35 protein-coding genes are annotated in these 53,082 nt (G+C 69.0%); 14 read left to right on the top strand and 21 right to left on the bottom strand.

Going from position 1 to position 53,082, the window contains the following annotated elements; genetic code table 11:
* Window positions 1–95: 95 nt before the first annotated feature.
* The 9 genes from QMK61_RS13590 to QMK61_RS13550 all read right to left on the bottom strand — a co-directional run bounded on the left by QMK61_RS13590 (window position 96) and on the right by QMK61_RS13550 (window position 18,557).
* On the bottom strand, window positions 96–3,131 hold the full coding sequence (locus QMK61_RS13590) for a TonB-dependent receptor (RefSeq protein WP_302072762.1): 3,036 nt from the start codon (window positions 3,129–3,131) through the stop codon (window positions 96–98).
* Window positions 3,132–3,482: 351 nt separating this feature from the next.
* Window positions 3,483–4,454, bottom strand: a complete 972-nt coding sequence (locus QMK61_RS13585; RefSeq protein WP_302072761.1) for a FecR domain-containing protein — start codon at window positions 4,452–4,454, stop codon at window positions 3,483–3,485.
* A gap of 77 nt (window positions 4,455–4,531) precedes the next feature.
* Window positions 4,532–5,104: an RNA polymerase sigma factor gene (locus QMK61_RS13580; RefSeq protein WP_302072760.1), complete on the bottom strand. Its 573-nt coding sequence runs from the start codon at window positions 5,102–5,104 to the stop codon at window positions 4,532–4,534.
* A 133-nt stretch (window positions 5,105–5,237) separates the two neighbouring features.
* On the bottom strand, window positions 5,238–7,409 hold the full coding sequence (locus tag QMK61_RS13575; RefSeq protein ID WP_302072759.1) for a Six-hairpin glycosidase-like protein: 2,172 nt from the start codon (window positions 7,407–7,409) through the stop codon (window positions 5,238–5,240).
* 282 nt (window positions 7,410–7,691) lie between these two features.
* Window positions 7,692–9,644 (bottom strand): glycoside hydrolase family 13 protein, encoded by a 1,953-nt coding sequence (locus QMK61_RS13570; protein WP_302072758.1) that lies wholly within the window; start codon window positions 9,642–9,644, stop codon window positions 7,692–7,694.
* Window positions 9,645–9,807: 163 nt separating this feature from the next.
* The gene (locus tag QMK61_RS13565) at window positions 9,808–12,192 is read right to left on the bottom strand and encodes a TIM-barrel domain-containing protein (RefSeq protein ID WP_302072757.1); all 2,385 of its coding nucleotides are present in this window, start codon (window positions 12,190–12,192) and stop codon (window positions 9,808–9,810) included.
* A 214-nt stretch (window positions 12,193–12,406) separates the two neighbouring features.
* Window positions 12,407–13,981: an alpha-amylase family glycosyl hydrolase gene (locus QMK61_RS13560; RefSeq protein ID WP_302072756.1), complete on the bottom strand. Its 1,575-nt coding sequence runs from the start codon at window positions 13,979–13,981 to the stop codon at window positions 12,407–12,409.
* Window positions 13,982–14,024: 43 nt separating this feature from the next.
* Complete coding sequence (locus QMK61_RS13555) at window positions 14,025–15,548, bottom strand: tryptophan halogenase family protein (RefSeq protein ID WP_302072755.1); 1,524 nt, start codon at window positions 15,546–15,548, stop codon at window positions 14,025–14,027.
* Window positions 15,549–15,662: 114 nt separating this feature from the next.
* On the bottom strand, window positions 15,663–18,557 hold the full coding sequence (locus QMK61_RS13550; RefSeq protein WP_302072754.1) for a TonB-dependent receptor: 2,895 nt from the start codon (window positions 18,555–18,557) through the stop codon (window positions 15,663–15,665).
* A gap of 439 nt (window positions 18,558–18,996) precedes the next feature.
* Between QMK61_RS13550 and QMK61_RS13545 the strand changes: the two genes are divergently transcribed.
* The 3 genes from QMK61_RS13545 (at window position 18,997) to QMK61_RS13535 (ending at window position 23,694) form a co-directional block, all read left to right on the top strand.
* Complete coding sequence (locus QMK61_RS13545) at window positions 18,997–20,655, top strand: alpha-glucosidase (RefSeq protein WP_302072753.1); 1,659 nt, start codon at window positions 18,997–18,999, stop codon at window positions 20,653–20,655.
* Between the two features lie 409 nt (window positions 20,656–21,064).
* Window positions 21,065–22,513: a sugar porter family MFS transporter gene (locus tag QMK61_RS13540; protein ID WP_302072752.1), complete on the top strand. Its 1,449-nt coding sequence runs from the start codon at window positions 21,065–21,067 to the stop codon at window positions 22,511–22,513.
* A 110-nt stretch (window positions 22,514–22,623) separates the two neighbouring features.
* Window positions 22,624–23,694 carry a LacI family DNA-binding transcriptional regulator gene (locus QMK61_RS13535; RefSeq protein ID WP_302072751.1) on the top strand — a complete coding sequence of 357 codons (1,071 nt, stop codon included), beginning with the start codon at window positions 22,624–22,626 and terminating at the stop codon, window positions 23,692–23,694.
* On the opposite strand, the gene QMK61_RS13530 is transcribed toward QMK61_RS13535, so the two are convergent.
* Together QMK61_RS13530 and QMK61_RS13525 are read right to left on the bottom strand one after the other, a co-directional pair.
* Window positions 23,691–24,365 carry a PQQ-binding-like beta-propeller repeat protein gene (locus tag QMK61_RS13530; RefSeq protein WP_302072750.1) on the bottom strand — a complete coding sequence of 225 codons (675 nt, stop codon included), beginning with the start codon at window positions 24,363–24,365 and terminating at the stop codon, window positions 23,691–23,693. The genes QMK61_RS13535 and QMK61_RS13530 overlap by 4 nt on opposite strands.
* Before the next feature lie 36 nt (window positions 24,366–24,401).
* Window positions 24,402–25,622 (bottom strand): helix-turn-helix domain-containing protein, encoded by a 1,221-nt coding sequence (locus QMK61_RS13525; RefSeq protein WP_302072749.1) that lies wholly within the window; start codon window positions 25,620–25,622, stop codon window positions 24,402–24,404.
* Between the two features lie 160 nt (window positions 25,623–25,782).
* Here QMK61_RS13525 and QMK61_RS13520 point away from each other — a divergent pair, with 160 nt between their 5' ends.
* The 8 genes from QMK61_RS13520 to QMK61_RS13485 all read left to right on the top strand — a co-directional run bounded on the left by QMK61_RS13520 (window position 25,783) and on the right by QMK61_RS13485 (window position 37,535).
* On the top strand, window positions 25,783–26,436 hold the full coding sequence (locus QMK61_RS13520; protein ID WP_302072748.1) for a glutathione S-transferase family protein: 654 nt from the start codon (window positions 25,783–25,785) through the stop codon (window positions 26,434–26,436).
* Window positions 26,437–26,457: 21 nt separating this feature from the next.
* Entirely contained in the window at window positions 26,458–27,213 is a 756-nt protein-coding gene (locus QMK61_RS13515; protein ID WP_302072747.1) for a DUF899 domain-containing protein, read from the top strand.
* Window positions 27,210–28,016: a DUF2182 domain-containing protein gene (locus tag QMK61_RS13510; protein WP_302072746.1), complete on the top strand. Its 807-nt coding sequence runs from the start codon at window positions 27,210–27,212 to the stop codon at window positions 28,014–28,016. Before QMK61_RS13515 ends, QMK61_RS13510 begins: the two co-directional genes overlap by 4 nt.
* Window positions 28,017–28,084: 68 nt before the next feature.
* The gene (locus QMK61_RS13505; protein ID WP_302072745.1) at window positions 28,085–28,456 is read left to right on the top strand and encodes a response regulator; all 372 of its coding nucleotides are present in this window, start codon (window positions 28,085–28,087) and stop codon (window positions 28,454–28,456) included.
* 61 nt (window positions 28,457–28,517) lie between these two features.
* A complete protein-coding gene (locus tag QMK61_RS13500; protein WP_302072744.1) occupies window positions 28,518–31,451 on the top strand; it encodes an ATP-binding protein in 2,934 nt (977 codons plus the stop codon).
* 137 nt (window positions 31,452–31,588) lie between these two features.
* The gene (locus QMK61_RS13495) at window positions 31,589–33,853 is read left to right on the top strand and encodes a GH92 family glycosyl hydrolase (protein ID WP_302072743.1); all 2,265 of its coding nucleotides are present in this window, start codon (window positions 31,589–31,591) and stop codon (window positions 33,851–33,853) included.
* A 263-nt stretch (window positions 33,854–34,116) separates the two neighbouring features.
* A complete protein-coding gene (locus QMK61_RS13490) occupies window positions 34,117–36,081 on the top strand; it encodes an N-6 DNA methylase (RefSeq protein ID WP_302072742.1) in 1,965 nt (654 codons plus the stop codon).
* A 170-nt stretch (window positions 36,082–36,251) separates the two neighbouring features.
* Window positions 36,252–37,535 carry a hypothetical protein gene (locus QMK61_RS13485; protein ID WP_302072741.1) on the top strand — a complete coding sequence of 428 codons (1,284 nt, stop codon included), beginning with the start codon at window positions 36,252–36,254 and terminating at the stop codon, window positions 37,533–37,535.
* 353 nt (window positions 37,536–37,888) lie between these two features.
* Here the strand turns inward: QMK61_RS13485 and QMK61_RS13480 are convergent, their stop codons facing one another.
* The 5 genes from QMK61_RS13480 to QMK61_RS13460 all read right to left on the bottom strand — a co-directional run bounded on the left by QMK61_RS13480 (window position 37,889) and on the right by QMK61_RS13460 (window position 43,140).
* Window positions 37,889–38,272: a hypothetical protein gene (locus tag QMK61_RS13480; RefSeq protein ID WP_302072740.1), complete on the bottom strand. Its 384-nt coding sequence runs from the start codon at window positions 38,270–38,272 to the stop codon at window positions 37,889–37,891.
* Between the two features lie 585 nt (window positions 38,273–38,857).
* On the bottom strand, window positions 38,858–39,157 hold the full coding sequence (locus QMK61_RS13475; protein ID WP_302072739.1) for a HigA family addiction module antitoxin: 300 nt from the start codon (window positions 39,155–39,157) through the stop codon (window positions 38,858–38,860).
* 14 nt (window positions 39,158–39,171) lie between these two features.
* Window positions 39,172–39,450, bottom strand: a complete 279-nt coding sequence (locus QMK61_RS13470; protein WP_302072738.1) for a type II toxin-antitoxin system RelE/ParE family toxin — start codon at window positions 39,448–39,450, stop codon at window positions 39,172–39,174.
* A 286-nt stretch (window positions 39,451–39,736) separates the two neighbouring features.
* Window positions 39,737–42,190 carry a glycoside hydrolase family 9 protein gene (locus QMK61_RS13465; RefSeq protein ID WP_302072737.1) on the bottom strand — a complete coding sequence of 818 codons (2,454 nt, stop codon included), beginning with the start codon at window positions 42,188–42,190 and terminating at the stop codon, window positions 39,737–39,739.
* A 323-nt stretch (window positions 42,191–42,513) separates the two neighbouring features.
* Window positions 42,514–43,140, bottom strand: coding sequence for a TetR family transcriptional regulator (locus tag QMK61_RS13460; RefSeq protein WP_302072736.1), 627 nt, complete (start codon window positions 43,138–43,140; stop codon window positions 42,514–42,516).
* A gap of 88 nt (window positions 43,141–43,228) precedes the next feature.
* Here QMK61_RS13460 and QMK61_RS13455 point away from each other — a divergent pair, with 88 nt between their 5' ends.
* Window positions 43,229–44,746, top strand: a complete 1,518-nt coding sequence (locus QMK61_RS13455; protein ID WP_302072735.1) for an FAD-dependent monooxygenase — start codon at window positions 43,229–43,231, stop codon at window positions 44,744–44,746.
* Between the two features lie 111 nt (window positions 44,747–44,857).
* Here QMK61_RS13455 and QMK61_RS13450 read toward each other — a convergent pair whose 3' ends face one another.
* Window positions 44,858–45,316, bottom strand: a complete 459-nt coding sequence (locus QMK61_RS13450; protein WP_302072734.1) for a GFA family protein — start codon at window positions 45,314–45,316, stop codon at window positions 44,858–44,860.
* 143 nt (window positions 45,317–45,459) lie between these two features.
* On the opposite strand from QMK61_RS13450, the gene QMK61_RS13445 reads away from it, so the two are divergent.
* On the top strand, window positions 45,460–46,902 hold the full coding sequence (locus QMK61_RS13445; RefSeq protein WP_302072733.1) for an MFS transporter: 1,443 nt from the start codon (window positions 45,460–45,462) through the stop codon (window positions 46,900–46,902).
* On the top strand, window positions 46,899–47,339 hold the full coding sequence (locus QMK61_RS13440; RefSeq protein WP_302072732.1) for a MarR family transcriptional regulator: 441 nt from the start codon (window positions 46,899–46,901) through the stop codon (window positions 47,337–47,339). The genes QMK61_RS13445 and QMK61_RS13440 overlap by 4 nt, the downstream gene beginning before the upstream one ends.
* Window positions 47,340–47,648: 309 nt before the next feature.
* Here QMK61_RS13440 and iolG read toward each other — a convergent pair whose 3' ends face one another.
* From iolG to QMK61_RS13420, 4 genes are read right to left on the bottom strand one after another with little or no spacing between them, the layout of a single operon-like run.
* On the bottom strand, window positions 47,649–48,650 hold the full coding sequence (iolG, locus tag QMK61_RS13435; protein WP_302072731.1) for an inositol 2-dehydrogenase: 1,002 nt from the start codon (window positions 48,648–48,650) through the stop codon (window positions 47,649–47,651).
* Window positions 48,643–49,506: a MurR/RpiR family transcriptional regulator gene (locus tag QMK61_RS13430; protein ID WP_302072730.1), complete on the bottom strand. Its 864-nt coding sequence runs from the start codon at window positions 49,504–49,506 to the stop codon at window positions 48,643–48,645. The genes iolG and QMK61_RS13430 overlap by 8 nt, the downstream gene beginning before the upstream one ends.
* A 40-nt stretch (window positions 49,507–49,546) precedes the next feature.
* Window positions 49,547–51,802 (bottom strand): GH92 family glycosyl hydrolase, encoded by a 2,256-nt coding sequence (locus tag QMK61_RS13425; RefSeq protein ID WP_302072729.1) that lies wholly within the window; start codon window positions 51,800–51,802, stop codon window positions 49,547–49,549.
* Window positions 51,799–52,776: a carbohydrate kinase gene (locus QMK61_RS13420; RefSeq protein WP_302072728.1), complete on the bottom strand. Its 978-nt coding sequence runs from the start codon at window positions 52,774–52,776 to the stop codon at window positions 51,799–51,801. The genes QMK61_RS13425 and QMK61_RS13420 overlap by 4 nt, the downstream gene beginning before the upstream one ends.
* Window positions 52,777–53,082: the final 306 nt, after the last annotated feature.

The raw sequence follows: 53,082 nt of genomic DNA, 5'->3' as shown, positions 1-53,082 counted from the left end.
GCCTGCATCACAGGCCGGATATAAGACTGCTGCTCGCTGGCTTCCATCTCATCCAAGCGGCTCTTGCCAGGCCGGGAGGCGTCCATATAAGGCTCTCAGCGCGCGTCGAAGGCCAGCCGCGCCCGCAGCAGGATCTGGCGGCCGTAGATGTCGTAGTTCTCGTCGTTGAAGTAGGGATAGGCGCCGTAGGTGCGGTCGCGCGGCGGCATCGTGTTGGCGAGGTTGTCCACCGTCAGCGCGAAGGCGAGCCGGCGGGTGGGCGTGTAGCCCAGCGTCCAGTTGAAGGTGATCCAGGGGTGCAGCCGCGCCGCGCCGGCGTAGCCGGCGCCGTAGAGCGTGGCCGCGTAGTTGGGCGTGGCGCCGTAGCGGCGCCCGTACAGCGTGCTGGTCCAGGCGCCGCCCGGGCTGGTCCAGTCCAGCGCGCCGGTGAACATGCTCTTGAACTCGGTGCTGGACCGGGGATCGGCGAGCTGGCGTACTTTCGGCATGCCGGCCGCGAAGCGGAAGTCGTGGCTGAGCAGGTCGTTCCAGTCCAGCTCCAGGCGCAGGCTGCCCAGGCGGGTGGGGGCGAAGCGGTAGCGCAGCGAGGCGAACAGCGAATGCACCGTCTCGCTGGACAGGTTGACGTAGGTGGTGACCACGCTGTCGATCGGCCCGCCGGCCATCGGGCGGCGGACCTGGCCGTCGACCGGGTCGGTCAGCGCGCGGCACCGGGCGGAGGCGGGATCGAGCTGGCCCAGCCGGCAGCGCGCCTCGTCGTAGGCGAGCAGGTTCACATCCTGTTCCACCTCCTCGTTGCGGATGGCGATGTCCAGGTAGTCGAGGCTGAGGTCCAGCCGCCCGGTGGGCGACCAGGCGGCGCCCAGCGTCCAGCTGCGGGCATCGGTGGGCTTGAGCGCGGGGTTGGCCAGGGTGGTGCCGCGCACCTGGTAGGTGTAGTCGGCGCACTGCGTTTCGCCGGCCAGCGCGCACCGGTAGTAATCGGTGACCGGGATGTAGTAGCCCGAGGGGCTGAGGAACAGCGCGGACAGGTCCGGCGCCTTGAACGCGGTGGTGTAGTTGGCGCGCAGCAGCAGCTCGTCGAGCGGGCGGTACTCCACCCCGAGGCGGTAGGTGAAGCGGCGGTTGGTGTGGCCGGCGCCGGCGTAGCGGTCGTAGCGGCCGGACAGGTCCAGGGTCAGCGGCTTGAGCAGCGGCAGGTTCAGTTCGAACGCCGTGGCCGCGTGCGTGCGGTGGCCGCCGCCGCCCGAGGCGGCGTGCCCGAACGCCAGCTGGTCGGTGAACAGCGGGTCGATCGGCTCGTGCCATGACTCGCCGCCCGCCTCGGCCAGCGCGGCGAAGCTGGCGCCGCCGCCGGGCAGGTTGAACCAGGCGGTGTTGCCCATGGTGAGGCGGGTGGTGTCGATGCGCGTGTCGCTGGCCTCGTCCGCGTCCTGGGCGAAACCGGCGTACTGGGCAGGCGACAGGCCCTGGAAGAAAGCGTTGTAGTCGGGACGGTACAGCTGCAGGCCGGTGGCCGGGTCGGTGGCGCCGGTGGCGTCCAGCAGGGTGTCGAAGAAGGCGTCCACGCGCGGGGTGACCAGCAGCGGTTCCTCGACGTGTGTGCGGTCGCCGCTGCGCAGGTGGTAGAGGTCCCAGGTCCAGCCCGAGTCGCCGAAGCGGCCGTTGGCGCCCAGGTCCGCCTGGTAGAGCAGGTCGCGCTGGCGGGTCATCTGGCCCGGCGCGCCGTCCGGCACCTCTTCCGGCGCGAAGGTGCGCACCGGGTACAGGATCCGGCGGCTGGCGGCGTCCTCGATGGCGCCGCCGGGCAGGTTGTCGGAACTCCAGGCGGTCGGGCCGGTGTACCAGCGTTGTTCCTGCCAGTTTCCCATCACGTCCGCGTACAGCCGCAGGTGGTCGCTGGCGAGGTAGCGCAGCTTCACCAGGCCGTCGTAGCTGCGTTGCTGGTTGCCGTAGGTACGGTAGGCGTTGCTGCGCAGCGAGCCGCAGTAATGCCCCACGCGGCTGTTGCCGGCGAGTACGGTGCTGCCGTCGTAGAGGCTGCTGTCGCAGCCGGCGGGCGGGTCGAGGAAACGTTGCGGCTGCTGGTCGAAGCTGGCCGGCGTGCCGTAGTCGAGGATCACCGCCTGGGGCGGCGGCTGGCCGCCCTGCGGACCCGCGCCGGTGGTGAACGGGCGCTGGTAGCCCCAGATCGGCGCGACGTTGGCGAACTCCAGCGCGGCGGTCGCCTGCCAGCGGCCCTGCTCGCGGCCCCAGGTGAAGGTCATGCGCTGGCTGGCGCCGCCGCCTTCCGGGTAGCGGCCCACGCGCAGGTCCACCGTGCTGCCGTGCAGGGACGAGCGGGTGACGATGTTGACCACTCCGCCGATCGCCTGCGAACCGTAGATCGCCGAGCCGCCGCCGGCCATCACGTCGATGTGGTCGACCAGCGACAGCGGCAGGTTGGCCACGCTGGCGGCGATGGTGGTGCCGTTGTACGGGCGGCCGAAGCGCGCCAGCGGCTTGCCGTCCACCAGGACCAGGGTGAACTGCGGGCCCAGGCCGAACAGGCTGATCGGTTGCGCGCCCTGGGTGAACGAGCCCGACACCTGCGGTCCCTGCACCGAGCCGGTGGCGAACACGGTGTTGCGCAGCGCGTCGGCCACGCTGTCGAAGCCGCGCGCCTGGATCTGCGCCGCGGTGAGGGTGAAGATGGGGGTGGCGGTCTGCACGCGGGCGTCGCCGATCAGCGCGCCGCTGACGGCCACCGTGGCCAGCGTGGGCGCGCTTGCCGCCGATGCGCGCAGCGGTATCGCGCGCACCGTCACCGGCCGCACCGGGGGACCGGGCAGCAGCACGAAGCCGCTCGCGCCCAGGGCGCGCCAGGCCAGCCCGGTGCCGGCCAGCAGGCGCCCGAGCGCCTCGCTCGGGGTGTAGCGGCCGCTCAGGCCGCGGGTCTGCTTCCCGGCCACCAGCGCGGGCGCGTAGGCCACCTGCACGCTGCCCTGCGCGGCCAGCGTCTCCAGCGCGCGGTCCAGCGTGCCGGGCGGGATCGCGTAGACATGATGCGTCGCCGGCCCGGCGGTGGCCGTCACGGCCCGCGGCCCGGCCGCCGCCGGCGACGCGGCGGCGAGCAGGCATGCCGCAAGCATGGCCGACGGCCATGGCTTTCTGGTTCTCGCGCGCTTCGGCGGCATGCGGCTCCTGTGTCTCCCCCGGTGCACCGCAGCGGGAGCGATGCCCTGCATGCGTGCCGGGCAGGCCCGGCTTCGTGTCCCGTCGGGACATCATAAGGCTGAACCGCCAGTTCATTGCCGGCTTGCGTGGCATTTCCGCCATGGCGCCTGCCCGGCGGGACGGACGGTGAACTGGCGGCCGGTGGGCCGGGCGCTGCGCTGGTCGCATCCGGCCGGGGCGGGATGCCCGTGCTGGAACGACGGCGGGGGCGAACGCCGCGTGGCGCTCCCGGCACATGCTTCGGGAGGCGCCGGGATTGCAGGCTCTTACCGGGCCCGCGCGGGGGCCTGCCCCTGCGCGAGCGGCAGCAGCAGCACGCGGTCGTCGCCCTCGTGGCGCGCACGCACGGGCCAGCCGCGCTGCAGCAGCTGCAGCATGGTCTGCGGATCGTGCGCATCGAACACGCCGCTGATGCGCATGTCGGCCAGCGACGGATCACCGATGGCCACCTGCAGGTGGTTGTAGCGGTTCATTTCGTCCAGCAGCTCGGACAGGCGCCAATCGTGCACGAACAGCTTGCCCTGCATCCAGCCTTCCGCGGCCTGCAGGTCGGCCGGCTGCGGCGGCGAGATGCGGCCGTCGCGACCGAACCAGATTTCCCGCCCGCCGTGGCTCAGCGACGCGTGCCGGGTGGCGTGGTCGGGGGCGGCGGTGGTGATGTCGACCGCGCCCTCGAGCAGGGTCACGCCGGTGCAGTCGGCGCTGGTGCGTACCTGGAACACGGTGCCGACGTCGGTGACGGTGCCGTTGCCGGCATGCACCACGAAGGGGCGCTGTGGGTCATGGTGCACCGCGAACTGGGCGCGGCCGTGCAGCAGGTCGACGCGGCGCTGGTGGTCGTCGTAGCTCACCCGCAGGCTGGACCGCGCGTCCAGCACCACGGCGGTGCCGTCGGCGAGCTGGATGCGGCGCTGCTGGCCGGTGGCGGTCTGGTAGGCGGTGCCCTCGACGGGCATTCCGGCCCGGTGCGCGCGCGGCAGCAGCACCAGTACCGCCAGCGCGGCGGCGGCGGCCATGGCGGCCGTCGGCAGCAGGAAGGAGAGGCGCCGGTACCAGGGGACGGGAGGCGCGGCATGCAGCGCGCGCCAGGCGGCCACCACGTCCGGGTGGCGCACGGCGTCGGCGCCCTGCCGCCACAGGCGGTCCAGTTCGTGCCAGGCCGCGGCATGGGCCGGGTCGGCGTCGCGCCAGCGCGCGAAGGCGGCGCGTTCGTCCGCGGAGCAATCCGGCTCGAGCATGCGCGCGAACCAGAGCTCGGCGTCGCCGGGGCGGCCGCTCGCGGTGGTTTTCGATGGAATCCCCGTGTTCATGCCGGTTAGAACGTATCCGAGAAGGAATCGCCTACCATGCTTCGCAGCCTGGCCATGGCGGTGGCGATGCGCTTTTCCACCATTTTCACCGAAATGCCGCACTGCGCGGCGATCTGGGCCCGGCTGAGCCCCTGCATGCGCTTGAGCAGGTAGACCCGCTGGACCTTGGGCGGCAGGGCCAGGATCGCCCGGGTGAGGCGCGCCACCTGCTCGTCGTAGACGGCGCGCTGCTCGGGCGTGTGCTCGTCGGTGACCAGCGGCAGGTCGTCCAGCGGCACGTGGTCGCCGCTGCGCCGGCTGGCGGCGGCACGGTGCTGGTCGCAGGCGACGTTGGCGGCGATGCGGTAGAGCAGGGCCTTCCAGCCCTCGGGCGATTCCTGGTCGCGGTAGCGCAGCAGCCGGGCCAGGCTCTCCTGCAGGACATCCTCGGCGTCCTGCTCGGTGGCCGTGCGCGAGCGCAGGAACTGCAGCAGCGGGCGGCGCTGGGCGCGCACGAAGGCGTCGAAGGCGCTGTCGCGCGCATCCGCCGCCGGGACCGCCAGCGGCGCGAACGATGCGTTGTCTTGGCTACCGCCCATGTCCACCCGCGTTCCCCACCCCGAGCGGCCAATGTGCGGCAAAAGCCGGTGGCGGCGCAACCGGTGCGGCGCCCCGTTCAGCCGCCGCCGCCGCGGGGCCGCCCGGCCGCGGCGGCGGCCGGGCGGCATGCCGTCACGGGGAGGCCGGCGGCAGCGGGGCGAGGTGCAGGGCGCCGATGTCCGCCTCGTTCAGCGGCCCGCCGCTGCCGCCCACGCCGCTGGTGTAGTGGGCGAAATGGGCGAGGTCGCTCATGTTGAAGCCCTGCTCCAGCGCGAAGGTGCAGCGCGCGCCGGCCTGCGCGGCGAACGTGCCGGTGGTGGAATCCTGTCGGCGCACGCTGTGCGGCATCACCAGGATCGCCTCCTGCGGCGCGCTGCCGGCGCAGTCCACCCGCAACCGCTTCACCGCGGCGGTGACGCCGGTTTCGATCGAGCCATGGTCGTTGGCGTAGTCCAGCCAGGCGCGGAAACGGCCGCTGGACGGCGCCGTCCATGTGCGCGGCCAGTCGCCCTGCCGCTGCGCCACGTCGCCCACGCAGGTGGCCGGGCTGGGCAGGGATTCCACGCCGTCCTGGCCGACCCGGGTGAGGCTGAGGCAGCGCTGCGCGGGCGACCACGGCAGGCTCAGCGTGCCGTGGATCGGGCCATGGCGATGGCCGTCGACGTACAGCACGCCGTCGCCCTGGACCTTCCAGTGCGCGCCGTCGCGCGTCACCGCGGGCGCGGCGGGCGTGGGCGGTGCGTAGGTCGGCGCGTCGGTGCGCAGCGGCGCGTCCGGCACGCGGATCGCCTTCAGCGTCACCACCGTCTCGTCGCCGTGCCGCGCGGTGGCGCCGGCCACCAGCAGGTTGCCGTCCAGCGTGGCTGGGCGCACCAGGGTGATGCGCCGCTTCGGCAGCTGCAGGCGGATGCGGTCGTGCGTGCCGAACAGCAGCGGCACCAGCGAAGCCGGCAGCTCGGGTTTCACGCGGCCGTCGTCCTCCAGCCCGAACACGCCTTCGGTGACCATGTCGAGGTAGCCGGCCACCGACCACAGCTGGCGCGGCGAATCCACCACCGGGCCGCTGAGCTTGCCGTCGTCGACGTGGGTGGCCTGCGTGGCGAGCTCGTAGTTCTCCATGTTCGAGCCGGCCAGCGCGGCGCCGCGCAGCAGCGACTGCAGCTCGTGCGCGATGCGTGCCGGCTGCCGCGTGATCCGCGCGGCGCGCAGCGCGTAGGCGCTGACGAAGGGCCAGATCGCGCGGTTGTGGTAGATCGGCTGGTCGGCGCGCTCGGGCCAGATCACCGGGCTGCCGGCGGGCCAGGCCGGGTAGTGCGCCAGCGACGACTTCGCGCGTCCGGCGTCGGCCACGCCGCTGGTCACCGCCAGCGACAGGCCGAGCAGGTCGTAGGCCTCCACCGGCTGGCCATCGCCGCCGAGGTAGCTCATGTACATGCCGCGGTCGGCGCGCCAGAAGCGGGCGTTGATCGCCTGCTTCAGCGCCTCGGCCTGCCTGCCGTAGGTGGCGGCGCGGGCATCGTGGCGCTGTTCGGCCATCCGCGCGGCGAGGCGCAGCGCCTCGTACTGCAGCACGTTGGTGGACAGCGCGAACGACTGCGCGATGTAGACCACGTCGTCCGCCGTCCACCCGGGGTAGGTCTGCTGGCGCCAGTCGAGGAACGAGGTCTCGCCGCGGTACAGGCCGAGCCGCGGGTCGAAGATGTACTGGCGGTCCTGCGCCAGGGTGTCGTTCAGCGCCTGCCACACCCGGTCGGCGAAGGCCTTGTCGTCGAGCAGGTGGCGCGCGGCGAGGAACCACACGATGCGGTCGGTGCTGATCGGCCAGCTGCCGCCGGAACCGGTGTCCTGCATGGGATAGAGGCCGTGCGGCACGTCGCTGGCGCGCACGCCGGAAAGCTTGAATTCGAGCCCGTTGCGCGAGCGCGCGGGGTCGAAGCGCCACAGGCCGAGGTCGACCGAGTAGGACAGGTCGCGCGTCCACACGTAGTGCCAGTTCTGGCCGGTCTCGAAGCAATGGCACGGCATCGCCTGGCCGTGGTCGAAGGCTCCGTCCTTGATCGATTCGACCGAGTCGAGCTTCAGGTCGTCCTGCGCCATCGCGAACAGACCGTCGAACAGCGGGCTGGCGGTGCGCACGGTGGCGGGCGGCGCGGGAATGCGGCGTTCGCCCGCGGGCGAGTGCAGCACGTAGCTGCCGTCGGCATTCGCACTGATGCGGGCCTGCTGGCCGTGCCAGTCGAGCTGGCTGGCCTGGATGGCGGGCGAGGTGGCCAGAGTGGCGGCGAGGATGGTGGCCGTCAGCATGGCCGGCACCGCGTGGGGAGGATTCGTGTCGTCTGCATCGTCTGTGTTTCCTGTGGATCGGGCTGCGTTCCGTCGACGCAGCGTTTTGCCCGTCATCCCGGCCTGCGTCTTGCCGGATGAACTCCTCCCCCTGCTTTGCAGGGGGAGGTCGGGAGGGGGTAGCGCTTTTTGACCTTCAGGCCAGAAGCACCCCTCCCCAACCCTCCCCTGCAAGCAGGGGAGGGGGCCTTCAGTGTGCCTTTTTCCGGACGCCCGTGGGCTTATGCCGGGACGGCGGCGGGCTCACTGCGCCAGTATCGCGCCGTAATGCCCCTGCACGCTCACCACCACGTTGCCGTTGCTCACGGTGTAGTGGCTGCCGCTGAGCAGGTCGGTGACGGTGCTGCCGTTGGCCATGCTGAGCTGCCACACCGGCACCGTGACCGTGTGCGTCACCGAGTCGTCGTTGAGCGCCACCGCGATGCGGTGGCTCGCGTCGAAGCGGCCGTAGGCATACAGGTGGTGGGTGTCATCGGTGAGCAGGCTCATGAACGAGCCGGTGCGCAGCGCGGCGTAGCTGTTGCGGATGCCGACCAGCTTCTGCGTCAGCGCCACCGCGGCGTTGGTGGTGGTGGCCTGCGACCAGTCGAAGGTGCGCCGGTTGTCCGGGTCGGCGCCGCCCTGCATGCCGTATTCGTCGCCGTAGTAGATGGTCGGCGTGCCCACGTAGGTCATCTGGAAGATCAGCGCGAGGTAGGTCTTCCAGATATCGCCGCCGCAGCGCGTGGCGAAGCGCGAGGTGTCGTGGCTGCCGAGGAAGTTGGTCATCACCTGCTGCACGTCGGTGGGCAGGTCGGCGCGGGTGCCGCGCAGCCAGCTGTCGAACTGGCTGGCCGGGATCGAGGCGCTGTTGCCGCTTTCGTCCACGCCGCAGATCCATTCCGATACCGGCTGGACGAAGCCGTTGTAGTTCATCGCGCCGTCCCATTCCTTGCCGTCGTCGAGCCAGGACGAGGCGTCGCCCCAGTACTCGCCCACGATGTCGGCGTTGGCGTTCACCGATTTCACCGCGCTGCGCAGCTCCTGCATGATCTGGTGGTTGGTGGCGTCGCTGCCGTCGTTGCCGCCGGCGTCGAGGTACTGCGCCGCGTCCAGCCGCCAGCCGTCGATGCCGTAGGGCGACTTGAGATACGTCTGCACCACCGAGCCGCTGCCGGCGTAGATTTCGTTGCGCACCGCCGAGCCGCTGGCGCCGTAGTCGAGCTTGGGCATGCTGGCGATGCCGAAGAAGCCGCTGTAGCTGTTCGGCCATTGCTGGAAGGTATACCAGCCGTACCAGGTGCTGGACTGCGACTCGTAGGCGCCGTTGCTGCTCCACCAATGGTACTTGTCGAACCACTGGCTGGTGTCGCCGGTGTGGTTGAACACGCCGTCGAGGACCAGGTAGCCCTTCGGCCCGTTGCCGGTGCTGTGGATGTCGCCGATCAGCGTCTGCAGCAGCGCGTTGCTGCCGAAGGCGGGGTCGACGGTGAAGTAGTCCTCGGTGTCGTACTTGTGGTTGGTGGGCGAGTGGAAGATCGGGTTGAGGTAGATGATGTCCGCGCCCAGCGTGTTCTTGATGTAGCCGAGCTTGTCGATCACGCCCTGCAGGTCGCCGCCGAAGAACACCGCGCTGTTGCAGCCGCCGACGTTGGAAGTGACGCTGGTGCCCCAGGCGTGCTGCTCGGTGGCGCAGCCGGCGTAGGTGTACTGGCCGTTGGTGACGTCGTTGGAGGTGTCGCCGTCGTAGAAGCGGTCGGGGAAGATCTGGTACATCACGCCGTTCTTCATCCAGTCCGGCGTCTTGAAGCCCGGGATGATGAAGAAGTCGCCCGAGGACGGCTCGCTGCTGGTGGTGCCGGCGGCGTTGAGCCAGGCGGTGCTGCTGCCGTCGTTGACCTGGAAGCGGTAGTACTTCTCCGAACTGCTGGCGGGCACCGTGCCCTGCCAGTAGTCGAACACGCCGGTGGGGTCGTTGGACGCCCAGTGCATCGCCACCCAGTGGAACTGGCCGTCGGCGCTGTCGTAGTACTTGATGTTGGCGCTGGTGATGTCGCCCTTGAAGGTGCGCAGCGTCAGCGTCACCGCCTGGCTGGCGGTGGGCTCGGGGTGGTTGTCGTACAGCGGGCCCTGGTCGTGGAACAGGCCGTTCCATTCCACGTTGTTGTCGTTGCTGGACGCGAGCGCCGCCCCGAGCGGCAGCAGGCCGAGTGCCATGCCGAGTGCGAGCGCGAGGACGTGGCGTCCGGATGTCGTTTTCCTGCCTTTGCACATCGAAGTCTTCCTCCAAGCTGGATGAAACCCGATCCATGCAAGCATGGACATCTGCCGGCCGGTGGCCGGTGTTGCCCGTCATCCCGGCCTGCGCCGGAATGACGGCTCAGGGCGTGAGCACGATGGCCTGCGCCTTCGCCGCCGCCACGCGCACCCAGGTCACTTCGCCGTAGCGGTCGTGGCCGTGCGCCCAGCCTTCGCCCGACGCCTGGCCCAGCGCGTCGGTGCCGGCGAACGACGGCAACGGCTTGCCGTTGGCGGTGACACCCGCGGCGGCGGTGCCGTGGATCTTCAGCAGGTAGAACTTCAATGCCGGCGCGTAGCTGCCGCGGGCCGCGGCGAGGTCCACGCGCACGCCGTTGCCGGTGCGCTGCAAACCCAGGCGCTGGCTGAAGTACGCGCCGTGCTCGTAGGCGTAGGTCTCGCCGTCGTCGTCGTAATAGTCGAAGCCGGTGGCTTCGGTGGCGGGGAACAGGTCCACGTCCAGCGTCGTCACCGCGCGCTGGCCCACGTGGTCCATCGGCGGCCAGGTGGGGATGATCGCGCCGGCGCGGATGAACAGCGGGATGTCGGCCCAGGTCTTCGCGTCCACCGGGTAGTCGATGGTGCGGCCGCCCGCGTAGACCTTGCCGGTGGACCAGTCCGTCCAGGTGCCGGCGGGCAGGTAGATGCGCTTGGTGGTCTGGCCCTGCCGCACCACCGGCGAGACCAGCAGCCAGTCGCCGAACAGCCAGGCGTCCACGTCGTTGCGCACGTTGGCGTCGTGCGGCCAGGCGAAGGCCAGCGGCTGCACCAGGCCCACGCCGCGCGCGCTGGCGCGGTGCTGGTAGCTGTAGATGTAGGGCAGCAGCGCGTAGCGCAGGCGGATGGCCCGGGTCGCCGCCGCCTCGGCCACCGGGCCGTACTTCCATGGCTGGCGCTTCTCGCCCTCGGTGCCGTGCACGCGGAACACCGGCGTGAACGCGCCGAACTCGATCCAGCGCGCGTAGTTCTCGTCCGACGGGTGGCCGAAGAAGCCGCCGCCGTCCATGCCCCACTGCATCTCGCCCACGGCGATCGCGCTGAGCATGCGCGGGCGCTGCGCGGCCATGCTGGCGAAGCCGGTCTGGATGTCGCCCGACCACAGGCCGTAGGCGTAGCGCTGCGAGCCCAGCCAGAAGTTGCGGTTGATCGACCATACGCGCAGCTTCGAATGCGCACGCTGGCCGTCCCAGGTGGCGCGCTGCATGTTGAGGAACTGGGTGTCGCTCTTCGTGGTGTCGGCTTCGTCGTTCCACCAGCCCACGATGCCGGTGTCGAAGCTGTGCGCCAGCTGCGGGTTGAACCACCACGCGCGCGCGGCCGGCTTGTCGAAGTCGATGTCCTTCACCGGCTGGTGCGAGAAGTAGTCGGGGCTGGCCTTCTCGCCCGGCAGCCACAGGTCGTGTGCGGTGGCGTAGCGGCCTTCGACCGTATTCACGTGCACGCGCGGCTTCATGATGCCGGTCATGTGCACGCCGAGCGCGTCCATGTCGGCCTTCAGCTTGCCGGTGGGGCCGTCGGGGAATTTCGCCGGGTTCCAGCTGAACTCGCCCCAGTCCTTGCCCCAGTCCTTCCAGTCGAAGTCGAAGGTGAAGGCGTCGAGCGGAATGTGCCTGGCGCGGTAGGTGGCGACGATCCGGCGGAACTCCGGCTCGTCGATGCCCCACTGGCTGTTGATGAAGCCGTTCGCCCACTTCGGGAACAGCGGCGCGTGGCCGCTCAGGTCGGCCAGTTCGCCGAACAGCTGCGGCGGGTCGCCGGCCATCAGGTAGACGTCCACCGCCGGCTTGGACAGGCCGGTGATGGCGATGCGGCCATCCTTCAGCGCGAAGTCCGCGCCGTCGCTGTCCACCAGCACGCCGTAGCCCGCGGTGCTCCACACGAACGGCGCGCCGGCATGGCCCTGCTCGCCGGCCTTGGCCACCTGCGCGCCGGTGCGCAGCAGGCCGGCGGAGGCGTCCTGGTCCTTGTCGTAGCCGCCGATGCCGTACAGCGCGTCGCCCGGCGCATGGATCAACCGCACTTCGCCCTGCGCCAGCGCGGCGAGGTCGAGCGTGAGCAGCGGGTGGTGCCGCGCGTCCTGCAGCTCCAGCGTGCCGGCGGCCTTGTGCCAGACCGCGGCAAGGCGGTCGCTGGCGAGGGTGAGCGTGGCGCCGTCGTCGCGCACGCGCGCGTCGGCGACCTTGGCCGGCTTCGCCTGCGGGTCGAGCACCAGCGTGTGCGTGTCGGTGGCGCGGGCGGGCAGCGCCTGCACGTGTACCACGCCGGCGCCGTCGAGGCGGATCGAGACCTGTTCGGCACCGAGGCGGAAGGCCACGCCTTGCGCGTCGGCGTGCACGGCCGCGGCGGTGGGGGCGGCGGTGGCGAGCAGGGCGGGCGAGGCGAATGCGAGGCCGGCGACGAGGCCGGCGGCGAGGGCGACGGCGAGCGAGCGGCGCGTGATGGCGTGAGTGGCTTTTGAGGTAGGCATGGCGACGTGGAAGCGGTGGTGGGTAGGGAAGATGGCTGGCTGGCGATGCCTCATGCTCTTGCCCGTCATTCCGGCGAAAGCCGGAATCCAGTGAGGTATGCGTGCGAAGCACACGACACCGGCTTTGCGTGCTTCGCACGAGTCATTCGACTGGATTCCGGCTTTCGCCGGAATGACGACGTCGAAGTGCGCAGGCTGATCTGCCGGCGCCCCATCACTGCAACACCACGCTGGTATAGGCCGGCACGCTCAGCGCCCCGCCGTGGATCGCCACGCCCGGACCGGTCTGCTTCAGCACATGGGTGAAGCGCGGCTCGCCGGGCACGTCCAGCGCCATCGTCTGCGCCGTGCCGGAAAGGTTGTGCACCACCAGCACGGTGTCGCGGCCGGCGGTGCGTTCCCACGCGGCGAGCTGGTCGCTGGCCTCGGGGTAGGCGCGGAAGCCGCCGTCGCGCAGCGCGGGCACTTCGCTGCGCCAGTGGATCAGCCGCGTGTAGAGGTGCAGCAGCGAGTGCGGGTCGGCCTGTTCTGCCTCGACCGAGACGGCAGCGCCGTTGGCGGGATCGGTGGCCTCCCAGGTGGTCTCGCCCTTCGCCTTGGTCGAGCGCGCCCAGCGCATCGGCTCGCGCAGCGCGGGGTCGGGCTTCCTGCCCAGCGTGCCCAGCTCCTCGCCGTAGTAGACGTACGGCTCGCCGGGCAGGGTGAGCAGCATCGCGGCGGCCATGCGCATGTGCTGCGGGTTGCCGTCGAGCTGGCTCATCACGCGCTCCTGGTCGTGGTTGGACAGGAACGGCGCGTCCTTGATCGGGCGGCCGCCGACTGCCTGGTAGGCGGCATAGGTGCGGTCGAGGGTGGGGCCGAGGCCCTGGTTGCGCTCGCTCTTCGCGGCCTCGATCAGCTGCGCCGCCAGCGGGAAGTCGAACACCGCGTCCAACGGCTTCAGGTACGGCGCCAGGTCGGTGGCGGCGGGCTGGGTCACCTCGCCGACCAGGTAGGCGTGCGGGTTCACCGCGTCGAGGCCGCGGCGGTAGGCGTTCCACCAGTCGAGGTTCTTCGCCAGCGCGGCGGGGTCGTCCACGTCCCAGCGGAAGTTCTCGTAGATGTGCCGGGCGGCGTCGAGGCGGAAACCGTCCGCGCCCTGCTTCAGCCAGAACCGGCCGACCTTGATCATCTCGGCGCGTACCGCCGGGTTGTCGTAGTTCAGGTCGGGCATGCTGGACGCGAAGATGCCCAGGTAGTGCTGCTTGCCCGCGGCCTGCCAGGCGCGGTCGCCGGCGGCGCTGGGGCTGTCCAGGTCGGTGTACTTGCCGGCCCAGGTGTACCAGTCGCGGTAGGGGCTCTTCGGGTCCAGCGCGGCCTTGAACCACGGGCTCCGGTCGCTGGTGTGGTTGATCACCATGTCGATGATCACGCGGATGCCGCGCCGGTGCGCCTCGTCCGCCAGGCGGCGGAAGTCGGCCAGCGTGCCGTACTGCGGGTTCACCGCCTGGTAGTCGGTGACGTCGTAACCGTGGTAGCTGGGCGAGGGATTGATCGGCATCAGCCAGATGCCGCTGACGCCCAGCGACTGCAGGTAGTCCAGCTTGGCGGTGACGCCGTCGAGGTCGCCGATGCCGTCGCCGTTGGTGTCGTACCAGCTGCGCACGAAGATCTCGTACCAGACGCCGGAGGGTGCTGCCTGCGTTGGCGCCGCGGTGGCGGCCGTGGGCGCGGTGGCGGCCTGCACGGACGGAATGCCCAGTGCGAGCAGCCCGGCGAGAATGGCGGTGGCGAAATGGCGGCGGATCACGGGCGGCTCCGGCAGGCGATGGCGGGGCGGGCGGCGGCGCGGCTCACGCGGCCGCCTCGCGGAAATGGCGGTCGACGAACTCGGCATGCGTGGGCATGCTGGCCACGGCGCGCGCGACCAGGGTGCGGATGTTGCCGAGGAACTCGTCGAGCTGCGCCTGGGGCAGCGCGTCGGCCAGCGGGTGATAGTGCCGCGGCACGATGCCCTGGCCGACCATCACCTGCAGCCAGCCCATCTCGGTGAACAGTTCCTCGCCCTCGCGGAAGACATGGGCGTGGCGGCGGAACAGTTCGATGCGGTGGGCCAGGCCGTCGGGCAGCGCCATCGTGGCGCAGTCGCGCCAGAAGGCGCTGTCGTCGCGCTCGTTGGCGTGGTAGTGCAGCGCGATGAAGTCGCGCGTCTGCTCGTACTCGGCGCGGGTCTTGCGGTTGTACTCGGCGATCAGCGCGGGGTCGAAGCGCTTGTCCGGGAACATCGTCAGCAGGCGCGCGACCGACGACTGCATCAGGTGGATGCTGGTCGATTCCAGCGGCTCGATGAAGCCGCTGGCCAGGCCCAGCGCGATGCAGTTGCGGTGCCAGATCCGCTTGCGGATGCCGGTGTGGAAACGCAGCTGGCGCGGTTCGCCCAGCGCCGGGCCTTCCAGGTGGCCCAGCAGCGTGGCGGTGGCCTCGTCGTCGCTGACGTGGCGGCTGCAATAGACGTGGCCGTTGCTGTCCAGGTGCTGCAGCGGGATGCGCCACTGCCAGCCCGCGCGCTGCGCGCTGGCCTGGGTGTACGGGCGGATCGCATGGCCGTGCTCGCTGGCCACCACCACCGCGCGGTCGCAGGGCAGCCAGTGTTGCCAGCTCTCGTAGCCGGTCCTGAGCGCGCCCTCGGTAAGCAGGCCGCGGAAGCCGGAGCAGTCGAGGAACAGGTCGCCGGCGACCACCTCGCCGCTTTCCAGCTTCACCGATTCGATGAAGCCGTCCCCGCCGCGCAGCGCCACGTCCACCACCTTGCCCTCGGTGCGGCGCACGCCGCGCTGCTCGGCATGGCGGCGCAGCAGCTGGCCGAAGCGCGCGGCGTCGAAATGGTAGGCGTAGCGGATGCCGGTGAGCGGGCTGCCGCCCACCGTGTCCATGCGTGCGAAGCGGTTGGCGTCGGCGGCCTGCGCGTTGATCGAGTAGGCCCACAGGTCGGGCGCCCGCGGGTCCGCGCGCCGGTTGCGCAGCCAGTAGTGCTGGAACGGCAGCAGGCCCAGCGGCAGGCCGACGTCGCTGAAGGCGTGCAGGTAGCTGTCGCCGATCCGCCGCCAGTCGTTGAACTGCACCGCCAGCTTGATGGTGCCGCGGCAGGCCTTCAGCAGCTCGTCCTCGTCGATGCCCAGGAAGCGGCCGACATGGCGGATCTGGGGGATGGTCGCCTCGCCCACGCCGACGATGCCGATGGCCTCGGACTCGATCAGCCGGATCTCCAGCGCGGGGCCGAACGCCTGCGCCAGCAGCGCCGCCGCCATCCAGCCGGCGGTGCCGCCGCCCACGATCACCACGCGCCGGATACGCAGGTCGTTCATCTCGTCGCCCATGGCAGCGTCCCGTTCGGGTGGCCGCGCCCCGGCGCACGGGGCGCGGCCCTGGAAAAAAACGCCCCGCCGGATGACGCGCAGCGGGGCACTCGGGGAGACACGCGATAAAACGGCTTACTGGAACTTGTACGAGACGCCCAGCGAGTAGGTGCGGCCGTAGCGTTCCCAGATCAGCACCTGGCGCGGATCGTTGTTCTGGTACGTGGAGAAGATCTTGTTCGACAGGTTCGAGCCCTGCGCGATCAGGGTCAACCCCTTGAACGAGCCGTGGTCGAAGGTATAGCTCACCTGCGCGTCGTAGCTGCTGCCGCCCTTCAGCGTCTGCTCGATGCGCGAGGAGCTGATGCCCGACACCTCGCCCAGGAAGCTGGAGCGGTAGCTGTCGCTGACGCGCGCCTCGAAGCCGTCGTGCTGGTAGTACAACGTGCCGTTGGCGACCCACTTGGACAGGCCCGGCACGGTGATCGGCGACGGGTTGTCGCCGTACACCAGCGAGCTCTTGGTGCGGTTGCCGGTGAGGATCATGCCGAAGCCGTCGAGCGTCGGGGTGAGCAGGTTGAACGGCAGGTTCAGGGTCACCTGGGCGCCCTTCACGTAGCCGTGGCCGTCGTTGGTGGGGCCCGAGACGATGCCGTACGGCGTGCCGAGCTGGGCGGCCTGCGCGCTCGTCAGGTACGACGGGATGAACGCGCTGAAGTCGTACAGGTAGGCCGCGTTCGGGTCGATGTAGTCCTTGAGCTCGAGGAAGTAGCCGGACACCGCGAAGTAGCCGCCGCCACCACCGCTGCGGCACAGGTCCGAGTTCTTCTGGTCGGCCGAGTTGCACTGGTAGCCGGACGCCGGGCCGGAGAAGTAGTGCTCGTAGCTGATGTTGTAGTTGTCGGCCCTGGTCGGCAGCAGCCTGGCGTTGCCTCCGTTCGAGCTGAAGAAGGCCTGGTTCGGGTCGGTCGAGGTGAGGTGGGTGATGTTGCCGCTCACGTTCTGGCTGGCGTTCATCTGGTCCATGCGCGGCTGGGCGATGGTGCGTGCCGCACTGAAGCGCAGGTCGTCGTTGTCGGTGAAGCCGAAGATCAGGTTCGCGCTGGGCAGGTAGCGGGTGTAGCTGGTGCCGCCCGTCACGGGGATCAGGTCGGTATGGCCGCCGGTGACGCTGCTGCCGGGGGCCACGCGCTCACCGGTGGAGGTCTGGTGGGTGTGGTCCACCTGTACGCCGACATTGCCGCGCAGGCTGACGCCGCCCAGGTAGGTGTCGATGTTGAGCTGCACGTACGGGTTCAGGTCGCGCTCGCGCACCTTCCAGTTCGGCGGCAGCGGCAGCGAGGACATGAACACCGGCACCTCGGTCAGCGTGCCGTTGCCGATCAGCGCGAACGGGTTGTAGCACTGCATCGAGCTGATGCCCATCCACGACAGCGGCGAGCAGCCGCTGGCGCCCTGGATCGGGGCGGACATCACGGCGCTGCCGCCGCTGATGAAGCCGCCGCCGAGGGTCAGGAAGTTCTGGTCGATGTTGTAGGTCTTGTTGCGGGTGCTGTACGAGGCGCCGAATTCCAGGCTGGAGAACGGGCCGCTGACGAAGTCGCGCTCCACGCTCAGGCGCAGGTTGGCCAGGTAGTCGACCGTGCGCGGCGCGTTGATGAAGCCGGCCTGCACCACGTCGTTGCCGGCGCCCCAGCCGTCCGGGTCGGTCAGCACCACGCCGCTGCCGTAGTCGAGCGACGGATCGACGTGGAGCAGGCCGTTGCCCAGTTCATTGAAGCCGATGGTGTCGGTGGCGCCGGTGCCGTTGTAGCCGGTGCCGGAGTAGCTTTCGAGGTTGATGTCGTGCCGGGTGGCGCGCGAGTAGTTCGCGTCGAGGTCGGCCGACCAGTTCTCGTTGATGTGGAACTTGTTGTCCCAGTTGAAGTTGTAGACGCGCGCGGTGGTGCTGTTGTAGTCGTTGCGCACGATCGGCTTGACGTTGCTGTAGGTGCCGTTCTCGACGAAGCCGTTGGACACCGTGCCCGGGCTGAGGCCGACGTTGGAGCCCCAGAACAGCGGCAGCTCCATGCCCTTGGCCTGCTGCACTTCCTTGAAGTTGTCGTAGGTCAGGTCGATGGTGCCGGTGTAGAACTCGTTCGGCTGCCACTGCACGGTGGCCAGGATGCCGTTGCGCTTCATCGAGTCGGTGATGCCGTAGTTCTTCGAGCCGCCCACCACGACCGGGCCGCTGGCCGTGTTCGGATAGCCCCACGGCGCCTGGTGCTCGACCTGCGACGGGTTGTTCTCGAAGTCCACGCCCAGCGTGACGCCGATGGTGTGGTCGGCGAACTGGTTCACCCACACGCCGTTGAGGTTGTAGCCCTTGTTGCTCACGCCCGAGCCGCTGGACAGCTGGGACATGTCGTTCCAGATGTACTTGGCGTTCACCGCCGCCTCGGGGCCGTTCTTGTCGAGCGGGCGGATGGTGTGCATGTCCACGGTGCCGGCCAGGCCCTGGCCGACCAGGTCGGCCTCGGGCGACAGGTGCACCACCACGTTGTCGAACCAGCTCGACGGGTACTGGTCGAACTGCACGTCGCGGTTGTTCGAGGTGGAGACCTGCTGGCCGCCGTTGATCAGCGCGGTGGAGAAGTCGGGGCCCAGGCCGTGGATGGTCAGCACCTGCGGACGGCCGTCCACGGTCTGCACCGCGAGGCCGGGCAGGCGGCCCAGGGTGTCGGCGATGGAGACGCCGGGCAGCTTGCCGACCTGTTCGGCCGACACCGCCTCGACGATGGTGCTGGCGTTGCGCTTCAGCGCGGTCGAGTTCTCGATGCTGCTGATGAAGCCGTTCACCTGCACGGCGGCCATCTTCGTCGTGTCGCGCTTGGCGGGCTTCTTGCCGTTGGTGTCGGTCTTGCCGTCCGGCGCCGCCTGCGCCTGGGTGTCCTGCTGCTGGGCGGCGGCGGTGCCGGCGTGCGCCACGGCGCACATGCCAAGGCAGACCGACGCGACCGCGAAAGCCAGCGCGTTGTGCTTCAGAGCCATCGTTTTCCCCTCCCACGAAGGATATTGAGTCGCCGCCGTATCTGTGTCGTTGGGTTCCCGCGCTTCCGTCGGCGACGACCGTCGGCAGGTGTGCGGCCGAAGCGTGTCCGGCGGCGTGATCGCATGGTAGGGCCGCGTTTCAACGGCCCACCAGTTTTTGCATACGTATTCATGGCGATCGCGAAAGCGTGCGGATCGCAACGCAACATGCGTCCGCGCGCGGATGCGGATGCATGCCGCAGGCGGCACCGCGACTCGGCTTGCGGACCCGCGATGCGGTTCGCGCGCGCACCGCGGCGCGCAGCGCATGTCGCGCACGCAGCACGAATGAATACGTATGCAAGGCGGTGCAGGGCGTTGCGGGGCTGCGGCTAAGCTGGGCGCCCATTCGTCGGCGCGCAAGCGCACGCGCCCGATCTTCGTCGTGGAGTCCCGTTCAATGAGCGCAGCACCCTGGTGGCGCGGAGCCGTCATCTACCAGATCTATCCGCGCAGCTTCCTCGACACGGACGGCGACGGCGTGGGCGACCTGCCGGGCATCATCGAGCGCCTCGACTACGTGGCCAGCCTGGGCGTGGACGCGATCTGGATCGCGCCGTTCTTCACCTCGCCGATGGCCGACTTCGGCTACGACATCGCCGACTACCGCGACGTCGATCCGCTGTTCGGCACCCTGGCCGACTTCGACGCGCTGCTGGCGAAGGCGCACGCGCTGGGCCTGAAGGTGATGATCGACCAGGTGCTCAGCCACACCTCGGCCGAGCACGCGTGGTTCCGCGAAAGCCGGCAGGGCCGCGACAACCCGAAGGCCGACTGGTACGTGTGGGCCGACGCGCGCGAGGACGGCGGCCCGCCGAACAACTGGCTGTCGCTGTTCGGCGGCAGCGCATGGCAGTGGGAGCCGCGCCGCGGGCAGTACTACCTGCACAACTTCCTCGCCTCGCAGCCCGACCTCAACTTCCACCACCCGGCGGTGCGCGCCGCCGTGCTCGACAACGTGAGGTTCTGGCTCGACAAGGGCGTGGACGGCCTGCGCCTGGACGCGATCAACTTCTGCTTCCACGACGCGCGGCTGCGCGACAACCCGCCCAAGCCCAAGGACAAGCGCCTCGGCCGCGGCTTCAGCCCGGACAACCCGTACGCCTTCCAGTACCACTGGTACAACAACACCCAGCCGGAGAACCTGGGCTTCCTGGAAGAGCTGCGCGCGCTGCTCGACGAATACCGCGACGTCGCCGCACTGGGCGAGATCTCCTCCGAGGACTCGCTGGCGACGATGGCCGAATACACCCGCGCCCGCCGCCTGCACATGGGCTACAGCTTCGAGCTGCTCACCGACGATTTCAGCGCCGCCTACATCCGCGACACCGTGCGCACGCTGGAAGCGCAGATGACCGAGGGCTGGCCGTGCTGGGCCATCTCCAACCACGACGTCGAGCGCGTGCTTTCGCGCTGGGGCGGCGGCCGCCCGCCGGCGGCGCTGGCCAACCTGCTCACCGCGATGCTGTGCTCGCTGCGCGGCTCGGTGTGCGTCTACCAGGGCGAGGAACTGGGCCTGACCGAGGCCGAGGTGCCCTACGAGGCGCTGCGCGATCCCTACGGCATCGCGTTCTGGCCGCAGTTCAAGGGCCGCGACGGCTGCCGCACGCCGATGCCGTGGAACGACGACGCGCACGGCGGCTTCAGCCGCGGCACGCCGTGGCTGCCGGTGCCGCCGGAGCACCGCGCGCTGGCGGTGGCGCGGCAGGAGGCCGACCCCGCTTCCACCCTCAACGGCTTCCGCGCCTTCATGCGCTGGCGCCACGGCCAGCCGGCGCTGTGCCGCGGCGACATCCGTTTCCTGGACACCGCCGAGCCGGTGCTGGCCTTCCTGCGCGGCGTCGGCGAGGACCAGCTGCTGGTGGCGTTCAACCTGTCGGGCCGCGCGGTGGACGCGCCGCTGCCGCTGCCGGACACGCTGCCGCTGCTCGACGGCCACGGCCTGCCGCAGGGCCGGGTGGATGGCGGACGGCTGCAGCTGCCGGCCTATGGCAGCGTGTTCGCCCGGCTCGACACCGCGCAGCGGCGCGTCGTCGAGACCGGGGCGGTGGCGGTGTGAGGTCCGTGGCGCCCTGGCACAGCCGGGCAGCGGGTGTCGCGGGTCCCGGGTCCAGCGGCTTTCCAGCCGTCCATGCTGGGCCTAGGGGCGCTGGCCATTAGGCCGTTGCGTCAGTAGCGAGCCGTTGACCGTTCGCGCCGAGCGCAGCCTGCGCAGCAGGCGAAGTCGAAGCGCAACCTCGCGGCGGGCATGTCCTTCGACTTCGGCCTGCGGCCTACGCTCAGGACGAACGGGGACGACGAGCCTCGTACCGCGAACGGCGAGCGGCGAGCGGTAAACGGTAACGGTAAACGGCAAACGGCAAACGGCAAACGGCAAACGGCGAGCGGGAACGGGATCGCGCCATTCGACGCCGGATCATCCGGACCATTGAACGGCCGCACCGCGGCCACGAGGGGAGAGGAACGACATGCAGGCAACGGGGCAAGCGACGGGTGACGCGGTGGCGCTGCCGCTGGACGAGCCGCCGCGCGGCACCACCGCGCGGGTGGTCACGATCGTGGCTGCGGCCGCGCTGGGCGGCTTCCTGTTCGGCTTCGACACCGCGGTGATCAACGGCGCGGTGGACGCGCTGCGCCAGGGCTTCGGGCTCGGCGCCGGCTGGACCGGTTTCGCGGTGTCCTGCGCGCTGCTCGGCTCGGCGCTGGGCGCGTGGTACGCGGGCCGGCTGGCCGACCGCTACGGCCGCGTGCGCACCATGCAGGTGGCCGCCGCCCTGCTCGCCGCCAGCGCGCTGGGCGCGGGGCTGGCGCACGGCGTGGCGACGCTGGTGCTGTGGCGCGTGGTCGGCGGCCTCGGCGTGGGCGTGGCCTCGGTGGTGGCGCCCACCTACATCGCCGAGGTGTCGCCGGCCCGGCTGCGCGGCCGGCTCGGCTCGATGCAGCAGCTGGCGATCGTGCTCGGCATCTTCGTGGCCCTGCTCAGCGACGCCTGGCTGGCCGGTGCGGCGGGCGGGGCGGAACACCCGCTGTGGCTGGGCCTGCCGGCGTGGCGCTGGATGTTCCTGGCGATGCTGCTGCCGGCGCTGGTCTACGGCGCGCTGGTGCTGGGCGTGCCCGAGTCGCCGCGCCACCTGGTGGCGAAGCGCCGCCCGGGCGACGCATTGCGCGTGCTGCGCCAGGTGCTGGGCCTGGCCGACGAGGACGCGCTGCAGCGCAAGCTCAGCGAAATCGAGCAGAGCCTGCGCCGCGAGCACGCGCCGCGCTGGCGCGACCTGCTCGGGACGCGCGGCGGGCTGCTGCCGGTGGTGTGGGTGGGCATCGCGCTGTCGGTGTTCCAGCAGTTCGTGGGCATCAACGTGATCTTCTACTACTCGTCCACGCTGTGGCACTCGGTGGGCTTCAGCGAGGCGGATGCCTTCGCCATCACCGTGGCCACCTCGGTGATCAACGTGGCGGTGACGCTGGTGGCGATCGCCCTGGTCGACCGCGTCGGCCGCAAGCCGCTGCTGGTGGTCGGCTCGGCCGGCATGGCGGCGACCCTGGCGCTGATGGCGTGGTGCTTCGCCCAGGCCAGCGGCAGCGGCGCCGCGCTGGTGCTGCCCGGCGCGTGGGGGCCGCTGGCGCTGGTGGCCGCCAACGCCTACGTGATCTTCTTCGGCCTCAGCTGGGGCCCGGTGGTGTGGGTGCTGCTGGGCGAGATGTTCCCCAACCGCATCCGCGCGATGGCGCTGGCGGTGGCCGCCGCGGCGCAGTGGCTGGCCAACTTCGCCATCACCAGCAGCTTCCCGGCGATGGCCGGGCTGAGCCTGCCGTTCGCCTACGGCGTCTACGCGGCCTTCGCGCTAGCCTCGCTGCTGTTCGTGCTGCGCTTCGTGCGCGAGACGCGCGGGCTGGAGCTGGAGCAGATGCGCGGCTGAGCGCGCGGCGCCCGGCCGATGCGGCGCCGGGCCGCCGTCCTGCTAGGATCGCACCGGGGCGGCCGCCGCGCTCGCGGCCGCGGGTGTCGGCCGCGTGAGATCCTGCTGGCGTGAGCACGAAGAAGAAAATCACCTCGTTCGACATCGCCGAGCTGGCCGGGGTCTCCCAGTCCACCGTCTCGCGCGCGCTGCGCGGCAGCCCGCTGGTGAACGAGGAAACCCGCCGCCGCGTGCAGTCGGCGGTGGAGACGCTCAACTACACCGTCGACAAGAACGCCTCCAACCTGCGCCGCAAGTTCTCCGGCACGCTGGCGCTGCTGTTCTTCGAGGACCCCGCGCCGGACGATTCGCACATCAACCCGTTCTTCCTGTCCATGCTCGGCTCGATCACCCGCGCCTGCGCGCGGCAGGGCTACGACCTGCTGATCTCCTTCCAGCAGTTCTCGCGCGACTGGCACGCCGACTTCGCCGACAGCAAGAAGGCCGACGGCCTGATCCTGCTCGGCTATGGCGACTACCTGGCCTACTGCGACCGGCTGGAACGCCTGCGCGCGCACGGCACCAGCTTCGTGCGCTGGGGCGCGGTGCTGCCGGGCCAGCCCTACGTCACCTTCGGCTGCGACAACTACCAGGGCGGCCGCGAGGTGGCCGAGCACCTGGCCGGGCAGGGCTGCCGGCGCATCGCCTTCCTCGGCGACGCCTCCAGCCACTACCCGGAATTCTTCGAGCGCTACCGCGGCTACGCCGCCGCGCTGGAGGAACGCGGCCTGGCGGCGGACCCCGCGCTGCAGGCCGACGCGGAAAGCAGCGAGAAGGCCGGCTACGAGGCGATGCGCAGCCTGCTCGAGCGCGGCGCGGCGTTCGACGCGGTGTTCGCCGCCAGCGACCTGATCGCCGTCGGCGCGCTGCGCGCCCTGGCCGAGCGCGGCCTGCGCGTGCCCCGGGACGTGGCGCTGGCCGGCTTCGACGACATCCCCATGGCCGGCTTCGTCAACCCGCCGCTCACCACCGTGCGGCAGGACACCAAGCAGGCCGGCGAGGCGCTGGTCGACAACCTGCTGAAGCTGATCCACGGCGAGCCCGCCGAAAGCGCGGTGCTGCCGGGACGGCTGGTGGTGCGGCAGTCCAGCATGCGCGGAGCGCCGCGCGCACCGGCGAGGAAGCGCGCCGCGAAGCGCTAGCCGGCATCGCCCGGGCCGGCGGCCCGGCTGCGCCGGCGTTCCCGGCGGGGCCGGCGCACCACCCGCAGCCGGCCGCTGTAGCCGCCACCGCAATAGAAGTGTTCCGCATCCGCGTCGAGCCCCGACACGACCGTGCCCGGCGGCATCTCCAGCGCCTCCAGCGGCGTGCCGGTGGCCGGGTCGATCCGGCGCAGCTCGCTGGCGTCGTCTTCCCAGGTGGCGTGCCACAGCTCGCCGTCGACCCAGGCGACGCCGGTGACGAAGCGGTTGGATTCCAGCGTGCGCAGCACCTTGCCCGTGTCCGGATCGACCTGGTGGATCCTGCGCTCGCGGTACTGGCCCACCCACAGCGTGCCCTCGGCCCAGGCCAGTCCCGAGTCGCCGCCGCCGCCGGGCGCAGGCAGGGTGGCGAGGACTTCGCCGCTGTGCGGATCGACCTTCTGGATGCGGTCCTCGGCGATCTGGAACAGGTGGCGGCCGTCGAAGGCGGTGCCGGCGTGCGCGGCGACCGCGAGCGACGGCCGCCGCTCCCCGCTGGCGGGGTCGATGGCGTCGAGGCGGTCGCCGCTGGCGAGCCAGAGCTGCTCGCCGTCGCAGCACACCCCGCCCACGCGGTCGATGTCCGGGTAGGGGCCGTATTCGCGGAGGACCTCGGCCTTGGTTCGTTTCATGGGCGTGCTCCGTGCTGCGGATCGACAGCGCGCATCCTAGTCGCCCGGCAGCGGCGCGGGGAGTAACAGGGCCGTCGCGAATCCCGGCATCGGCGGCGTCGTCCAGCGGCGGGCGCGGCCGTGGCCGAGCGGCTGCGCCTTGCCGTCCGCCGCCAGCGCGTCGAGCGCGCGCTGCACGCTGCGCTGGCTGGTGCCCAGCGCCAGCCCCAGCGCGGAACTGGACCAGGCTTCGCCGTCGGCGAGCAGGGCCAGCACCGCCGCGTGCGCTTCCTCGACCGGCCGCGCCAGCACCACCACGTCGGCGGCATGGCGCGGCAGCAGCACGAAGCCGTGCCGGGTCGCGCGCAACCCGGCCACCTCGCGCAGCAGCCCACGCAGCCGCCCGATCTCGACGCGCAGCCGGGCGCGGTGCGTCTCGTCGATGTAGTGGGTGCGGAAGGCCTGTCGGATCAGCGCCTCGCGCGGCGCGTCGTGCGGCCAGGCCTCGCCCAGCATGCGCACGAGCGCGAACAGCACCGGCCGCGTGGCGAGCGGAATCGTGGCGCCGCCCGCGTGCACGGCATGGCGGCACCCATCCACCACCAGGGCGCCGGAGCCGAGCAGGGCCTCCACCTCGTGCAGCCGCAGCGGCAGTGCGGTGTCCTGCGCGACCCGCCGCGCCGCCGGCGCGTCCAGCGCCCGCGCGGCCTGCTCGACTTCCGCCATCAGCGCAGGAATGCGGGCACGGCGCGCGGCCTCCGCGGCACGACCGAGCGCGGCCTGTGCCGTCCGCGCCTGCACGCGCCGCAGGGCGATGCCCGCCTGCAGCAGCGCATGGATGGCCTGCAGCGGCGGCGGGCCGCGTGCGGGATCGAGCGCGTCGAGCGCGCGCCCGGCCTCGTCGATGCGCCCGAGCAGCAGCAGGCGGCGGATGCCCAGGTAGCGCGCGTGCGCCGCGTTCGCGCGGTCGTCGTGCGCCTCCAGCGTGGCCTGCGCCGTTTCCAGCGCGTGCGTCGGCCAACCCAGTTCGCGCGCGGCCAGCGCCACCTCGGCCTCGGCCACCACGCAGCGCGCGCGGGCCACCGCCTCCTTCGTGCCGAAGGCGCGCGCGGCGCGGCGCAGCAGCGCCTTGGCGCGTTCGAAATCGCCGAGCTGGGCCAGCGCGATGCCGCGCAGCGCCAGCGCGGGCGGGTCGTCGCGCAGGGCGACGCGGTTCAGCGCGCCCAGCGGATCGCCCGTCGCCAGCGCGCGGGCCGCGGCGGTGATCAGCGAATCCATCGGCTCATTCCGCCGTGCCGCGCGGGCAGGGCGCAGGCGTTGCGAATCCCGCCACGTTTGTCACTCCCGTCGTCCGAGGGGCTGGCCGCAGTCTATCCCACGGCCGCCAGGCGCCGGCGACGACCGGCGATGGCGCGACACGGACACGAGGAGAAACGACATGAAGAAAGTCGCTGTATGGGGTTTCAGCTGGGTACCGCCCTTCGCGCAGGGTCTGGTGCGCGACCTGCGCGTGCGCTGGGCGCTCGAGGAAGCGGGGATCGCCTACGAAAGCCGGTGGATCGACACCGCCGAGCGGAATGCCGCGGTGTACCGGAGCAGGCATCCCTTCGGCATGGTGCCCGCGCTCGACGTGGACGGCGAGACGCTGATCGAATCCGGCGCCATCGTCCACCGCATCGCCGGCCAGTGCGAGGCGCTGATGCCGGCCGGGCTGCGCGAGGAGACGCTGGCCTGGATGTTCACTGCGCTCGATACCGTCGAGCCGCCGCTGTGGAACCTGTTCGTGCTGGACCGGCTGCACGAGGGCGAAGCGTGGGCGGCCCTGCGCCGCCCGGGCGCGGTGGAGGAGGCGGAGGCCCGGCTGGCCGCGCTGGCCGTCTGGATGGACGGGCGCGACTACCTGCTGCACCGCTTCACGGCCGCCGACATCCTGATGGCGACCGTGCTGCGCTTCGTCCGCCACACCGACCTGGTGGCGCAGTTCCCGCCGCTCGATGCCTACCTGAAGCGTTGCGAGGCGCGGCCGGCGTTCCAGGCGGCCGTGCGCAACCAGTCGGCCGGCTACCTGCGCAACGCGCCGGCCGCCGCCTGAACCGGACAAGGGAGCGATGCCATGACCCGCAAGACCGGAACCCGCGAAGAATGGCTGGCCGCGCGGCTGGCCCTGCTGGACGCCGAGAAGGAGCTGACCCGGCGCGGCGACGAACTGGCGCGGCGGCGCCGCGAATTGCCGTGGGTGAAGATCGACAAGGCCTACCGTTTCGACACCGACGGCGGCGAGGCCACGCTGGCCGACCTCTTCCAGGGGCGCTCGCAGCTGCTCGTCTACCACTTCATGTTCGGGCCCGACTACGCCGCCGGCTGCCCGTCCTGCTCGATGATCGCCGACGGCTTCAACGGCTTCGCCGAACACCTGGCCCAGCACGACGTGATGCTGTGGGCCGTGTCGCGCGCGCCGCTGGCGAAGCTGCAGGCGTACCGGCGGCGCATGGGGTGGACGTTCCCGTGGGCGTCCTCGTTCGGCGGCGACTTCAACGCCGACTTCAGCGTCGGCTTCAGCGCGGCCCAGCAGCACGACGAGGGCATCGACTACAACTACCGGCACGAAACGCCGCTGCGCGAACGCGCCAGCGGCCCGGTCTCCTGCTGCGCCGCCGCCTGCGGCACCGATGCGGCGACCTTCCTGCGCGAGCGTCCGGGCATGAGCGCGTTCGCGCGCGAGGACGGCGCGGTCTACCACACCTATTCCACCTACGCGCGCGGGCTGGACGGCCTGTGGGGCGCCTACCAGTGGCTGGACCGCGCGCCGCTGGGGCGCAACGAGGACGGCGTGTGGTGGCGCCGCCGCGACGAGTACGGCCGGCCGTGAACCGGGCCGCCGCCCGCGCCGGCATGCCCGCTCCGTCGCCGCGTGCGGCGACGGAGCGGGTCGCGCGGCGGCGGTTCGCCGGCGTCGCGCTGCTGCTGGCGGCCGTCGGCGCGGCGGCGACGGTCGCCGGCTGCACCGGCATGCCGGCGACGGCCGCGCTGCCGATGCCGGGCGGCTGGATGCTGTCGATGGCGTGGATGCCGCTGTGCGGCCGCGGCTGGCTCGATGCCATGGCCGGCTTCCTCGGCATGTGGACCGCGATGAGCGTGGCGATGATGACGCCGGTCGCCGCGCCCGCGCTGTGGCGCTACCGTCGGGCCGTCGCCGCGGCCGGCGGCATGCATCCGGACCGCCAGGCCGCGTGGGCGGGCGCGGCCTACCTGCTCGCGTGGACCGCTTGCGGCCTGGCCGTCTATCCGTCCGGCCTCGCGCTGGCCATGGCCGTGACGCGCTGGCCGACGTTGGCGCGCGCCGTGCCGTTCGCCGCCGTCGGTGTCGTGCTCGCCGCGGGCGCGATGCAGTTCAGTGCGTGGAAGGCGCGCCGGCTCGCCTGCTGCCGCGGCCTGGCGGAATGTGCGGCGGTCGGCGCGGCCGCGGCCTGGCGCAAGGGCCTGCGGCTCGGCCTGCACTGCGTCGCCTGCTGCGCGAACCTGCTGGCGGCGCTGCTCGCCCTCGGCATCATGGACCTGCGCGCCATGGCCGTGGTGACCGCGGCCATCGCCGGCGAACGCCTCGCCCCGGACGGCCCGCGCGCCGCCCGGCTCGCGGGCGTGGCCGTCGCCGTCGCCGGCCTGTGGCACTGATCACGAAGTCACGACGCCTTCTTCTTCATCCTCGAATGTCCGTCGTGAACCGGTGAGCCGCTACGCCCATGGGTGCCGAAGACAACAGCCGGCGTGCCGTCTTGCTGGTGGAGGACGACTACCTCATTGCCGACGCCATGGGCGCCGCGCTGGACATGGGAGGCTGGCGGGTCGTCGGTCCCTTTCCGGGCATCGACGCCGCGCGGCAGGCGCTGGACGAAGGGCATGCCGCCGACGTCGCCGTGCTCGACGTGAACCTCGGCGGCGAGCGCGTCTTCCCGCTCATCGACCGGCTGCTCCGCGACCGGGTGCCCGTCGTGCTCACCACCGGCTACGACCCGGAGGCCATTCCGCCGGCCTATGCCGCGCTGCCGCGCTTGCAGAAGCCCGTGCAGGCCCGCATGCTCATCGGCTGCCTGGCGAGCCTGCTCGACCGCTGACGACGCGCCGCCCAGGTGCGTGGCCCAAGGCGGTGCCGCCCGGGAAGGCGGGAGGAAACCGATGAACGCAGATCTCGACAACCCGTCCCTCGCCATGGCATCCGCGCCTTCGCCCGGCGCCGACCCGGCGCTGGCGTTCCTGCCCGGCGGCGGCGAACTGGGCAGGCTCGTCCGCGCCCACGACTGGTCGGCCACGCCGCTCGGTCCGCCGGCGCAGTGGCCGCAGAGCCTGCGCACGGCGGTCGGCACCTGCCTCGACTGCTCGTTCCCGATCGTGAGCTGGTGGGGCCGCGAGCTGGCCCTGATCTACAACGACGCCTACACCTCGATCCTGGGCAACAAGCACCCCGCCGCGCTGGGCCAGCGCGGCGAGGACTGCTGGCGCGAGATCTGGCCGCAGATCGGGCCGATGCTGGGGCGCGTGCTGGACGAGGCGCAGCCGTACACGGCCAACGATCTGCTGCTGATGATCGAACGCCACGGTTACGCCGAGGAAGGCTACTTCTGCTTTTCCTACAGCCCGATCCGCGACGAGCGCGGCGAGGTCTGCGGCGTGTTCTGCCCGGTCATCGAGACCACCGAGAAGGTGATCGGCGCGCGCCGGCTGGAAACGCTGCGCGAGCTGGCCGCGCTGCGCCGTGCCGAGAGCGTGGAAGCCGCCTGCCGCCAGGCCGTCGCGGTGCTGGCCCGGAACGGCCGCGACATCCCGTTCGCGTACCTCTATCTGCTGTCCGACGACGGCGCCGCGGCGACCCTGATGGGCGCGACCGACGGGTCCGGCGACCGTGCGGAGATCCCGCTCGACGGGTCCGGCGCATGGCCGTTCGCGGACGCGCTGGAGGAGCCGCGCCTGCTCGAGGACCTGGCCGGGCGGCGCCTGCCCACCGGTGACTGGTCCGAGCCGCCGCGGCAGGCGTGGCTCGCGCCGGTGATCCTGCCCGGCGGCCGCGCGGCGCGGGCGATCCTCGTGGCCGGCCTCAACCCGCACCGCCGGCTCGACCCGTCCTACCGGTCCTTCCTCGAGCTGCTGGTGGCCCAGGTCGGCTCCACCATCGCCGACACCCTGGCCTACCAGGCCGAGCGCAGGCGCGCCGAGGCATTGGCGGAGATCGACCGCGCCAAGACGCGGTTCTTCTCCAACATCAGCCACGAGTTCCGCACGCCGCTGACCCTGATGCTCGGTCCGCTGGAAGACGCCCTGGCCGGCCCCGGCCTGCCGGAAGCCGAGCGCGACCGGCTCGACATCGCGCGGCGCAACGCGTTGCGCCTGCTCAAGCTGGTCAACTCGCTGCTCGACTTCTCGCGCATCGAGGCCAGCCGCGTGCAGGCCGCGTTCGAGCCCACCGACCTGGCGGCCTTCACCGCCGACCTCGCCAGCAACTTCCGCTCGGCCTGCGAGAAGGCGGGCCTCGGTTTCGACGTCGACTGCTCGGCGTTCGCGGCAGTCGCCCACGTCGACCGCGACATGTGGGAGAAGATCGTCCTCAACCTGCTGTCCAACGCCTTCAAGTTCACCTTCGAGGGCGGCATCGCCGTGCGCCTCGCCGTGGTGGACGGGCAGGCCGAGCTGACCGTGCGCGACACCGGCGTCGGCGTGCCGGCGGACGAGCTGCCGCGCCTGTTCGAGCGCTTCCACCGCATCGAGGGCCAGCGCAGCCGCACCTACGAGGGCAGCGGCATCGGCCTCGCGCTGGTGCAGGAGCTGGTGAAGCTGCACGGCGGCACGATCCACGCCGACAGCGCGCCGGGCCGCGGCACCACCTTCACCGTGCGGCTGCCGCTGGGCGCGGCGCACCGGCCGGAAGGCGGCGTGGAGGGTGGCCGGAGGCTCGCGTCCACCTCGATCCGGGCGACCGCCTACGTGGAGGAAGCGCTGCGCTGGCTGCCGGACGAGCCCGCTGCCGCGCCGCCGCCGCATGCCGTGACGCTGGTCGCCTCGCTGCCCGGCCCGGACGCCCGCGTCCTCGTCGCCGACGACAACGCCGACATGCGCGCCTACGTGCGCGGCCTGCTCGGCGGGCGGCTCGACGTCGAGACCGTGGCGGACGGCCAGGCGGCGCTCGCGGCGATCCGCCGTCGCCGTCCGGACCTGGTGCTGGCCGACGTGATGATGCCCAACCTCGACGGCTTCGGCCTGCTGCGCGCCATCCGCGGGGACGAGGCGCTGCGCGGCATGCCGGTGATCCTGCTCTCCGCGCGCGCCGGCGAGGAAAGCCGCATCGAAGGCCTGGCGGCGGGCGCGGACGACTACCTCGTCAAGCCGTTCTCCGGCCGCGAGCTGCTCGCCCGCGTCTGGGCGCACCTGCAGTTGCTGCGCGTGCGCAGGCAGGGCGAGGACGAGCTGCGCGCCAGCGACGAACGCAACAAGGTGATGGTGGCCGAGCTGCAGCACCGCACCCGCAACCTGCTGGGCGTGGTGCTGTCCATCACCGACCGCACGCTGGCGCGCTCCGCCTCGTTCGAGGACTTCCGCACGCGTTTCCGCGAACGGCTGGAAGCGCTGGCGCGCGTGAACGGCCTGCTGTCCCGGCTCAGCGAGCAGGACCGCATCACCTTCAGCGCACTGATCCGCACCGAGCTGGCCGGCCTCGGCATCACCGATGGCGGCGGCCACGCGGGGCAGGTCCGCCTGGCCGGGCCCGACGACGTGAGGCTGCGTTCCTCCACGGTGCAGACGCTGGCGCTGGGCCTGCACGAGCTGGCGACCAACGCGCTGAAATACGGCGCGCTGTCGCGGCCGGAAGGGCGGCTGTCGATCGACTGGTCGGTGCAGCGCACGGCGCAGGGCGAGCGCCGGCTACGGCTGGAATGGCGCGAAAGCGGCGTGCCCGTCCGGCTCGACGCGGACAAGGAGCCGGCGCGCAAGGGCTACGGCCGCGAACTGATCGAGCGCGCGCTGCCCTACCAGCTCAAGGCGGAGACGAGCTACGTCATCGCACCCGAAGGCGTGCACTGCACCATCACGCTGCCCATCTCGAGCACCGCGGCGGATTGAGCCCATGCGCGGGCGCGGCGGCCGGTGCATGGGTGCGTCGCTTGCCGGCGGTTCACCCCCGCGGCGCGATGCGCCATGATGGCCCACGCACGGCAACCCTGTTCCTTCCGACTACCGCCGCCAAGGATCCGCCCACGATGAAACGGTTCGCCAGCCACCCCCGCCGTGGGGCTTGGGTCGCCTTCGCCTGCCTGTTCGCCCTCGCCGCCGGGGCGCGCGCCGCCGACCACGCGCAGGACGTCGACCCGTTCATCGGCGTGGATGCGGACGGCGAGGTCTTCCTCGGCGCCACGGTGCCGTTCGGCATGGTCAAGCTCGGCCCGGACGTGCGCAGCTTCGACGGCAAGCCGTACAAGACCGGCTACCACAGCACCGGCGAGGTGGTGGGCTTCAGCCACCTGCACCTGAGCGGCGGCGCGGGCAAGTACGGCAACATCCTGCTGGCCCCGGTCACCGGCGCGCTGGATCCGGCGGACATCCATTCGCCGCGCAGCGACGAGGACGCCGGCGCCGGCTACTACGCGACCACCCTCAGCCGCTACCGCACCCGCGTCGAACTCACCGCCACCCGCCGCACCGGCCTGCACCGCTACACCTTCGCCGACGCGGGCGACGCCCACCTCACCGTGGACCTGCAGCACGCGCTCGGCGTGGGCACCGGCGCGGAGGACCAGCGCTTCCTCGGCGGCGACGTCGAGGTGGTGTCCGACCACGAGATCGAAGGCGTGGGCCGCTACATCGGCGGCTGGAACGAAGGCGGCGAATACCGCGTGTACTTCTACCTGCGCACCGACACGCCGGCGCCGGGCGCGCGGACCTGGCTCGGCCACAAGCTCGATGCCGCGCACCACGCGCACACCGATGCCGACGAGGACATCGGTGCGTCGCTGGACTACCGTGTCGCCGCCGGCCAGGCGATCCAGGCCAAGGTCGGCATCTCCTTCATCAGCGTGGCGCAGGCGCGCCGCAACGCCGAGCAGGAAATCCCCGACTGGGATTTCGCCGCCGTGCGCCAGGCGGCGGTGGCGCAGTGGAACCGGGCGCTGTCGCGCATCGAGATCCACGGGGCCGATGAGGTGGAACGGCGCACGTTCTACACCGCGCTCTACCACACCATGATGATGCCCTCCGACCACACCGGCGAGAATCCGAAGTGGTCGTCGAACGAACCCTATTACGACGACTTCCAGGCGATCTGGGACACCTTCCGCAGCGACGGCCCGCTGCTCACCCTGATCGCGCCCGAACGCCAGCGCGACATCGTGCGCTCGCTGATCGACACCTACCGCCACGCCGACTACATGCCCGACGCCCGCGTCGGCAACGACAACGGCCGCACCCAGGGCGGCAGCAACGCCGACGTGCTGGTAGCCGACGCCTACGTGAAAGGCCTCACCGGCATCGACTACGCCACCGGCCTCGAGGCGATGCTGAAGGACGCCCAGGTGCCGCCGGCCGATCCGCGCAAGCACGGCCGCGGCGGCCTGGATACCTACAACACGCTCGGCTACATCGCCCAGCCCACCGAGCGCGCCGGCTCGCGCACCGTCGAATACGCCTACGACGACTTCGCCATCGCCGAACTCGCCTGCGGCCTCGGCCATGCGCAGGAAGCGAAGCGCTACGCCAAGCAGGCCGGCAACTGGGCCAACCTGTGGGACGCCTCGCTGGAACAGGAAGGCATCAAGGGCTTCCTGCGCCCGCGCAACGCCGACGGCCGCTGGGCCGCGCCCTACCTGGTCAAGCGCGGCACCTGGCCGGACTTCTTCTACGAAGCCGACCTGTGGACCTACTCGTTGTACGCGCCGCAGGACGTGCGCCGGTTGATCGACCTGGCCGGCGGCAAGCAAGCCTTCGTGCAGCGCCTCGACCATCTGTTCGAGCGCGGCCACTTCGACATGGGCAACGAGCCCGGCTTCCTGATCCCCGACCTGTACCTGTGGGCCGGCCGCCCCGACCGCACCGCCGACCGCATCATCGACCTGCTGCGCCGCGACTTCAGCGACAGCCGCGCCGGCATCCCCGGCAACGACGACTCCGGCGCCATGTCCAGCTGGTACGCCTTCCAGTCCATGGGCTTCTACCCCAACGCCGGCCAGGACGTATACCTGATCGGCACCCCCTCGTTCCCCGAGGTCGACATCGACCTCGGCCACGGCAAGACCTTCCGCATCGTCGCCGACAACTTCCGCCGCGACCGCCTCAACCGCTACGTGCAATCCGCCACGCTCAATGGCAAGCCGCTGGACACCGCCTGGTTCCGGCACGGGCAGATCGCCGACGGCGGCACCTTGCGGCTGGTGATGGGCTCGAAGCCTTCAGGCTGGGGGACGAAGACGCCGCCGCCTTCGTTGTCGGATCCGGGGTTTGGGTTGTGTGTGGAGCGTGGTGATGCCTACTAACACTGCTGGACTGGACAAATTTGAGATAAGAATTGGGCGACGCTATGGTCGGTCAGAAGCGGTCGTTCGAACAGTGCACCCTGACCCAGGCTTTGGCTCCGGCGCTTGAGATTCATCCAGAAAAGCACGGTCGCAGCCTCTGCGATCACCAAGGGGCAAAGTCCGCGCCCTTTGGCGCTGGCCTTAGCAACCCAGCCGTGTCAGAGTCCTAGGTTGCTGCGCCGTTGGTGCCGCAAAGTGCATGTCGCAAAAGAGATTCATTCATGGCTGACTCGATCGCTCCTCTCTTCCCTACGGCTGTAATAGTGCAGCAGGGCCGAGTTCTAGATTTCATCGACGGCAGAACCCAGCGCGTCGAAACACCCGAAGAATATGTTCGCCAAGAGATTTTAAAGTCACTGGTTAGGGAATACGACTATCCGAAGTCAGATGTTGCAGTTGAGTTTGCCCTTCGCTTGGGAAGTCGCAAACCTCGCGCTGACATCGTCATTTTTGAAGAGGATGAAGGCCACGAGCAAAGTAATGCTTACATTATCGTCGAGTGTAAAGAGAAGAAAGTTAAGGCTACAGACAAGAAAGAAGGGGTTGGTCAGCTTCAAAGCTATATGGCAGCTTGTCCTAACGCTATCTATGGAATGTGGACAAATGGTTTGGAGCGTTTCTGTTACCGCAAGCTCGAGAGCCGTGGAAAAATTCGTTTCGAAGAGATTCCTGATCTCCCCAGCTTTGGTCAGACCGAGGAAGATGCCGAGCGCCCACAATTTGAACAATTGAAGCCGGCTTCATCTGACGCTCTATTGTTCGCTTTTCGGCGTTGTCACAACTACATTGCTGGCAATCAGGGGTTGCAGAAACCGCAAGCATTCTGGGAACTCTTGAAGCTAATCTTCGCCAAGATTCACGATGAACGTGAAAGTTCAGAAGTTCAGTTCTATGCGGCTGCTAATGAACGAAACAGCCTGAACGGCCAATTGAAAGTTAAAAGGCGAATCGAAGAGCTTTTCAATGCCGTTAAAGCAGATTATCCGGCAATCTTTCAGACCAATGACGTCGTAGCTTTAAATCCCACGGTTTTATCCTACATTGTTTCTCAGCTTCAAATGTATTCTCTTCTGGAAAGCGATGTCGATGTAAAGGGTCATGCTTACGAGGAGATCGTAGGGTCTAATTTACGTGGTGACCGCGGAGAATTTTTTACGCCTCGCAATATTTGTGAGATGGCAGTCAACATGCTCGATCCACGCGAGGGTCAAACTATTTTAGATCCGGCATGCGGAACTGGGGGGTTTCTCATATCCGCGATGAATCATGTTATAGAGAAAATTAGAGCGTCTGAACGCGAAAAATGGAAGGGGGATCTTGCACGCGCCGAAGCGAAGATTCCTGCTCGTATCGCAAAGTTTGCTGGTAACTCGATTATTGGCCTTGACTTCAATCCGGAGCTTGTAAAAGCCACTAAGATGAACATGGTCATGAATAACGACGGAGCTGGCGGTCTTTTTCAGGCCAACTCCTTAGCAAGCCCGGCGACTTGGGAAGAAAAGCTTCGCAAAAGAAGCCTCATTGGAAATGTGGATCTGATCTTTACCAATCCACCTTTCGGATCAAAGATACCGATAGATGAACCCTCAATCTTGGAACAATATGATTTGGGTCACTCTTGGACATATAGTGCAAGCCAAGATAAATGGGTCAAGGGTTCCAGCGTTCAAAAATCTCAACCGCCTGAAATTCTATTCATTGAGCGGTGCGTCAAATTTCTTAAGCCCGGGATAGGACGTGTCGCAATGGTATTGCCAGATGGAATCCTCGGCTCTCCCGGCCTCGGCTACGTCCGTGACTGGATTCTCCGGCATACACGCATCCTGGCTTCGATTGATCTCCATGCAGATACCTTTCAGCCGAATGTCAGCGTTCAGACCAGCGTTCTTATTCTTCAAAAGAAGACGGCGGAAGAGATTGCGATTGAAACTGCAGCGGATGCTATGAACGACTATCCAGTGTTCATGGCTCTTGCGTCTCATGTTGGACACGATAAGCGTGGAAATAAAACCTATGTCCGCGATAAAAGAGGCAATGAGATCGTCCAGGAGACGGAGGAAACTATCCGCGAATACGAGTCCGGTAAGCCGGTTTATAAAAAGCAGAAAACCTTCCAAAAAGTTGTGGACGACAACACTATTCAGATCGCGCAGGCATTCCGCAAATGGCTATCCGAGCAAAGCTAAGCGCTCCGCGCGAAGGTCAGACGATCTGGCCTTGGCATAGCGCTAAATGGACTGCGATCTCTGCGTCTACGCTCAAGCGTGGCGATCGAAGGATGGAGGCAGCGAGTTATCTGTCGGGCGGCTATGGCATTCGGTTGTCGTTTGCAGCCCAGCCGATCAAACCCCCTGTCATGTCCAAGCTTGCTACCGCTTGGCAACCTTCCAGGCTCAAAGGTATTCAACTCGATAGGGAGTTCGGTACTCCCTTTCTTGCTGCTACGCAAGTTTTTGATTTGAGGCCTAGCCCACGCAAGTTTCTTTCGTTAGATCGGACTGCTGGCTCGTCGGAACGCTTTATCGAGAACGGTACGATCGTTATTACATGTTCGGGGAGTGTTGGGCGTGCGACCTTGATTTATGCGGCACATGAGGGGGCTCTCATTTCACATGACCTCCTACGCATAACACCGACGAATCCATTGTACTGGGGCTGGCTTTACGCTTATTTCCGCTCGACGCCCGCACTTGAGATGATGACCTCTGCCCAATACGGGCACATGATTAAGCATCTTGAACCGAGCCATATACATGACCTACCGGTTCCGGTTCCTCGGGATGATATTTTGGCGGAGTTTCAGCAAGAAGCACAGAAGATCTTGGATCTAAGAAATAAGGCTTGGCGCCTGCAGTGCGTCGCAGAAAAGACCTTCTCGGATGCGATCGGTGTTCCTGACGATGCGAGTCACGCAGAAGTAGCCTTCTCTGTTTTGGCTAGTGCGCTTATTGGGAAGCGACGCAGATTAGAGGCGACTTTTTATTCCCCTGAAGCAACAAACATTCTGTCGCAGTTCCATCGTGCTTCGCTGCAGATCGATAAACTCGGTGACATCACGGATGGGGTTTGGTGGATGACGCGCTTTAAGCGTATCTTTGGCGACGAGGGCGATCGTTATCTGAGCGCTGACGAGTTATTTTCTATAAATCCAAACACTACAAAGAAGGTCATTATCGAACAGACCGATGATCCGGACGCATTTCGTGTCAAAGAAGGATGGATTGTGATGGCTTGCTCGGGTCAGGTCTATGGTCTTAATGGTAGCGTATCCCTTATGACGAAGAGGCACGAGGATGCCTTCTTCTCACATGATTTGATCCGAATTATTCCACGGGTTGATAACGTGCGACCTGGTTACCTTTTTACTGCCTTAGGCCATCCAGAACTAGGACGTCCGCTTGTCATTCGAAATGCCTACGGTACATCCATTCCACACCTAGACCCAGAGGATGTACGCAATATTCCAATTGTAAGGCTCGGAAAAGAGAAGGAAAATCAGATTGCAGATATTATGGAGCACGCGATTGAACTCCGTGTCGAGGCAGATGCCACGGAAAACGCTCTGGCTGAGAGAGCCGAGCGTTTGTTGGCCTTGTATCTTTTGGGAGACACTTCCTCATTCAACGTCATGATTTCGTAAACTGGAATGCATTGGCTTTTACGGGAAAGGTAATAAGACAATTTGACCTGGGCCGGAATGACCGCTAAGGAAGGCCTGATCAATAGGCCTCTTGCCCGTCATTCCTGCGAAAGCAGGAATCCAGTGCCTTTGTATTCAACGACCTACAAACACTGGATCCCAGCTTTTGCTGGGATGACGAGCAAAATCAGCCCCCCCTAAAGGGCGGAGGAAGTTAAACGCCCCTGGTAAGTAACATCGTCGTTGCACAAGTGACCGGATCTCTCGATGCTCTCTGTCGCCTTGGTTCTGATTCGTTCGGGTTGGCCAGGCGACCTTAATTCGGCAGCCTGGCTAGGTAGAGTGCTTGGAACTCAGTACGGCACGTTGTCCGGGGCGATGGGATCGACTGGGCGACGGCTGAGTCTGGATACGGGCAACTGGCTGATCTCTTCGGCTTGCTCGCTCAGGAAGTAGAGGGCGGCGAAGAGGCCTTCAGTGGTGGTGGGGTCGAGGGGGCTGCGGCCGGGCTCGATGGTGTCGCTTTCGCTGCTGGAATGGATCTCGCGGAAGGCTTCGCTGTTGGCGAGGACGCGGGCGAGGGCGTGGATGCCGGTGATGATGCCGGCCAGGGCGGCGGCGTCTATCTGCTCGGGGGTGGCCTCGTCGACGGTCCAGTAGCGGCGCGAGAGCGGGTTGAGGGGGATGCGGGTGCGCGCACTGGCGTGGGCGGGTGACGTATGATGCGGCTTAGCCATGGTCAACTCCTTCGAAGTTGGTTGTGGTTAGCGGGTCGTGTGGGTGCTCGCCCATGCGGCCCGCGCTTTTTTGGACTTGCAGATTTTCTTTGGTGAGTTTCCTCCGGTTGGCAGCGATGGAATGCTGCAGTTTTTATCGTAGAGAAAAGGGAAGGTAAAATCTGTAGGGGAAGGACTTTATTTTGTAGTCCTCGATTTTCTATAGGGTGCGAAAGTTATTATTATTTTTGGTTCGTCACGCCATAATCCATAAAGCGCCTGGGTAAATACATCGGCGAGAACTCGTTATTTTCGCAAAGGGAGTGAATGGGCGCCTTGGTCGACTAAAAGGGGCCAAAGTCATTGGATTCGCGCTTGACCAGTCCTTCGGCTGTTGAAAAGCGCCTCGCAGGAATGACGCGAGGGGCTTTCGAAGGGAGCTTGCGCCAGAAAATCCTCACGATCGTGAGGATTTAGCCTGGAAACGAGGCGAATGGCACAGAATCCTCATGATCGTGAGGATTCGGGTATGGCAGACGCTCCAAGTACGTCTCGGGTGCGTCAGAAACAGGATTTCCGGACGAGTGAGTCCAGCCGCTGCCGGCATCACGCCGCGCGTGGCCGGATGTGCTTCAGCTCGGCGGCCAGTTCGCGGCGGGCACGTTCGAGCTCGTAGTTCTTTTGCAGGTTCATCCAGCTCTGCGCGTCCGTACCGAAGTACGCGGCCAGCCGCAGGGCGGTGTCGGCGGTGATGCCGCGTCGCTCGTTGGCGATCTCGTTCACGCGGGCGGCGGTCACGCCGATGGCGTTCGCCAGCGCGTTGGCCGAGAGGCCGAACGGCTTCATGAACTCCTCGCGCAGGATCTCGCCGGGATGTACCGGGGGAAGCGGGGTCTTGCGGGTCATGTCGTCACCTCGTTTCAATGGTAGTCCGTGATTTCCACGCCGTAGGCGTTGCCATCCTTCCAGACAAAGCAGACACGGAACTGGTCGTTGATGCGGATGCTGTGCTGTCCGTTGCGACCGCCTTTCAGGGCGTCCAGCCGGTTGCCCGGCGGGACGCGCATGAAGTCCAGCGTCGTGGCTGCATGGAGCTGGGCCAGCTTGCGGCGGGCGACGTTCTCGATGTTGATCCAGCGGTGCACACGCTCGCCGTTCGCGAGGGCTGCCGTGTCCTTGTCGGCGAAGCTCCTGATCATGGCTTGATTGTATATCGGTAAGCGATAAATTGCAGGGCGTGCCGGGGAAGCCGGGAATCGGATGTGGCCGTTTCGGACGGCATGGCGGCGTTGAGGCTGGTGAAGCGGCGGTCCATCCCGCGCGCGGCGGTCGTTGAGAAGGCTCAAGATCGGAGATAGGGCGAGGGCGCTTCGACTCCGCCCGCTGCGCGGGCTACGCTCAGCGTGAACGGCTGTTAAAAAGCGCCTCGCTGGGATGACGAACAGAGTCAGGCTTTCCTTGACGCGATATGAGTCGCCACGCTCCTCAATGCCCGACCAGCGCATTGGCGGCGTTGGCCAGGTAGATGTAATCGGCGCCCAGGTCGGTGACGTATTCGTTCTCGCCCCAGAAGTACGGCCAGTCTTCCTTGTTCTCGGGGAAGTCGGGTTTCACGATCAGTACGCCGGGCACGACGCCGCCGGCGATGAAGCTGAAGTCGGCGCGGTTGTGGCCGTAGGCCACTTCCTTCGAGCGCGCGCCGACCGCCGAGACGAAGGACAGGTCCGACCCAGGGTGGGTGCCGTACAGGTAATCCAGCCCGCGGAAGACGTCCTTGCCGTCGATGATGTGCGGGAATGCCGTGTGCAGCGCGTAGGCGGTGATGGCGAACTGGACGATGGCGCCGTTGCCGGCCCAGCCGCCTTCGGTGATCGGCACGTCGTAGGGGTTGGCCCGGCGCAGCGCTGCCCGTCGCCTGGCGTAGTCGCGCGCCGCCGCCTCGACGTGGCGGCGGTAGCTGGCCGGCATGTACGGCAGGGCGCGGACGGCCTCGCTGGCGGTGAAGATGAAGTGGCTGGCGGCCCACGGCCACAGTGCCGCGACGCGGGCGGCGTACTTCGGCTGGCGGGTGGTCGCCAGCAACTCGATGGCGGCGTCGAACTCCTCGGTCTGCAGCGGGCCGCCGGTGGTGTTGCCGTGCTGGTAGAGGTGGGGCGCGTGGGCGTGCTCGCGGTCCCAGGTCGTCTCGGCAATGGCCAGCGATTTCTTCGCCAGCGCGGGATCGAGCTCGTGCAGCGCGCGCGAGGCCGCGGCCAGCGCGGCGATCGAGCCGTAGTCGAGCGCGCTGGACTGGCTGGTGAAGGCCCAGCGATCGTCCGGCGTGCCGCTGCGGCCGTCCTTCACCTCGCCGGCCTTCAGCGACGGGTCGTAGACCAGGCCGTCGGTCTTGGTCGCCGCGTCACCCAGGTGGCGGTACTGGGCCAGGTCGGGGGCGATGATGCCGTCGATGGCGTGGCCGACCGCGTCGTACTGGGCGACCAGCTGCAGCGTGCCGTGCTTGATCTGCTGCAGGATGTCCGGCACGCCGTCCGGCTGGTGCAGGTCGACGCGGCGAGTGGCCCAGTCGACGGTGGTGGTGTCGCGTGCGGGCCGGAAATCCTCCCAGGCGTGCACCAGCGCGCGGACGATCGCGTATTGCGTCTGCGTGCGGATGTCGTAGTCGCCCGCGTCCAGCCAGCCGCCGACGTTGAGGCCGGGGATGTGCTCGCCGGGCTGGTAGGGGCTGTCGGTGGTCGGCCCCTGGGCGTACAGGTCGAAGTGTTCGTGGTTGACCGGCGCTTGCCGCGCGTCGTCGCGGTGCGAGTCGCCGTGCCACACGCGGTAGGCCTCGACCACCCGCATGTGGTCCATCTGCTCGGGCAGGTAGATGTCCAGCGTGGGATGCCACGCCGCGGCGTAGATATTCTTCGCGATGGGAAACGGCGCGGTGCGCTGGCCGTCGTAGGCGATGACGTAGAGCCCCGGCGTGGCCACGCGGCTGAAGTCGAAGCGGCTGTAGCGGTAGCGTAGATAGTCACCCCAGGGCACGGGCGTGGCGCTGAACACGGCCTGTTCGCGCCCGTCGGGCAGCACGCGCAGCAGCTGCGCCTGGCCGCCTGGTGGGCTCGCTGGGTCGCGTTCCATCACCGCGATCTTCCGCTGGCCCGGCGCGTAGCCCAGCTGCGAATGGCCGATCACGGTCGGACGCACCCAGTCCGGATCGCCGGCGCCGGCGAGCGTCCATTGCAGCACCGTGCCGGTCTTGCCGGCGGGCAGCAGCTGGCGCAGCACGAACCAGCCGTTCTGGGCCTGGTCGCGGCCGTCGTAGAGGCCGATCGTGCCGTCCGCCGAGGCCACCGTGACCCGCACGCGGGCATCGTCCGGGGCCAGCACGAAGCGGTGGCCGCGGGCCAAGGGCAGCGGCTCGGGGCGCTGCCCCGCGGCCACGTGCGTCATCCCGCTGGACGGATACAGCGGAAACGGATGCGCGACGCCGTCGGCGAAATAGCTGTGGTGGAAGTAGGCCGAGGGCAGGAATTCCAGGTTGAACCCGGCCTTGCCTTCCAGCGCCTTGGGCAGCGGCTGGTCCAGCACCACGCTGACGACGAGCGTGTCGCCGTCCTGCCGTGCGTGGATGCGGTAGGCGAACCTGTAGTCGGGGTAGGCCAGGCGGACGTCGATGCTGCCCCTGGCCGGGTCGACCTTGCGGCTGGCGAACGTGCCGGTCGGATCCCACTGGCCGGGCGTGGCCGACAGCCGGACGTCGCCATTGGTCGCGATGCGCCGGTCGTGGTCGATGATTTCCACGCCACTCATCTTGGCGCCGCTGAACAGCCCGTCGTAGCGGTTGCTGAAGACCAGCACGTCGAAACCGCGGGATGCGTAGTAGCCCTTGTCGTTCAGGGTCAGCGTCTGCTGCGCTGCCGGCTGCGCGGTCGCCGGCGCGATGGCGGCCGTCATCGTCAGGACGGCCGCGGCCAGGAGGGGAGGACGGGGCTGCGCGCGACGGATCGTGGTGGGCCGGGCCATCGGTATCGTTTCCATGCGGAAGTGATAGCGCTAACACTAGCAGAAGCGTGCGTCGGGAAAAGGGGGGGCGTACGGCTTCACGCCTTCACGGTAGCTGCAGTATCGCTTCTGTTTCCGGGCCGAGCTGGTGCGGGACGGGTTGGGCGCGGCGCTTCGACTCCGCCCGCTGCGCGGGCTACGCTCAGCGTGAACGGTTGGGGGGCGAAGCGGCGCTTGAAGCCAGTCGCTCAGGCCTCGCCGGGAGATGGCCGGGGTCAGACGTAGGCCGTTCCGGCCAGCGCAGCGTTGACGCCGGTGAAGCCGCGTTCCAATACGCTCGCGAAAGCCGCGGCGGGTTGGCGTTTCTCGCGGAAGGCGCGCAGCGCTTCGCCGTAGGCGACCACCAGGGTGTCCATCAGCATGGCGGCGGCGAGACGGGCGTGGGGATCGGTGGTCGGCTTGCCCGCCGCGTCGGCCAGCATGGCGGCCAGATCGTCGGCCAGCGTGCCCCGGAGCCGGTGCGCATGGGCGACCAGGGCCGGGCTGGCGGCGACGGTGCGCCAGAACCGGAGGGGGCGCCGGTTGATCCTGAAGATGGGGTGTCGGTCTTCCAGCAGGGCGCGCATCAGGGCCTGGAAGGCGTGGACGGGCGATTGGTTGCCGCGGCCAGCGAGCGCCTGGCGGACCAGCGCGCGGCTTTCCTCCTCGCGGTCGAAGACCAGGTCTTCCTTGCGCGGGAAATAGTTGAACACCGTCTTGCGGGCGACGCCCGCCGCGCGCGCGATCTCGTCGATCGAGACGTTTTCGAAGCCGCGTTCGATGAACAGGCGCGTGGCCACGTCCGAGATCGCCTGGCGTGTGGCGGCCTTCTTGCTGTCGCGCAGACCGGGCGGGTTTGACATGGCGAGGCTCGCTCCGTAAAACTTATACTCAGTGTAACAATTTTCGCTGCCATCGGCGGGCCCGGCCGGGCCGCTCGAGGATAGTCCCTTGACCCATGATGTCGTGATTGCCGGTGCGGGCCCCGTCGGCCTGTTCCTCGCCTGCGAGCTGCGCCTCGCGAACGTCTCCGTGCGGGTGCTGGAGCAGGCCGCGGATCCGCACTCGCCGTTGAAGCGCCTTCCGTTCGGCCGGCGCGGCTTGTGGGCGTCCAGCCTCGACGCCTTCCACCGTCGCGGCATGCTGGAGGACATCACGATGCCGACGGCGGCGGGCGTCGGTTTCGGCAGCGGCGCCATGGCGGGCGGCCCGGGCGCGCCACGGCCGGCCGGGCATTTCGCCGGCATCCCGTTCGACTACGACGACATCGACGCCGCGCGGTGGCCGTATCGCCTGCCGGATTCGCCGGTCGCCAACGTGTCGTGCGACATGGCGCATCTCGAATCCGTGCTGGCGGCGCGGGCGGACGCGATGGGCGTCGAGGTGAGGCGTGGCGTCGGGGTCGAGGGTTTCGAGGCGTCGGACGAGGGTGTGACCCTCCGCGCCGGCGGCGAGACCATTCGCGCGGGCTGGCTGGTGGGTTGCGACGGCGCCCGCAGCACGGTGCGCAAGGTCGGCGGCTTCGGCTTCGTCGGCACCGATCCGGAGTTCACCGGCTATTCCGTGCTGGTCGATATCGCCGATCCCGGGAAACTCCGCCCGGGCCGCAACTACACGCCGGCGGGCATGTACATGCAGGGGCAGCCCGGCTACATCGCCATGGCCGATTTCGACGGCGGCGCGTTCCATCGCACCCGGCCGCTCACGCTCGAACACGTGCAGGCGGTGTTGCGGCGTATCGCCGGTGTCGACGTCACCCTGACGGCGCTCAGGGCCGGCACCACCTGGACCGACCGCGCCTACCAGGCGGCGACGTACCGCAAGGGCCGCGTGCTGCTCGCCGGCGACGCCGCGCACATCCATTCCCCGCTGGGCGGCCAGGGACTCAACCTGGGCTTCGGCGATGCGATGAACCTGGGCTGGAAGCTCGCCGCGACGATCCGCGGCGACGCGCCGGCCGGCCTGCTCGACAGCTACGAGCGCGAACGCCTTCCGGTGGGCGCGCAGGTGCTCGACTGGTCGCGCGCCCAGGTCGCGCTGATGCGGCCGAGCCCGCATGCGCGCGCACTCGAGGCGATCCTCCGCGACCTCATCGGCACGCGCGACGGCGCCACCTACTTCGCCGAGCGCGTATGGGGCATTTCCGTGCGCTACGACCTCGGCAGCGACCACCCGCTGGTGGGCCGCAGCGCGCCCGACTTCGAACTGGCCGACGGCACGAAGCTCGGCGAGCGGCTGAGGTCGGGCCAGGGCCTGTTGCTGGATTTCGATGCCCGCGCACCGCTGCAGGCGCTGGCGACGCGCTGGGGCGACCGCATCGCCTACGTCGCCAGCACCGCGAAGGACACGCTGGGCCTGGGCGCCGTGCTGGTGCGGCCCGATGGCGTGGTGGCCTGGGTCGCCGAATCCGCGCCCGACCCGGACCAGGCGGCCGGGGCATTGTCGCGATGGTTCGGCCAGCCCGGATAGCGGGGAATCGAAAACCTTTCAGCTTCCGCGCCGCTTCGTCACGGGCTCAGGCAGGAGGAATGTTCGCGGTCGAAGATGCACCTGCCGCGGACGCCACGGAAACCCGGATCCCTATCGTGCCGGCAAGCGCTCGAACGTGGGCAGGCCCTCGGGAATCAGGTGGAAGGCCTGCTTGTCGATGGTGAAGATGGCCACCTGCGGGCCACCGAACAGGCCCGGGTCGTCGAGCGTGCCGACCTTGAGGATCACGGCCGGGGTGTCCGGCCGCAGCGTGACCAGGTGCGTACCGCAGTCCGCGCAGAACTCGCGCGTGACGGGTCGTTCGAGGTCGCTGCGTGAAAACCGCTTGGGTTGTCCTTTGGTATACCGGAAGCCGCTGGATGGCATCAGCATGAACATGTGGGGCGCCCCGCCGCTGATGTACTGGCACTCGCGGCAATGGCATTGCCCTTTCATCATGGGCTTTCCCTCGGCCGCGTAGCGCACCGCACCGCAGTAGCACCCGCCTTCCAGCTTCACTACGTCATCGTGGCTGCCTGCATTCATGCGTTGGTCCTCGGGTTCGGGCATGGCGGGTTTTCGTGGCGGATCCTGCGCCGGGTCGGTCCTGGCCCTGCGCAGCTTGCTCGGCCACCCACGGGACTGCAAGGCGTGGCCCGGTGGGTCCCGCCGGACCGCTTGACGGCATATTGTTGTGTATGCACAATAGTTTCATGAACACAACTATATCGGGACCCGGACGGGCCCAGGCACGCCCCAACCTCATCCTCGCCATCTGCTGCCTGAGCCTGCTGATGGTGGCGATGGACGCCACCATCGTGAACGTCGCGCTGCCGTCGATCCGGCGCGACCTGGCCGCGTCGGTCTCCTGGCTGCAGTGGGTGGTCGACGCCTACACCATGGTGGTGGCGAGCCTGCTGATGCTGGCCGGTTCGATGGCCGACCGCTTCGGGCGCCGCCGTGTGTTCATGACGGGGATGGCGCTGTTCATGCTGGGCTCGCTGCTGTGCAGCCTGGCGCCGGGCATCCATGGCCTGGTCGCGTTCCGCGTCGTGCAGGCGCTGGGCGCCACCATGCTCAATCCGGTCGCCATGTCGATCATCGCCAACACCTTCCACGAGCCCAGGGCCCGCGCGCGTGCCATCGGCATCTGGGGCGCGGTGGCCGGCGTGTCGATGGCGCTGGGGCCGGTGATCGGCGGCGCGCTGACGGAGAGCGTCGGCTGGCGCTCGATCTTCTGGGTGAACCTGCCGGTCGGCGCCGCGGCGATGCTGCTGGCGGCGCGCTACATCCCGGAATCGAGGGCGCCGCATCCGCGGCGGGTCGACCCGGTCGGGCAGGGGCTGGTGTTCACCATCCTGGCGAGCGTGACCTATGGAGTCATCGAAGGCCCGCATGCGGGATGGGGTTCGACGACGATCGTCGGGCTCTTCGCCGTGGCCGCGCTGTCGCTGTGCGCCCTGCTCGCCTACGAGCCGCGGCGCCGCGAGCCGCTGATCGACCTGCGCTTCTTCCGCAGCGCGCCGTTCAGCAGCGCGACCCTGATCGCCGTATGCAGTTTTTCCGCGTTCTCCGGCTTCCTCTTCCTCAACGCGCTCTACCTGCAGGACGTGCGCGGGCTGTCGGCGTTCCAGACCGGCCTGTGCACGCTGCCACTGGCGCTGGCGACCATCCTCTGCTCGCCGTTGTCCGGCCGCCTGGTCGGCGCGTACGGGGCGCGCCCGTCCCTGCTCGCCTCGGGCGCGGCCACCCTCGCCAGCGCGCTGCTGATGACGCGGCTGACGGCGACCACGCCAATGTCATTGCTGCTGTTCACCTACGTCATCTTCGGCATCGGCTTCGGCATGGTGAACGCCCCGATCACCAACACCGCCGTGTCCGGCATGCCCAAGGCGCAGGCCGGCCTCGCCGCGGCGGTGGCGTCCACCAGCCGGCAGATCGGCGCGTCGCTCGGCGTGGCGCTGGCCGGCACCATCCTGGGCGCGCATGTGCACGACGGCTTCGCCGAGGCGTCGCATCCCTTCTGGTGGCTGGTCACCGGCGGTGGCGTCGCCGTGGTGGTGCTCGGCTGGCTATCCGACACGCCATGGGCGCGCGGGACGACCCGCCATGCGGCACACTTGCTGGACGAAGCGCCTGCGGGAGCGACCGCATGACCCGACCCACTGACAACGACAGCGAGGCCGACGCCCTGTGGCAACGGATGGTCGGGCTGGTGTGGGAAACGCGCCGCGACTGGCGCCGCAAGGTGAGCGAGGCCACCGGGCTGCCGTTCAGCCGCGTGCGCATCCTGTGGCGGCTGGTGGATGCGCCGATGACCCTGCGGCAGATCGCCGACGACACCGGCAGCGACGCACCGGCCACCACCGTGGCGGTGAACGACCTGGAAGGGCGCGGGCTCGTCGAGCGGCAGCCGCATCCGGAAAGCCGCCGCGCGAAGCTGGTCTCGCTGACCCGCGCGGGGCGGAAGGTCGTCGAGCAGATGCACCGCACCGTGCGCGACGACGCGCCGGCGGGCCTGCAGCAGCTCTCGGCGACCGACCTCGCGCATCTGCGCCGCATCCTGGAACGGATCGAGCGCGGCGAACGCTGAGAACCCATGCGTTCCATGAAGTAGAAAACCACGGGCCGGTGGCCTCATGGCCCTCGCCCGTCATTCCGGCGCAGGCCGGAGGCGCCTTATCAACAGACGAAGGTCTGGTCATCCAGTAGCCGTGAGGCCCGAGCAGGCGTGGTCGCTACTGGATGACTCGCTGCGCTCGCCCCTTCGGGGCCGCCCTGCGGGCGTTCTGCGCGCTGCGCGCTTGTCCGGCCTGCGCCGGGATGACGGGCCGGATAGGCGGTCGCCACCAGAAATGGACTCGCCTTCTCGCTGCACCTCGCCCGACGCGGTAGGAGGCACTCAGGCCGCGATGTCCAGCGACCGCCCTTCGCGCCACGACCGCGTCGCCAGCTCCGCCAGTTCCAGCGCCTTGATCCCGTCCTCGAGGGTGGTGCGCACCGGCGTGCCGTGGCACAGCGCGTCGAGGAAGTGCTCGATCTCCAGTGCGTAGGCCTCGCGGTAGCGTTCGAGGAAGAAGGCCTCGGGCGTGTCGCTGCTGATCGACTGCTCGCCCCAGGCCACGACCTGGGTGGGGCGCACGTTGCCGGCCTGCAGCAGGCCGCGGCTGCCGAGCACTTCGAAGCGCTGGTCGTAGCCGTAGGCGGCGCGGCGCGAGGTGTTGATCTGGCACAGCGCGCCGCCGCGGGTGCGCAGGGTCACGGCGGTGTGGGAGAGGTCGCCGGCGGCGGCGACCCCGGGCAGGCCGGGGCAGCCGCCGGTGGCGTGGACGGCGACGGCTTCGTCGCCGAGGATCCAGCGGAAGATGTCGAAGTCGTGGATCAGCATGTCCTTGAACACGCCGCCGGACCGCGCGAGGTACTCGACCGGCGGCGGCGCGGGGTCGCGGCTGGTGATGACGAGCGTTTCCGGCGTGCCGATCTCGCCGGCGTCCAGGCGCCGCTTGAGCGCGGCGAAGGTGGGGTCGAAGCGGCGCTGGAAGCCGATCATGCAGGTGACGCCCGCCGCGCGCACGGCGGCGGCGCAGGCACGCGCGCGTTCCACGTCGAGATCGACCGGCTTCTCGCAGAAGATCGCCTTGCCGGCCGCTGCGGCGCGCTGGATCAGGTCCGCGTGCGTGTCGGTGCTGGAGCAGATCATCACCGCTCGCACCGCGGGGTTGGCCAGTGCCTCGTCCGCCGAGGCGACGCGTGCGCCATGCCGTCCGGCCAGCGCCGTGGCCGCCTCCGCGTTCATGTCCACCACGCAGCGCAGCCGCGCGCGGGCGTGCCGCGCGAGGTTGCCGGCGTGGATGGTGCCGATGCGGCCGGCGCCGAAGACGGCGACGTCGATCCGTTCAGTCATCGTATCCCCCAGGGTGGGACGTCTCTTCGAGCTTGAGTTCGAGCTTGTAGGCCAGCGCCACGAACAGCGACTGGCACAGGCAGAGGGTGCTGGCGAGCCCGCGGAAGCCGAACGCGCTGCCTTCGCTCACCTTCAGCGTGACCCTGGCCTCGCTGCCCAGCGGGCCGAGCGCGCTGTCGGTGATGGCCAGCACGTGGGCCTTGTGCTGCTGTGCCACCCGGCTGCAGTACAGCGTCTCGCGGCCGTACGGCGGGAAGCTGATCGCGACGAGCACGTCGTTCCTGCCGATGCTGCGGATCTGCTCGTGGTACATGCCGCCCAGGCCGCTGACCAGGTGCACCCGCTTGTGCGTGTGCTGCAGCGCGTAGACGAAGTAGCTGGCGATGCTGAAGGTGCGCCGCACCGCGACCACGTAGATGTTCTCGGCCTTCACCAGCAGGTCGACCGCGGCGTTGAAGCGCTTGTTGTCGAAGTCGCCGGCCAGCTCGTCCAGGCCGGCGCGGCTGGCGTCGATGAAGCGCCGCGCGATCTCGGCCGGGCCCATCGCCTGGCCGCCCGCGATCGCCTGGCGCACGCGTTGCTGGTAGCTGCGCGTCGGCGTCACGGTGTCGGTGTAGTGGCTGCGGAACACCGACTGCAGTTCGCGGAAGCCGGAGAAGCCGAAGCGCTTGGCGAAGCGCACCACCGCGGAAGGATGCACGCCGCTGCCCTCGGCCACTTCGTTGATGCGCTGGACCATGATGTTCGCGCGCTGCCGCTCGAGGTAGCTGGCGATGCTCTGCAACTGCGGCGGCAGCGTCTCGAAGTCGCGCGCGATGTCCAGCAACAGGTCGTCGACGGTCTTCGGGCTGCTCATGGGTTCCATCGCCATTGGTTGGTGCGTAGCAACAAGTGTATCAATCCGCCGCCACCGGCCGCGGTCGCCAACCGGCGGCCCAGCGCGAGGGGCGCGGCCCCATCACGAAGTCCAGCGTGCCGCCGGCCACGATCTGCGCGTGGCTGATCACCGGGACGTCGAGCGGCTTGCCGTTGAGCGTGGCCGACTGGATGTAGACGTTGGTGGCGGAGTTGTTCTTCGCGGTGATGGTGAACGTCCTGCCGCCCGGCAGGTGCACAGCCACGCGCGAAAACAGCGGGCTGCCGATCATGTACTCGGCCGAGGCCGGGTTGACCGGGTAGAAGCCCAGCGCGGTGAACACGTACCAGGCGGACATCTGGCCGCAGTCCTCGTTGCCGAGGATGCCGGTAGGCGTGTCCGAGTAGGCGTCGGCGGCGATCGCGCGCACCCGCGCCTGGGTCTTCCACGGCGCGCCCATGAAGTCGTACAGGTAGCCGTAGTGGTGGCTGGGCTCGTTGTCGTGGTGGTTGTGGCCACCGTCGAAGTGCGCGTCCAGCTTCGTCTGGGCCGCGGCCGGGCCGCCCAGCAGGGCCACGGTGCCGCCGATGTCGTGCAGCGCGGCGAACAGGTAGACCCATTGGTCGCCCTCGGTCCAGCCTTCGTCCGGCGAGGCCCAGGAGCCGTCGGCATTGCGGGCCTGCATGAAGCCGCGCGCCGGGTTGAACAGCTTGCGGTAGTCCAGCGAGCGCTCGAGGAAGTGCGCGTAGTCCTGTTCGTGGCCGGTGGCCTTGGCCACCTGCGCCACCGCGTAGTCGTCGTAGGCCTCTTCCAGCGTGCTGGAGGCCGATTCGGCGACCTTGTCGGCGGGGATGTAACCCAGCTTCAGCGCGTAGGTCAGCCCGGCACGCGCCTCGTAGGGCGTGTGCGGTTCGCGGTCGAACCAGCGCCGCGTGGTGTCGCCGTCCGGCGGCACGGTGGCGTCCTTGCGCACGGCTGCGTAGGCGCGCTGCCAGTCGAAGCCCTTGAAGCCCTTGGCGATGGCCTCGGCGACCAGCGAATCGGCGTGGGTGCCGATCATGATGTTGGTGTAGGACGGGTTGGGCCACTTCGGCATCCAGCCGCCCTCGTCGGCGTCCTGCAGCAGCGCCGTCACCATGTCGTCGATGCGTTCGGGCGCGACCAGGGTGAGCAGGCTGTTCTCGGCGCGGAAGGTGTCCCAGATCGAGTAGTCGGTATAGGAGACGCCCTGGTGCACCTGGTCATCGAAGGCGCTGTAGTAGCGGCCGTGCTCGGAGGCCAGCCGCGGGTACAGCAGCGCGTGGTAGAGCCCGGTGTAGAAGATGTGCCGCTGCGCCGTGGTAGCGCCGTCGATGTCGAAGATGCCCAGCTTGCGGTTCCAGGTGGCCTTGAGCGCCGCGCGCGTGCCGTCGAAGTCCCAGCCCGGCAGTTCCGCGCCGAGGTTCGCCTGCGCCTGGGCCAGGCTGATGAACGAGGTGCCCACCTGCGCCTCGATGGGCTGGCCGGCGGCGGTGTCGAAGGACACGTAGGCGCCCACGTTGTCGCCCTCGACCTGGGTGTGGTTGCCGGGTCGCACCAGCACGCCCTGGTAGACGCTCTGCGCCTTGAACGGCTGCCGGAAGCGCACCACGAAGTAGCCCTTGAAGTTCGGGAGCTTCAGCGGCCCGAGGTCGGCGTCCTGGCGGTCGGGGTTGTAGCCGCGGATCTCGTGCCTGCGCACGTCCACCTCGACGTAGCCGTGGATGCCCGGACGGGTCGCCTCGACCAGCACGCCGGCGTTGGACTTCGCCGGGAAGGTGAAGCGCAGGTAGCCGCAGTGGTCGGTCGCGGTCATCTCGGCGCGGATGCGGCGGCCGTCGCTGTCCATCGTCACCGCATAGCCGTAGGGCGTGGCCACCTCGTCCTTGTGCGAGAACTTCAGCTGCCGCGCCTCGGGCGCGTACTTCAGGCCGTCGAGTTCCGGCATCAGGGTGACGTAGCCGTAGTCGCCCATCCAGATCGCCGGCTGGTGCGTGCCGATGAAGCCCTGGATGTGGGTGTCGGCGTCGTTGTACGGGCTCACGCTGACGCGGTTCTGGCGGGTCAGCGGGGTCCAGTTGGTCATGCCGAACGGGGTGGTCACCAGCGGCATGGTGCCGCCGTATTCCGAACCGATGCCGGCGGTGCCGATGTGCGGGTCGACCCAGTCGACCGGCGTGGTCTGCGCGGTTGACGCTGCGAACAACGGCGTCGCTGGCACGGCCAGCGTCAGCGCGAAGACACCGGCGAGGCGGGCGCGGAAGTTCGACGTGATCATGCATGCATCTCCATGAAGCGGGCGACTTCGGCGGCATCAGGCATCGCCGCGAACGAGCCGTGGCGCGTCACCGCCAGCGCGCCGCAGGCGCTGGCGTAGCGCAGGGCGGCGTGCAGGCGCGGCCGGTCGTCGATCCAGCCGTCGAGCCCGGCGGGGCCGATGCCCTGCACGGCGAACTGGTGCAGCAGGCCGCCGACGAAGGCGTCGCCCGCGCCGGTGCTGTCCACCATGTCGACGCGGTAGCCGGGCAGCTCGCCGCGGGCGCCGGGGCGGAACCAGCGCAACGGCCGTTCCGCGTCGGTCACCACCAGCAGGCGCGTGGCGCCGCGCCACAGGCGCTCCAGCAGCGCCTCTTCGCCGTCGTCGGCGAGCCAGGCGAATTCCTCGGCGCTCAGCTTCACCACGTCCGCCAGCTGCAGTGCCTGCCAGGACGGCGCGCGGGGTTCGCCGTCGCGCGGCCACAGCGCGGGGCGCAGGTTCAGGTCGAAGCTGACCAGGGTGCCGGCGCGGCGCGCGCGCCGCATGCCCTCCAGCGTCGCGTCAGCCAGTTGCGGATCGGTGAGGCTGTTGGAGCAGGCGTGGAAGGCGGCGGTGTCGTCGAAGGCCTGGGCGCGGAAGTGCTCGGCGCGGAACAGCAGGTCGGCGGCGGGCGGGCGGTAGAAGCTGAAGCTGCGTTCGCCGCGCGCGTCCAGGGTGACGAAGGCCAGCGCGGTGTTGGCGGCGTCGGTGCGCGCCACGTCGGCGGTGTCCACGCCGGCCTGCTGCAGGTTGTCGAGCAGGAAGTCGCCGAAGCGGTCCTGCGCCAGCATGCCGGCGAAACGCGCGTGGCCGCCGAGCCGCGCCACCGCCACCGCAGTGTTGGCCGGCGCCCCGCCGGCGAACGGCCGCAGCTGTTGCGCGAAGCCGCGGCCGTCGAAGGCCTGCGCGTGCATGTCGATCAGCGCCTCGCCGAAGCAGAGGATGGAACGTGTCATCGGGACCTCCCCCGGTCCTTCATGGGCGCCTCGGATGGCTTGCCATCCCGGTGCTGGTCCACTGCTGTCCGGAATAGTTGATGATGTCGGTCAAGCGCTTGCGCCAAGGATCGGCAATGGAGCGTGGTGAAGATGGCCCGTTTGCCTTGAAGGGCGGGGCAAAAGGCGCCCTCCCCTGCGTGCAGGGGAGGGTTGGGGAGGGGTGCTCTTGGCTTGAAAGCCAAAGCGTGACCCCCTCCCAACCTCCCCCTGCATGCAGGGGGAGGAGCTCATCCGGCAGTGGAAATAGTCCGCACAGCAGTGGGC

It is taken from the genome of Fulvimonas sp. R45 (assembly GCF_030504985.1).
Taxonomy (GTDB): Bacteria; Pseudomonadota; Gammaproteobacteria; order Xanthomonadales; family Rhodanobacteraceae; genus Rhodanobacter_A.
Note: the sequence above shows the minus strand (reverse complement) of the source record. Positions and strands in the feature narration are given on the sequence as shown.

Bases quoted from the DNA above. Each gene is read 5' to 3' on its own strand.
- QMK61_RS13420 (WP_302072728.1), bottom strand. From the start codon at position 52,776: ATGACACGTTCCATCCTCTGCTTCGGCGAGGCGCTGATCGACATGCAC.
- QMK61_RS13450 (WP_302072734.1), bottom strand. From the start codon at position 45,316: ATGCCCGAACCCGAGGACCAACGCATGAATGCAGGCAGCCACGATGAC.
- QMK61_RS13465 (WP_302072737.1), bottom strand. From the start codon at position 42,190: ATGACGGCCGCCATCGCGCCGGCGACCGCGCAGCCGGCAGCGCAGCAG.
- QMK61_RS13540 (WP_302072752.1), top strand. From the start codon at position 21,065: ATGCAGGCAACGGGGCAAGCGACGGGTGACGCGGTGGCGCTGCCGCTG.
- QMK61_RS13555 (WP_302072755.1), bottom strand. From the start codon at position 15,548: ATGGGCGACGAGATGAACGACCTGCGTATCCGGCGCGTGGTGATCGTG.
- QMK61_RS13495 (WP_302072743.1), top strand. From the start codon at position 31,589: ATGAAACGGTTCGCCAGCCACCCCCGCCGTGGGGCTTGGGTCGCCTTC.
- QMK61_RS13445 (WP_302072733.1), top strand. From the start codon at position 45,460: ATGAACACAACTATATCGGGACCCGGACGGGCCCAGGCACGCCCCAAC.
- QMK61_RS13530 (WP_302072750.1), bottom strand. From the start codon at position 24,365: ATGAAACGAACCAAGGCCGAGGTCCTCCGCGAATACGGCCCCTACCCG.
- QMK61_RS13545 (WP_302072753.1), top strand. From the start codon at position 18,997: ATGAGCGCAGCACCCTGGTGGCGCGGAGCCGTCATCTACCAGATCTAT.
- QMK61_RS13425 (WP_302072729.1), bottom strand. From the start codon at position 51,802: ATGATCACGTCGAACTTCCGCGCCCGCCTCGCCGGTGTCTTCGCGCTG.
- QMK61_RS13505 (WP_302072745.1), top strand. From the start codon at position 28,085: ATGGGTGCCGAAGACAACAGCCGGCGTGCCGTCTTGCTGGTGGAGGAC.
- QMK61_RS13520 (WP_302072748.1), top strand. From the start codon at position 25,783: ATGAAGAAAGTCGCTGTATGGGGTTTCAGCTGGGTACCGCCCTTCGCG.
- QMK61_RS13590 (WP_302072762.1), bottom strand. From the start codon at position 3,131: ATGCTTGCGGCATGCCTGCTCGCCGCCGCGTCGCCGGCGGCGGCCGGG.
- QMK61_RS13525 (WP_302072749.1), bottom strand. From the start codon at position 25,622: ATGGATTCGCTGATCACCGCCGCGGCCCGCGCGCTGGCGACGGGCGAT.
- QMK61_RS13440 (WP_302072732.1), top strand. From the start codon at position 46,899: ATGACCCGACCCACTGACAACGACAGCGAGGCCGACGCCCTGTGGCAA.
- QMK61_RS13430 (WP_302072730.1), bottom strand. From the start codon at position 49,506: ATGAGCAGCCCGAAGACCGTCGACGACCTGTTGCTGGACATCGCGCGC.
- QMK61_RS13485 (WP_302072741.1), top strand. From the start codon at position 36,252: ATGTCCAAGCTTGCTACCGCTTGGCAACCTTCCAGGCTCAAAGGTATT.
- QMK61_RS13565 (WP_302072757.1), bottom strand. From the start codon at position 12,192: ATGCCTACCTCAAAAGCCACTCACGCCATCACGCGCCGCTCGCTCGCC.
- QMK61_RS13460 (WP_302072736.1), bottom strand. From the start codon at position 43,140: ATGTCAAACCCGCCCGGTCTGCGCGACAGCAAGAAGGCCGCCACACGC.
- iolG (WP_302072731.1), bottom strand. From the start codon at position 48,650: ATGACTGAACGGATCGACGTCGCCGTCTTCGGCGCCGGCCGCATCGGC.
- QMK61_RS13515 (WP_302072747.1), top strand. From the start codon at position 26,458: ATGACCCGCAAGACCGGAACCCGCGAAGAATGGCTGGCCGCGCGGCTG.
- QMK61_RS13575 (WP_302072759.1), bottom strand. From the start codon at position 7,409: ATGCTGACGGCCACCATCCTCGCCGCCACTCTGGCCACCTCGCCCGCC.
- QMK61_RS13580 (WP_302072760.1), bottom strand. From the start codon at position 5,104: ATGGGCGGTAGCCAAGACAACGCATCGTTCGCGCCGCTGGCGGTCCCG.
- QMK61_RS13585 (WP_302072761.1), bottom strand. From the start codon at position 4,454: ATGCTCGAGCCGGATTGCTCCGCGGACGAACGCGCCGCCTTCGCGCGC.
- QMK61_RS13480 (WP_302072740.1), bottom strand. From the start codon at position 38,272: ATGGCTAAGCCGCATCATACGTCACCCGCCCACGCCAGTGCGCGCACC.
- QMK61_RS13475 (WP_302072739.1), bottom strand. From the start codon at position 39,157: ATGACCCGCAAGACCCCGCTTCCCCCGGTACATCCCGGCGAGATCCTG.
- QMK61_RS13490 (WP_302072742.1), top strand. From the start codon at position 34,117: ATGGCTGACTCGATCGCTCCTCTCTTCCCTACGGCTGTAATAGTGCAG.
- QMK61_RS13550 (WP_302072754.1), bottom strand. From the start codon at position 18,557: ATGGCTCTGAAGCACAACGCGCTGGCTTTCGCGGTCGCGTCGGTCTGC.
- QMK61_RS13570 (WP_302072758.1), bottom strand. From the start codon at position 9,644: ATGGCACTCGGCCTGCTGCCGCTCGGGGCGGCGCTCGCGTCCAGCAAC.
- QMK61_RS13500 (WP_302072744.1), top strand. From the start codon at position 28,518: ATGAACGCAGATCTCGACAACCCGTCCCTCGCCATGGCATCCGCGCCT.
- QMK61_RS13470 (WP_302072738.1), bottom strand. From the start codon at position 39,450: ATGATCAGGAGCTTCGCCGACAAGGACACGGCAGCCCTCGCGAACGGC.